The sequence below is a fragment of the Nonlabens dokdonensis genome (assembly GCF_002162835.1).
Classification (GTDB): domain Bacteria; phylum Bacteroidota; class Bacteroidia; order Flavobacteriales; family Flavobacteriaceae; genus Nonlabens; species Nonlabens dokdonensis_B.
Window position 1 is genome coordinate 1 of sequence record NZ_MAAX01000124.1, and the last position, 48,115, is coordinate 48,115.

General features: G+C 35.5%; 43 protein-coding genes. 23 read left to right on the forward strand and 20 right to left on the reverse strand.

Annotation, left to right across the window (positions count from 1 at the left end):
- From A9Q93_RS08275 to pyrH, 5 genes are all read right to left on the reverse strand, one after another.
- On the reverse strand, window positions 1–743 hold a 743-nt coding region (locus tag A9Q93_RS08275; RefSeq protein ID WP_303686918.1), incomplete at its 3' end, for an amino acid--tRNA ligase-related protein.
- Window positions 744–891: 148 nt separating this feature from the next.
- Window positions 892–3,279 (reverse strand): RND family transporter, encoded by a 2,388-nt coding sequence (locus A9Q93_RS08280; RefSeq protein ID WP_303686919.1) that lies wholly within the window; start codon window positions 3,277–3,279, stop codon window positions 892–894.
- Window positions 3,280–3,358: 79 nt separating this feature from the next.
- Complete coding sequence (locus A9Q93_RS08285) at window positions 3,359–5,548, reverse strand: DUF5686 family protein (protein WP_303686920.1); 2,190 nt, start codon at window positions 5,546–5,548, stop codon at window positions 3,359–3,361.
- A 129-nt stretch (window positions 5,549–5,677) separates the two neighbouring features.
- On the reverse strand, window positions 5,678–6,232 hold the full coding sequence (frr, locus tag A9Q93_RS08290) for a ribosome recycling factor (protein WP_303686921.1): 555 nt from the start codon (window positions 6,230–6,232) through the stop codon (window positions 5,678–5,680).
- Window positions 6,233–6,274: 42 nt separating this feature from the next.
- The gene (pyrH, locus tag A9Q93_RS08295) at window positions 6,275–6,982 is read right to left on the reverse strand and encodes a UMP kinase (RefSeq protein WP_303686922.1); all 708 of its coding nucleotides are present in this window, start codon (window positions 6,980–6,982) and stop codon (window positions 6,275–6,277) included.
- Between the two features lie 359 nt (window positions 6,983–7,341).
- Here pyrH and A9Q93_RS08300 point away from each other — a divergent pair, with 359 nt between their 5' ends.
- The 4 genes from A9Q93_RS08300 (at window position 7,342) to A9Q93_RS08315 (ending at window position 12,748) form a co-directional block, all read left to right on the forward strand.
- Window positions 7,342–7,905 carry a DUF3109 family protein gene (locus tag A9Q93_RS08300; RefSeq protein ID WP_303686923.1) on the forward strand — a complete coding sequence of 188 codons (564 nt, stop codon included), beginning with the start codon at window positions 7,342–7,344 and terminating at the stop codon, window positions 7,903–7,905.
- A gap of 364 nt (window positions 7,906–8,269) precedes the next feature.
- Window positions 8,270–9,262 carry a ribonucleotide-diphosphate reductase subunit beta gene (locus A9Q93_RS08305; protein ID WP_303686924.1) on the forward strand — a complete coding sequence of 331 codons (993 nt, stop codon included), beginning with the start codon at window positions 8,270–8,272 and terminating at the stop codon, window positions 9,260–9,262.
- Window positions 9,263–9,411: 149 nt separating this feature from the next.
- Window positions 9,412–12,024, forward strand: coding sequence for a ribonucleoside-diphosphate reductase subunit alpha (locus A9Q93_RS08310; RefSeq protein WP_303686925.1), 2,613 nt, complete (start codon window positions 9,412–9,414; stop codon window positions 12,022–12,024).
- Between the two features lie 277 nt (window positions 12,025–12,301).
- Entirely contained in the window at window positions 12,302–12,748 is a 447-nt protein-coding gene (locus A9Q93_RS08315) for a PA2169 family four-helix-bundle protein (protein WP_303686926.1), read from the forward strand.
- Between the two features lie 69 nt (window positions 12,749–12,817).
- Here A9Q93_RS08315 and A9Q93_RS08320 read toward each other — a convergent pair whose 3' ends face one another.
- The 5 genes from A9Q93_RS08320 to A9Q93_RS08340 form a co-directional block, all read right to left on the reverse strand.
- Window positions 12,818–15,256 carry a sodium-translocating pyrophosphatase gene (locus A9Q93_RS08320; RefSeq protein ID WP_303686927.1) on the reverse strand — a complete coding sequence of 813 codons (2,439 nt, stop codon included), beginning with the start codon at window positions 15,254–15,256 and terminating at the stop codon, window positions 12,818–12,820.
- Between the two features lie 422 nt (window positions 15,257–15,678).
- Window positions 15,679–16,281 carry a T9SS type A sorting domain-containing protein gene (locus tag A9Q93_RS08325; protein WP_303686928.1) on the reverse strand — a complete coding sequence of 201 codons (603 nt, stop codon included), beginning with the start codon at window positions 16,279–16,281 and terminating at the stop codon, window positions 15,679–15,681.
- 3 nt (window positions 16,282–16,284) lie between these two features.
- Entirely contained in the window at window positions 16,285–17,922 is a 1,638-nt protein-coding gene (locus tag A9Q93_RS08330) for a BspA family leucine-rich repeat surface protein (protein ID WP_303686929.1), read from the reverse strand.
- Between the two features lie 311 nt (window positions 17,923–18,233).
- The gene (locus A9Q93_RS08335) at window positions 18,234–20,780 is read right to left on the reverse strand and encodes a DUF5686 and carboxypeptidase-like regulatory domain-containing protein (protein ID WP_303686930.1); all 2,547 of its coding nucleotides are present in this window, start codon (window positions 20,778–20,780) and stop codon (window positions 18,234–18,236) included.
- Between the two features lie 183 nt (window positions 20,781–20,963).
- On the reverse strand, window positions 20,964–21,944 hold the full coding sequence (locus A9Q93_RS08340; protein ID WP_303686931.1) for a pyruvate dehydrogenase complex E1 component subunit beta: 981 nt from the start codon (window positions 21,942–21,944) through the stop codon (window positions 20,964–20,966).
- Window positions 21,945–22,227: 283 nt separating this feature from the next.
- On the opposite strand from A9Q93_RS08340, the gene A9Q93_RS08345 reads away from it, so the two are divergent.
- The 10 genes from A9Q93_RS08345 to A9Q93_RS08390 all read left to right on the forward strand — a co-directional run bounded on the left by A9Q93_RS08345 (window position 22,228) and on the right by A9Q93_RS08390 (window position 31,177).
- Window positions 22,228–22,974: an electron transfer flavoprotein subunit beta/FixA family protein gene (locus tag A9Q93_RS08345; protein WP_303686932.1), complete on the forward strand. Its 747-nt coding sequence runs from the start codon at window positions 22,228–22,230 to the stop codon at window positions 22,972–22,974.
- Window positions 22,975–23,071: 97 nt separating this feature from the next.
- Entirely contained in the window at window positions 23,072–24,040 is a 969-nt protein-coding gene (locus tag A9Q93_RS08350; protein WP_303686933.1) for an electron transfer flavoprotein subunit alpha/FixB family protein, read from the forward strand.
- Between the two features lie 100 nt (window positions 24,041–24,140).
- Entirely contained in the window at window positions 24,141–24,752 is a 612-nt protein-coding gene (locus tag A9Q93_RS08355; protein WP_303686934.1) for a bifunctional nuclease family protein, read from the forward strand.
- Between the two features lie 13 nt (window positions 24,753–24,765).
- The gene (locus A9Q93_RS08360) at window positions 24,766–26,481 is read left to right on the forward strand and encodes a NupC/NupG family nucleoside CNT transporter (protein ID WP_303686935.1); all 1,716 of its coding nucleotides are present in this window, start codon (window positions 24,766–24,768) and stop codon (window positions 26,479–26,481) included.
- A 79-nt stretch (window positions 26,482–26,560) separates the two neighbouring features.
- Window positions 26,561–26,965 (forward strand): thymidylate synthase, encoded by a 405-nt coding sequence (locus tag A9Q93_RS08365; RefSeq protein ID WP_303686936.1) that lies wholly within the window; start codon window positions 26,561–26,563, stop codon window positions 26,963–26,965.
- A 151-nt stretch (window positions 26,966–27,116) separates the two neighbouring features.
- Window positions 27,117–27,941 carry a thymidylate synthase gene (locus A9Q93_RS08370; RefSeq protein ID WP_303686937.1) on the forward strand — a complete coding sequence of 275 codons (825 nt, stop codon included), beginning with the start codon at window positions 27,117–27,119 and terminating at the stop codon, window positions 27,939–27,941.
- A gap of 9 nt (window positions 27,942–27,950) precedes the next feature.
- The gene (locus tag A9Q93_RS08375) at window positions 27,951–28,610 is read left to right on the forward strand and encodes a hypothetical protein (RefSeq protein ID WP_303686938.1); all 660 of its coding nucleotides are present in this window, start codon (window positions 27,951–27,953) and stop codon (window positions 28,608–28,610) included.
- A gap of 152 nt (window positions 28,611–28,762) precedes the next feature.
- Window positions 28,763–29,932 carry an ergothioneine biosynthesis protein EgtB gene (gene egtB / locus A9Q93_RS08380; RefSeq protein WP_303686939.1) on the forward strand — a complete coding sequence of 390 codons (1,170 nt, stop codon included), beginning with the start codon at window positions 28,763–28,765 and terminating at the stop codon, window positions 29,930–29,932.
- Window positions 29,929–30,891, forward strand: coding sequence for an L-histidine N(alpha)-methyltransferase (locus A9Q93_RS08385; RefSeq protein ID WP_303686940.1), 963 nt, complete (start codon window positions 29,929–29,931; stop codon window positions 30,889–30,891). The genes egtB and A9Q93_RS08385 overlap by 4 nt, the downstream gene beginning before the upstream one ends.
- Window positions 30,892–30,895: 4 nt before the next feature.
- Entirely contained in the window at window positions 30,896–31,177 is a 282-nt protein-coding gene (locus A9Q93_RS08390; protein WP_303686941.1) for a DUF427 domain-containing protein, read from the forward strand.
- A 123-nt stretch (window positions 31,178–31,300) separates the two neighbouring features.
- Here the strand turns inward: A9Q93_RS08390 and A9Q93_RS08395 are convergent, their stop codons facing one another.
- Window positions 31,301–31,816, reverse strand: coding sequence for a hypothetical protein (locus A9Q93_RS08395; RefSeq protein WP_303686942.1), 516 nt, complete (start codon window positions 31,814–31,816; stop codon window positions 31,301–31,303).
- A 291-nt stretch (window positions 31,817–32,107) separates the two neighbouring features.
- Here A9Q93_RS08395 and rplM point away from each other — a divergent pair, with 291 nt between their 5' ends.
- The 4 genes from rplM (at window position 32,108) to tsf (ending at window position 34,945) form a co-directional block, all read left to right on the forward strand.
- Complete coding sequence (gene rplM, locus A9Q93_RS08400; RefSeq protein ID WP_303686943.1) at window positions 32,108–32,563, forward strand: 50S ribosomal protein L13; 456 nt, start codon at window positions 32,108–32,110, stop codon at window positions 32,561–32,563.
- A 1-nt stretch (window position 32,564) separates the two neighbouring features.
- The gene (gene rpsI, locus A9Q93_RS08405; protein WP_303686945.1) at window positions 32,565–32,951 is read left to right on the forward strand and encodes a 30S ribosomal protein S9; all 387 of its coding nucleotides are present in this window, start codon (window positions 32,565–32,567) and stop codon (window positions 32,949–32,951) included.
- Between the two features lie 192 nt (window positions 32,952–33,143).
- Complete coding sequence (gene rpsB / locus A9Q93_RS08410) at window positions 33,144–33,944, forward strand: 30S ribosomal protein S2 (protein WP_303686946.1); 801 nt, start codon at window positions 33,144–33,146, stop codon at window positions 33,942–33,944.
- Window positions 33,945–33,982: 38 nt separating this feature from the next.
- On the forward strand, window positions 33,983–34,945 hold the full coding sequence (tsf, locus tag A9Q93_RS08415; protein ID WP_303686947.1) for a translation elongation factor Ts: 963 nt from the start codon (window positions 33,983–33,985) through the stop codon (window positions 34,943–34,945).
- A gap of 58 nt (window positions 34,946–35,003) precedes the next feature.
- Here tsf and A9Q93_RS08420 read toward each other — a convergent pair whose 3' ends face one another.
- The 3 genes from A9Q93_RS08420 to trmB are packed head-to-tail and all read right to left on the reverse strand — an operon-like array spanning window position 35,004 to window position 36,633.
- On the reverse strand, window positions 35,004–35,342 hold the full coding sequence (locus A9Q93_RS08420) for an MGMT family protein (protein WP_303686948.1): 339 nt from the start codon (window positions 35,340–35,342) through the stop codon (window positions 35,004–35,006).
- The gene (locus A9Q93_RS08425; protein WP_303686949.1) at window positions 35,339–35,965 is read right to left on the reverse strand and encodes a LysE family transporter; all 627 of its coding nucleotides are present in this window, start codon (window positions 35,963–35,965) and stop codon (window positions 35,339–35,341) included. Before A9Q93_RS08425 ends, A9Q93_RS08420 begins: the two co-directional genes overlap by 4 nt.
- On the reverse strand, window positions 35,965–36,633 hold the full coding sequence (gene trmB, locus A9Q93_RS08430; RefSeq protein WP_303686950.1) for a tRNA (guanosine(46)-N7)-methyltransferase TrmB: 669 nt from the start codon (window positions 36,631–36,633) through the stop codon (window positions 35,965–35,967). Before trmB ends, A9Q93_RS08425 begins: the two co-directional genes overlap by 1 nt.
- Before the next feature lie 69 nt (window positions 36,634–36,702).
- Here trmB and A9Q93_RS08435 point away from each other — a divergent pair, with 69 nt between their 5' ends.
- A complete protein-coding gene (locus tag A9Q93_RS08435) occupies window positions 36,703–37,812 on the forward strand; it encodes a glycosyltransferase (protein WP_303686951.1) in 1,110 nt (369 codons plus the stop codon).
- On the opposite strand, the gene A9Q93_RS08440 is transcribed toward A9Q93_RS08435, so the two are convergent.
- Complete coding sequence (locus tag A9Q93_RS08440; protein WP_303686952.1) at window positions 37,716–38,804, reverse strand: cell wall metabolism sensor histidine kinase WalK; 1,089 nt, start codon at window positions 38,802–38,804, stop codon at window positions 37,716–37,718. The genes A9Q93_RS08435 and A9Q93_RS08440 overlap by 97 nt on opposite strands.
- The gene (locus A9Q93_RS08445; RefSeq protein WP_303686953.1) at window positions 38,794–39,480 is read right to left on the reverse strand and encodes a response regulator transcription factor; all 687 of its coding nucleotides are present in this window, start codon (window positions 39,478–39,480) and stop codon (window positions 38,794–38,796) included. The genes A9Q93_RS08440 and A9Q93_RS08445 overlap by 11 nt, the downstream gene beginning before the upstream one ends.
- Before the next feature lie 283 nt (window positions 39,481–39,763).
- On the opposite strand from A9Q93_RS08445, the gene A9Q93_RS08450 reads away from it, so the two are divergent.
- Both A9Q93_RS08450 and A9Q93_RS08455 read left to right on the forward strand, forming a co-directional pair.
- Window positions 39,764–41,518 (forward strand): T9SS type A sorting domain-containing protein, encoded by a 1,755-nt coding sequence (locus tag A9Q93_RS08450; RefSeq protein WP_303686954.1) that lies wholly within the window; start codon window positions 39,764–39,766, stop codon window positions 41,516–41,518.
- An 81-nt stretch (window positions 41,519–41,599) separates the two neighbouring features.
- Window positions 41,600–42,571: an acyl transferase gene (locus tag A9Q93_RS08455; RefSeq protein ID WP_303686955.1), complete on the forward strand. Its 972-nt coding sequence runs from the start codon at window positions 41,600–41,602 to the stop codon at window positions 42,569–42,571.
- Window positions 42,572–42,649: 78 nt separating this feature from the next.
- Here A9Q93_RS08455 and tyrS read toward each other — a convergent pair whose 3' ends face one another.
- Window positions 42,650–43,948 carry a tyrosine--tRNA ligase gene (gene tyrS / locus A9Q93_RS08460; protein ID WP_303686956.1) on the reverse strand — a complete coding sequence of 433 codons (1,299 nt, stop codon included), beginning with the start codon at window positions 43,946–43,948 and terminating at the stop codon, window positions 42,650–42,652.
- An 82-nt stretch (window positions 43,949–44,030) separates the two neighbouring features.
- Between tyrS and A9Q93_RS08465 the strand changes: the two genes are divergently transcribed.
- The gene (locus A9Q93_RS08465) at window positions 44,031–45,038 is read left to right on the forward strand and encodes an NAD-dependent epimerase/dehydratase family protein (protein WP_303686957.1); all 1,008 of its coding nucleotides are present in this window, start codon (window positions 44,031–44,033) and stop codon (window positions 45,036–45,038) included.
- Window position 45,039: 1 nt separating this feature from the next.
- On the opposite strand, the gene A9Q93_RS08470 is transcribed toward A9Q93_RS08465, so the two are convergent.
- Genes A9Q93_RS08470 through A9Q93_RS08480 form a run of 3 tightly spaced genes read right to left on the reverse strand, consistent with a single transcriptional unit; the run spans window position 45,040 to window position 47,521 of the window.
- Window positions 45,040–45,456 (reverse strand): DUF4296 domain-containing protein, encoded by a 417-nt coding sequence (locus A9Q93_RS08470; protein ID WP_303686958.1) that lies wholly within the window; start codon window positions 45,454–45,456, stop codon window positions 45,040–45,042.
- Window positions 45,453–46,793, reverse strand: coding sequence for a dihydroorotase (locus A9Q93_RS08475; RefSeq protein ID WP_303686959.1), 1,341 nt, complete (start codon window positions 46,791–46,793; stop codon window positions 45,453–45,455). Before A9Q93_RS08475 ends, A9Q93_RS08470 begins: the two co-directional genes overlap by 4 nt.
- On the reverse strand, window positions 46,790–47,521 hold the full coding sequence (locus tag A9Q93_RS08480; protein ID WP_303686960.1) for a polyprenol monophosphomannose synthase: 732 nt from the start codon (window positions 47,519–47,521) through the stop codon (window positions 46,790–46,792). Before A9Q93_RS08480 ends, A9Q93_RS08475 begins: the two co-directional genes overlap by 4 nt.
- A 79-nt stretch (window positions 47,522–47,600) precedes the next feature.
- On the opposite strand from A9Q93_RS08480, the gene A9Q93_RS08485 reads away from it, so the two are divergent.
- Window positions 47,601–48,115: DUF4271 domain-containing protein (locus A9Q93_RS08485; protein ID WP_303686961.1), on the forward strand; the 515-nt coding region annotated here is incomplete at its 3' end.

Consider the following 48,115-nt stretch of genomic DNA (forward strand, 5'->3'; position numbering starts at 1 on the left):
ACCTCAGGTTCAATCATCCAGAATTCAGCAAGGTGACGAGACGTATTAGAATTCTCGGCTCTAAATGTTGGACCGAAGGTATATACTTGACCTAACCCCATGGCATACGTCTCTGCCTCTAACTGCCCAGAAACTGTAAGGTTAGATTCTTTTTCAAAGAAATCTTCTTTATAGTTGATGTTGCCATCTTCATCAAGCGGTGGATTCTTAGGATCTAAGGTAGAGATACGGAACATCTCACCAGCACCTTCAGCATCACTTCCTGTAATGATAGGTGTGTGTGCTTGATAAAAACCATTCTCATTAAAGTATTTATGTACTGCAAATGATAAAGCTGCTCGCACGCGCATCACAGCACCAAAGGTATTAGTGCGTACACGTAGGTGTGCTTGCTCTCTAAGTGTTTCTAGTTTATGTCTTTTAGGAGATAGAATCGTTTTCTTTACTTCTTCAGGATCTGCACCGGCAAGAACCTCAACTTTAGTAGCCTGTAATTCCACTCGCTGACCAGAACCTTCACTTTCTACTAATATACCTGTAACAGCAACAGCGCTGGCAACGGTAATTTGATCTAGCAGTTCTCGATCAAAACTCTCTGGTTCTATCACAGCCTGTAAATTATGAATGGTAGAACCATCGTTAATCGCTATGAATCTATCGTTTCTAAAACTACGTACCCAACCTTTGACGGTCATCTCGATCATACTAGGATCTGACTGGAGTATGGTGGTTATTGTCTTCATTCTGTTATTACATCTATTACAAGCGGCAAATATAATTTTTATGCACCTATAGAACAATTATTACAGCTTGTAATACATAGAGAATGTAAAAAGGTGTAAGTGCTATTGATTATTTCGCTTTCGCGAAAGCGGAAACAAGAACACTACTCTACTCTTCTTCATCTTGGACAGGCTCCACTAATGGAATAGCTGGCTTTTTAAGAGTGCGCTCGTTTGCAATACTACGTTCTAACGACAGCAGCATACTAGGTAACAGTAATAAATTTGCTGCCATTGCAAAAAGTAAAGTCGCACTTACCAAAGCTCCTAACGCCACTGTACCTCCAAAACTAGAAATCGTAAACGTAGAAAAACCAAAAAACAAAACAATAGATGTGTAAAACATGCTCACGCCAGTTTCTCTTAAGGCAGCATAGACTGACTTTTTAATACGCCAGTTATTGGCGGTAAGCTCCTGACGGTACTTGGCTAGAAAATGAATGGTATCGTCCACAGAAATACCAAAAGCGATAGAAAACACTAAAATGGTAGATGGTTTAATAGGGACTCCTAAGTAACCCATTAATCCTGCGGTAATAAGTAAAGGAAGTAAGTTAGGAACGAGTGATACAAAAATCATACGTAGAGACTTGAACATCCATGCCATGAATAAGGCTATAAGCACTATTGCCAGTGATAAGGAAAGTATCAAGTTATTGATCAGGTAATCGGTACCTTTTTGAAAAACCAATGCTTTACCTGTCAAGGAAACGTCATAACGATCATCAGGAAAAATAGTTTTTATTTTTTCTCTTAGATTTTCTTCTACACGCTCCATGCGGTCGGTTCCCATATCTTTCATAAAGGTCGTGATACGAGCGTTACGTCCTGTACTATCTACAAAACTCTTCATTAAAGAAATATCATTAGAGCTTTTCTTTACCAGTCGCGACATCGTTACAGCATCATAGGTAGATGGTAATTCAAAATATTCTGGATCGCCACCATAAAAAGCCTGTTTACTAAACTTTACGGCGCTTACAATGGATAAGGGCCTTGAAAGCTCTGGTGTTTCAATAATATGTTCTTCTAATTTATTGAGCTTTTTAAGTGTTTTAAGACCAGTGACTTTTTCATTTTTACTATAAACCACAATTTCTAGAGGCATGATTCCATCAAAGCTTTCTTCAAAGAACTTGATATCTTTATAAAATTGCATCCCTTTGGGCATGTCTTCAATAAGGCTTCCAGAAACTTTAATTTGGTAAATTCCTATAAAACTCAAGATCAACACGACTACACTTGTTATGTAAATAGGAATGCGCTGTCTTTTTACCATACGCTCATTCCAGTCTGTAAAGGAATTGATCCACGTTTTACCCAAATGCTGTAAATGACGTTCTTTAGGAATAGGTAGATAGCTGTAAATGACAGGAATAATCATTAAGCTCAATAAGAAAATAGCTATGATGCAAATACTAGCTACCACACCAAATTCCACGAGCAACTTACTCTCTGTAAAAATAAATGTAGCAAAACCGCTTGCCGTAGTCAGGTTAGTCATTAAAGTGGCATTACCTACTTTAGTAATCACACGCTGTAACGATTTAGCTTGATTACCATGATTTTTAATCTCCTGCTGGTATTTATTGATTAAGAATATACAGTTAGGGATACCTATCACAATAATCAACGGTGGTATTAAAGCAGTGAGCACAGTGATTTCATAACCTATCCACCCTAGTATCCCAAAAGCCCACATAACACCTATTACAACTGTTACAATGGAAATAAATGTGGCGCGCCATGATCTAAAAAAGAAAAAGAAAATTCCAGAGGTTACCAGTAATGCTGCAAGCAAAAACATCCCTATTTCGTCAACAATATTCTGCGCATTCAAAGTCCTGATGTAAGGCATTCCAGATGTCCTGATATCTAGATCATATGTATTTGAATAAGAGTTGACCAAAGGAACAAAGTGATCTAAAATAAATTCTTTGCGCTCTACGGTATTAACAATATCCTTCTTTAAATAAACGGCAGTGCGTATAACGCTATCATTTTCTGAATAGATTAAATTTTTATAGAATGGTAAGTCATTAAAAAGCTTTTGTTTAAAGTCTTTTAGATCTCCATTGCTATTCATTTTTTCTGAAAGCACAGGACTTACGATAAATTTTTTATTGTCTGGAGTTTTGGATAGGTTAGGTAAATTAGAAGTAGATAAAACCAGCTCAATCTCATTAAATGTAGCAAGTGAGTCTGCTAGCTCATTCCAGGCATTAAAATTTTGAAAAGTTTCTAAGTTTTTATTTTCTACACCTAGAATAATTAGGTTTCCCTCTTCACCAAATTTATCCAGAAACTGATTGTACTCTTCATTAATAGGGTGATCATCTGGCAGTAAGTTAGCCTCAGTATGCGTGAACTGCATGTGCTTCCACTGTGTAGTAAAAGCAATTGTGATAATTAAAATCAGTCCTAAAATTACCTCTCGATTACGCAAGATAAGTCTAGCGATACTGTTCCAAAATCTAAAACTGAATAACTTTTGCATGCGGGAATTTAAGGCGTGCAAAGGTACTTAAAAGACCTAAGTTAGAATCAAAAAAAAGTTAATTATGAACAGTCCAGCATTATAGCTCTAGGTAGAATGTAAATTTTAAAGCGAGGTTGTCTTCAAAATCAGGTAAAGTGTAAGCACCATATCGGTAACTAGCACTTAAACCAAAACCAAAAATTAACTTATTGAGCTCAAAACCACTTTCTAGATATCCTTTCTCTAGGGTGTTTATAGTTACATTTTGATGTCTTTCTATGTTATCTATATCGCCCCAAGCAATTTTAGAAACTAGCACAAGTTCTGGCTTTAAAAATGAAAAAATATCAAAAGGAGCAAATTTATGACGCACCTGCCCGATCATGATTTTATCAGAGAAGAATTCATTAAAATACATGGTTTCAAAACTGCGTCGCCCAGCCACTGAGAACCTTTGTAATACCTCATCTTTATTAGGTGCATTAGGGTAAGCATGAAAAAGGTGCGTTAATGGCACTTCTCCAGTGCTGTAATGTCCTTCTACAAGAAATTCTGTAAAAGAATTATCTGGTCGTTTTATAGCATACTCTGCTTTAGCCGAAAGTTTGAAGTAATTAAAGTTACTTTCTGCCAGACCTCTTATTCCTTGTGTTACTTGACCACTTAAAATAGGATACCCACGTGATATTTCTTGATAGCCTTTAGGTGTGCGCATAAAACTACTTAAAGGGCTCCATCGCGCGCCTAGAGCAACTTCTGCAAGAACATAATCAGAGAACACCTCACCTTCCTCAGGAATAAATTGATAACTAGTAGTTTGAGAAATCCGCTTTCGCGAAAGCGAGACCTCACTAATTACAGATGGAAATAAGCGCTGCTGCAGGCTCATCCCATATTGATTATATAAATAGAAGGTAGGTATATTAATTAATCGAGGCTCAAATAAAGAGTACACGCGAGCATCAGTAAGAAAACTTTCTGCAGCAAATTCTGTAATATCATCTTGCTTATAAATATTTAACCAGGTATTCTTTTCTTTATTTAATCGATAACCGATCCCGATTTTATGCTTAAAAACTGCATCTTTGGTCCCGTAAGCTAGATAACCATTAATTCTAAAGTTTTCACTCAACTTCTCATTTGTCTGACCACCCATTCCTACTCTAAAAGCCTCGTAATCATTAAACTTAACAAGATATTTCAAATCTATATCTACAAAACCCACAGGGAAGTAACCTAGTTTAAATTTATCAATAGTCTCTAGATTACGTGTAATTTTACTGGCAGCGACAATACTATCCAGATCCATGAATCTTGCCAGTTCTGTAGTAGAAAAAGCATCGTCGCCGCGGTATTTATCCCAGTAAGCTTCTTTTTGAGTTAATGCGCTGTCTTGAATCTCAATGGTTAATCCTTTCCTGCCGTAGTCAATTTCTTTATTAGTCTTAAAGTTTGCATTTATGGCCTCAATAATTAAATAAAGCTCTTCTGCAGCTTTATCATCATCATTCACTTTTTTCTCAATACCGACTTCTAACCTACCACCAAAAAGCTCTAATTCTTTCCTAGTTTTTTCTTGACGTACATATAGTTTTCTAGAACTATTATACCACAAAGCAGTCTGGTTATCATATGTAAAATCATGATAAGCTTTTATATTCAGGTCTCCAGACTTCTCAAATACTGCCCTAGCAACAGCATAATTTTCTTGATCTATAAATAAACTCCCTAAAAAAAGTACCTTATTATCATTTTTAGGTAAAAAATTTACTTTGAACACCTTTCTACCAGAAATGATAGAATCCTTTACAATCTCAAAATCGTAATAGGATAGAGCCTTTTTATTTAAAGGACTTATGTATTCTTGATCAAAAATGATATATCTAGTATCATAAACATTTTCTGACTGAAAATTAATATTATAAATAGGATACACCAGTTCTTCAAATCCTGGCATATTTGCCCCTGTAATGATCTCCTTATAACCTTCTTTCTGATTGTAGATATGTACAGATGTTTTCTCTGCAAAAAAGACTCCAGTCTTTTTGAGTGTTTTACGTAATTCTGTTTTTTTATAACCAGGTCCAGTAAGCGCCTCTGGATCTCCAGACACTTTTAAATTCTCATAAGCATCATATTTAAAGGACTCTAAGACAACAGTAGGATCATTAACTGTAGTCTTTTCCAAAACGTTCTGGATCAAGTGCTGAGCTTCTGGCATATTCTGACCTTGTGCGATAGTAATCACAAAAAGTAAAAATGGAAAAACACAATTTAAAATTTTCATTTAATGATGTATGATTGTTTCAAATGTAAAACAAGGTGCCTTTTATAAATAAGCTAGTTAAGGAATTATTAAGAACATAAAAAAACGCCAGCTATTGCGCTGGCGTTTTAATTATAACAATAACTATGATTAAACAGTCATAATTTCTTTTTCTTTAACAACTAAGTGCTCATCTATTTTTGCCACATACTTGTTAGTCAGTTCTTGAACATCACCTTCGGCATTTTTTAATAAATCTTCAGAAATGTCTAATTTCTTAAGATCGTTCATCGCAACTTTTCTATCATTACGCACTCCTATTTTTGCTTCTTCTCCTTCGGCTTTCGCTTGCTTTACAAGGTCTTTACGTCTTTCTTCAGTTAGAGCAGGCACGTTGATAATGATGCTTTCCCCATTATTCATAGGATTTAATCCTAAGTTTGCATACATGATTCCTTTTTCTATCTCAGTAATCATCCCTTTCTCCCAAGGGGTAATGCTCAAGGTACGAGCATCAGGAGTAGATACATTTGCTACTTGAGATAGAGGTGTCTGGCTTCCATAATAATCTACCATAACCGTACTTAACATCGCTGGCATCGCTTTTCCAGCACGTATACTTAATAATTGCTTCTCAAGGTGTTTGATAGCATTATCCATATTTTCTTTGGTACTATCAAGTATAAAATTTATTTCTTCTGTCATTGCAATAGTTTTATTAAATGCGCAGCAAATATATTGCCGTTTTTACAATTGTACTTTGGTTCCTATGTTTTCACCATTAAGCAACTTGATCAAATTACCATTAGTATTCATATCAAATACGATTATAGGCAATTCATTTTCTTGACTTAAAGTAAATGCGGTAGTATCCATAACCTTTAAACCTTTGCGCAATACATCGTCAAAGGTGATGTGATCAAATTTTGTAGCTGATGCGTCTTTTTCAGGATCTGCCGTATAAATTCCATCCACTCTGGTTCCTTTTAAGATAACATCTGCTTCTATTTCTATAGCTCTTAAAACGGCAGCACTATCTGTTGTAAAATAAGGATTACCTGTTCCACCGCCAAAGATAACTACACGTCCCTTCTCAAGATGTCTCATCGCTTTACGTCTTATAAAAGGCTCTGCCACTTCATTAATTTTAATTGCAGTCTGAAGTCTGGTAGGAACATGAGCATCTTCCAGCGCACTTTGTAAAGCAAGACCGTTTATTACGGTAGCAAGCATTCCCATATGATCACCTTGCACGCGATCCATACCATTACTCGCACCTGCTACTCCTCTAAAAATGTTTCCTCCACCTATAACGATGGCTACCTCAACACCTAGATCAGTAACTTCCTTGATTTCTTGAGCATATTCGGCAAGTCTTTTAGGGTCGATACCATATTGTCGCTCGCCCATTAAAGCCTCTCCAGATAATTTTAGTAAAATGCGTTTGTACTTCATAAGTATAAGATGTCTTGTGCAAATATAAATGAATTAGAAATCCTATTAAATATTTATTTTAAGTCCGCTTTCGCGAAAGCGAGATAACCATAAGCTATAATCAATTTCCCACTCTGTAGCCCATCTTCTATCTTCCCATAGGGAAGAAACCTCTGAGAGGCTCTTTTCAAATTCGAATTCAAGTTCAAGGAGTCATCGCAGAAAATTTGGCTTATGCTTCTACATTTTGTTTAAAAGCGCGTTCCAAATTTATCAGGGATCGGCTGGTAGTTTTCTCAGCGTTTGCTGATAATAGACTTAGATTTAAATTTAAGTTTAACTTTTCAAAAGGTATCTTTGCAACTTTAATATCCCTTATCATGTTTCAACTAGGAAAAACTATAGTTTCTGATGATCTTCTAGAAAAAGATTTTGTGTGCAACCTTACCGCATGCAAAGGCGTTTGCTGTGTCGCTGGTGAAGCTGGCGCACCGTTAGAAAAAGAAGAATTAGACATTCTAGATAAGGAATATGAAAATGTAAAACCATATTTACGTCCAGAGGGAATTGCCGCGATAGAAGCACAAGGTACCTGGATAGAGAGAGAAAATGGAGAACTAGAAACACCTCTAGTTGATGGTGCTGAGTGTGTTTATGCTACCTTTAAAGAAGATGGCACCGCATTATGTGGTATAGAAAGCGCTTACAGAGATGGCAAAACCACCTTTTACAAACCTATCTCTTGTCATTTGTATCCAGTGCGTATTCAAGAATACACAGATTTTAAAGCGGTAAATTACCACAAATGGCAAATTTGTGATGATGCGTGTACACTTGGAGAAGAATTAGGCGTTCCTGTATACAAATTTTTAAAAGAGCCTTTGACAAGAAAATTTGGTCAAACATGGTACTCAGAATTAGAGAACATTGCTGAAGATTTTTAGATCCATTTTCTTGAAATATGCGTTCAAAAAAATCATTCTCTTCTTTTTTCACCCTTTTCAAAAGTGAATAACTTCTCAGGAAAAAATAAATTAACGTTGTAGGATTTTACTTCAAAACTAGGCTGAGTAGTGATAAAAACTACCGTTCCAAAACTCTTGTTCTACAAATGAACCAAAAAATACGATAAACATTTAACAAGCTGTTAATCTAAAGGTTACAAGCATATTTTTAATTTTTGTTAACTTTTAAGCATGTTGAAAACTTGTGAAAAATGTAATTGTTAAACTCATGGAATCGCTCCAAAGTTGAGCCATATTTGTTAGTCCCGAGTATTAAGAAATAACAGAGAAAATTTACAGAAGCATGCAAACGACGCAAGAACCTATTTTACAAGAGAACCCAAACCGATTTGTTATTTTCCCTATTCAACATGATGATTTATGGGAATGGTACAAAAAGCAACAAGCATGCATCTGGACTGCCGAAGAAATCGATCTTCAAGTTGATCTTACGGACTGGCAAAATTCACTTAATTCTGACGAGCGTTATTTCATTAAACATATTCTTGCATTTTTTGCTGCTAGTGATGGTATTGTAAACGAGAACCTAGCAGAGAATTTTGTAAATGAAGTACAATATTCTGAAGCTAAATTTTTCTATGGTTTCCAGATCATGATGGAAAACATTCACTCAGAGACTTATTCATTACTTATCGATACTTATGTAAAAGATGAGAAAGAAAAAGACCAGCTTTTTAAAGCTATAGAGAACTTTCCTGCCATTAAATTAAAAGCAGACTGGGCAATGAAATGGATAGAGAGCCCATCTTTTGCAGAGCGTCTTATCGCTTTTGCTGCAGTAGAAGGAATTTTCTTTTCTGGTGCTTTCTGTTCTATCTTCTGGTTAAAGAAACGCGGCTTGATGCCTGGGCTTACTTTTTCTAATGAGTTGATCTCTCGTGATGAAGGAATGCACTGTGATTTTGCCGTTCACTTACACAATCATCACTTAATTAATAAAGTACCTAAAGAGCGTATTACAGAAATAATTGTAGACGCGTTAAATATAGAACGTGAGTTCATTACAGAGTCATTACCTGCTAGCTTGATAGGTATGAATGCTAAGTTGATGACTCAATATTTAGAATTTGTAACAGATAGACTGCTTGTAGAACTAGAATGCGATCCTGTTTACAACGTTACTAATCCATTTGATTTTATGGATCTAATCGGTATGGAAGGTAAAACGAACTTCTTTGAAAAAAGAGTTGGTGAATACCAAAAAGCCGGTGTAATGAATAGCACTAAGGAAGATAAGAGCACTATGGACTCATTCTCTCTTGATGCAGATTTCTAAGTAATTCAATTTCAAAAAGATACAATCTGTAAAATAGATTGTCCCATAAATAATTTAGAAGGTGTTTTTTGATGCTTTCGACACTGTTAACCCTAATTAATGAGAAAGGGAATGGAATCCTTTTCTCATAACCCAAAACCGAGTTCATTATGTTTGTAGTAAAAAGAGATGGCCACAAAGAGCCAGTAATGTTTGACAAGATCACAGCGAGAGTACGTAAATTATGTTATGGCTTGAGTAACCATGTAGATCCTGTTAAAGTAGCCATGAGAGTTATTGATGGATTGTACGATGGAGTTACTACAAGTGAATTGGACAATCTAGCGGCAGAAACTGCTGCAACGATGACTACAGCTCATCCAGACTACGCAAGACTTGCTGCACGCATCTCTGTTTCTAACTTACATAAGAACACAAAAAAGACCTTTAGTGACGTAGTAACTGATCTTTATGAATACGTTAATCCACGTACGAATAAAAAGGCACCTATGATCTCTGACGAGGTTTACAAAGTAATACAAGATAATGCAGACCGTTTGAACTCGGCCATTATTTATAATCGTGATTTTGGGTACGATTACTTTGGGTTTAAAACATTAGAGCGCAGTTATTTATTAAAAATAAACGGTCAGATTGCAGAACGTCCACAGCACATGTTAATGCGTGTGTCTGTAGGAATACATATCGATGATCTTGATGCTGCTATCGAGACTTATGAGTTGATGTCTAAAAAGTTCTTCACTCATGCAACACCTACCTTATTTAACGCTGGTACGCCTAAACCTCAAATGTCTTCTTGTTTCTTATTGACAATGCAAGATGATAGTATAGAAGGTATTTATGATACATTAAAGCAAACAGCTAAAATCTCGCAAAGCGCCGGCGGAATAGGTTTGTCTATTCACAACATACGCGCTAGAGGTTCTTACATAGGTGGTACTAATGGTACTTCTAACGGTATAGTTCCTATGCTTAAAGTATATAACGACACTGCTCGTTATGTAGATCAAGGTGGAGGAAAACGTAAAGGTTCTTTTGCTATTTATATGGAGCCATGGCATGCAGATATTTTTGATTTCCTAGATCTTAAAAAGAATCACGGTAAAGAAGAAATGCGAGCAAGAGATTTATTCTATGCCATGTGGATCTCAGATCTTTTCATGAAGCGTGTAGAACAAAATGAATCTTGGACCTTAATGTGTCCACATGAATGCCCTGATCTTTATAATGTGCACGGCGATGAGTTTGAAGCATTGTACACTAAATATGAACAAGAAGGAAGAGGACGCAAAACCATTCATGCACGTGAGCTTTGGGATAAAATTTTAGAATCTCAAATTGAAACCGGTACACCGTACATGTTGTATAAAGATGCAGCAAATAATAAGTCCAATCAAAAGAACCTGGGTACTATTAGATCATCAAATCTTTGTACTGAGATCATAGAATACACCGCACCAGATGAGGTAGCTGTTTGTAATCTAGCATCTATTGCGCTACCTATGTTTATAAAAGATGGTGCTTTTGACCATAAAGCATTGTATAAAGTTACAAAAAGAGTAACACGCAACTTGAATAAAGTTATTGATCGCAACTACTATCCTGTAAAAGAAGCAGAGAATTCTAACTTGCGTCATAGACCTGTAGGATTAGGTATTCAAGGACTTGCTGATGCTTTTATCATGTTGCGCTTACCATTTACAAGCGATGAAGCAAAAAAACTTAATGCAGAAATTTTTGAAACATTATACTTTGCAGCTTGTGAAGCCTCTATGGAAATGGCACAAGAAGAAGGTGCTTATTCTACATTTGCTGGTTCACCTATGTCACAAGGACAGTTTCAATATAACATGTGGAATATCAATGACGACCAATTAAGCGGTAGATGGAATTGGGCAGACTTAAGAACTAAAGTAATGGAGCATGGTGTAAGAAACTCACTTCTTGTTGCACCTATGCCTACAGCGAGTACATCGCAAATACTTGGAAACAACGAAGCCTTTGAACCTTATACTTCTAACATTTATACGCGTAGAACTCTTTCTGGTGAGTTTATAGTAGTGAACAAACACCTGTTAAAAGACCTTGTAGATTTAGGGCTTTGGGATGATAGCTTGAAAAATGCTATTATGAGAAATAACGGTTCTATTCAAGCAATTGAAGGAATCCCAGAAGACATTAAGGAACTATACAAAACAGTTTGGGAATTGAAGATGAAAGACATTATCGATATGTCTCGAGAAAGAGGTTACTTCATTGATCAATCACAATCCCTGAACCTGTTCATGGAAAATGTTACTACTTCAAAGTTGACCTCTATGCATTTTTATGCTTGGAAGAGCGGTTTGAAAACTGGAATGTACTACCTGAGAACAAAAGCTGCGGTAGACGCGATCAAGTTTACCGTAACTAAGGAAAAGAAAGCCGCACCAGTAGCTGCACCTGCTCCAGTGAGTACTCCTGTTATAAATACAGCAGCCCCAACACAGGCAGCAAATACCTTAAGAGCGCAACAAGTTCAAAAGCCTGCTCCTGTGACAGCTCATACACCAGCTGCTCCGGCACCAGGACAGACACAATCGCTATTTGTAGATGATAGCGCGCCTGCTGCGGCAAATGTCATGAATCAAGCGCAACCTATCGTAAACACTAATGTGGTTACAGAGAGTGAAGAAATGAGTGCCGAAGAGTACAAACTCATCTTACAACGCGCCAAAGAAGCTGCCAGCAATGGTGATGACTGCGAGATGTGTGGTTCTTAGAATAGCGACGATTATTCATATTTAAAAAGCCCGATCTTATTGATCGGGCTTTTCTATTAATTGTTATTGCGCTTTCGCGAAAGCGGAATCATTTATATCTCTTTTGAAAATCTTTTAAAACACGTCAATAGTTAATTCATTTAACACATTTTGAATCTAATTTGTTCAAAGCCTAAATTTATACTAAGCTTAGTGTAAACCTATCTTAATCGCTACTTTCTAACTGTACTATTAATCTATATTGTAGACATAATTAATAACCATACAAACAAATACAATGAATTACACAAAAGAAGTATCCCAAAAATTAAACGATTTACTAACTAAGAACTACGACGCTGAGGCTGGTTATAAACTTGCCAAAGAACAAGTTGATAGCACTAGATTGCAAAATTTCTTTGATACACAAGCTCAAGAGCGTTACAACTTTGGACATGAGTTAAAAGAAGAAATAAGAAGTTATGGTGAAGAAGTTGATAAAGGAACAAGTTTAAAAGGTGACGCCCATCGTGCTTGGATGAATTTGAAGTCGACTTTTACATCTGATAACGAAGAAGCGATTTTAGAAGAAGCAATCCGTGGTGAGAAAACTGCTGTTGAAGAATATAACTCAGTTATTTCAGAAACGACATTACCACCATCTACAAAAAATATTTTAACTAAGCACAGAGATGAAATTCTCAACTCATTAATTAGAGTAACTGCAATGGAAGAAATAGCATAAGGAAATAGTAATTAATATAAAAGCCGTCTCATTTTCATGAGACGGCTTTTTAAATATAAATGAGTATTCTTATTTAAAACTAGCTACATTAGTATCTAGTTGCGCTATTTGAGCATTTACCTCAGCTTTAGTACCTGTAAAATGATGTGTTTTAGAAACGGTAGCACCATTTACCTTGCGTTTAATGGTAACATTTGCAGATACTAGTCCTGTTTCTTCATCGACTGTTTTTTGTATATCTATATCTTGTATAACAGTACTATCATCATTTAAAGCCATTTCCTCAATAGTAATAACCTTTGAAGTATTAGGAGCAGCCGCTTGCTCATCAACCGTATGACCACCTAATATAGGAGCGATTACTAAACCTATCAAACAAGTCAACTTAATTAAAATGTTCATAGAAGGTCCAGATGTGTCTTTAAAAGGATCTCCTACCGTATCTCCGGTCACTGCTGCCTTGTGTGCATCAGAACCTTTATAAGTCATCTCACCGTTAATTTTCACACCTGCTTCAAATGATTTCTTTGCATTATCCCAGGCTCCACCAGCGTTGTTCTGGAAAATTGCCCATAGCACTCCACTTACGGTAACTCCTGCCATGTAACCACCTAACATCTCTGCAATAGCAAGATGATCCATCCCAAAAAGCATAGGAACAAAAGCAATAACTAAAGGAAATCCTATGGTAAGAACTCCAGGTAATAACATTTGTTTTAAAGATGCTTGCGTAGAAATATCTACACACTTATCGTATTCTGGTTTACCAGTTCCTTCCATTATTCCCGGAATATCTCTAAACTGCCTTCTTACTTCTTCTACCATTTCCATGGCTGCTTTTCCTACGGCATTCATTGCAAGAGCACTAAATACCACTGGCACCATTCCACCTACAAATAACATGGCAAGTACTGGCGCTTTGAAAATATTGATACCGTCTATTCCCGTAAAAGTTACATAAGCAGCAAATAGAGCTAATGAAGTTAAAGCTGCACTAGCAATTGCAAAACCTTTACCAGTTGCTGCAGTAGTATTACCTACAGAATCTAAAATATCAGTTCGCTCACGTACGATAGGTTCTTGCTCGCTCATTTCTGCAATTCCGCCAGCGTTATCAGATATAGGACCGAAAGCGTCGATCGCTAATTGCATTGCTGTTGTTGCCATCATCGCACTAGCTGCAAGAGCCACTCCATAAAAACCTGCAAAAGCATAAGAAGCCCAAATCGCACCAGCAAATAACAATACGGATGGGAATGTAGAAATCATACCTGTTGCAAGACCTGCAATAATGTTAGTTCCTGCTCCAGTAGAGGATTGTTGTACAATTTTTAAAATAGGCTTTTTACCTAATCCTGTATAATACTCCGTAACTGAAGATATCACCGCTCCTACTACTAGTCCTACCAGCGTAGCATAGAAAACATTCATTGATGAGATCTCAACAATCCCTTCTCCAAAAAACTCCATTTCCATCGTTTCAGGAAGCATCCACGTACAAAGTCCAAAACATGCTGCAGCAACCAGTACTATACTAGTCCAGTTACCTACATTTAAAGCTCCCATAACTTGAGCTTCTTTAGCATCATTACTTTTAATTTTTACAAGCATAGTACCTATTACGGAGATAATAATTCCTACACCTGCAATAGCCATAGGTAAAAGAACCGGACCTATACCACCAAATCCTTCACTGACGATATTGCCACCCATATCTTTAATGACATAGTTTCCTAAAACCATTGCTGCAAGAACAGTCGCTACATAAGAGCCGAATAAATCGGCACCCATTCCAGCAACATCACCTACATTATCACCTACATTATCTGCAATAGTTGCTGGGTTGCGAGGATCATCTTCAGGAATTCCTGCTTCTACTTTACCTACAAGGTCAGCGCCTACGTCTGCGGCTTTGGTGTAAATTCCACCACCTACACGTGCAAATAGGGCAATAGACTCAGCTCCCAGTGAGAAACCAGCCAGTGTTTCTAGAACAATAGTCATGGCATCTGTATCGGTCCATTCTCCACCCATAAAATAGTGGTAGAAAAATATAAAGAATGCTGTGAGCCCTAAAACGGCAAGACCTGCAACACCTAAACCCATTACAGTACCACCGCCAAAAGATATTTTTAAAGCATTAGGCAAACTCGTACGAGCGGCTTGAGTAGTTCTTACGTTAGTTTTAGTTGCAATTTTCATCCCTATATTTCCAGCATAGGCAGAAAATACGGCACCAAAAATAAATGCTATTACAATCAACCAGTGTGTAGTAGGTACTACAAGAGAGACTACAAAAAGCGCTACACTTACGATAGCTACAAAAATAGCTAGTAGTTTATATTCAGCTTTTAAGAAGGCAAGAGCGCCTTCATAAATGTAATCTGAAATCTCTTTCATTTTCCCATCACCAGCATCTTGTTTTAATACCCAAGATTTTTTGGTAAACATGTAAAGTAATCCTAAGGCTGCCAGAACGAGTGGCATGTAAATCATGTATGATTCCATAAATATGTAGTTTGGTTTTAAATTCTTGCTAATGTAATAAAATTATGTTAACAAAACCATCCTTATGATAATCACAGATACGACTTGTTGCGAGAAACATATTTGTGTTAAGAACCACTTTTACGATTAGTTCTAGTTTGTCTAAAAATGCAAGGAGCCTATATGAAAACCACCTTTACCTTTAAAAGAATTTCAGCATCAAAAATTTATAAAACTCACACTTTATGACTTGCTCGCTTAGATCGTTTTGCCTTGATCTTTCTAGTAGCGCTATTATGTCCTTTTTAAATTTTACCGATAGCTCATAAAAAGAAAACAATGAAGCTGGTAAAAAGTGTGATCTCGCTTTCGCGAAAGCGGAAAATAAAGAAGCCCATTTACACTTAAGTAAAAGGGCTAGATTATTTTGAATTATTAGAAAATTACTCTTTTATCAATTTTAAAACAGAGCTACTTTGATTTCCTTTTACCTCAACAAAGTACAATCCTGAATCCAAATGATCTATTTGTATCTCTTGATTTAACGTTGGAACATCTAACTTTTCTTTACAAACGATTGCTCCTAGCGTATCATAAATCGTGTATTCCTTAAACGCTAAATTGCTGGTTAAACTAATCGAGTTTTGAGCTGGATTAGGATAAAGGCTCACTTCTAATAAATTATTATCATTTAAACTTGCAGTCATGTCTACGTTTGTCGTCTCAAGATTAGTAATGATTGGAAAGTTGAAATCAAAATAAATCTCGGCTTGATTAGAAAAATCATCACCTAAAACTAAGGTATCCACAGTTTTGATTTTAAACAATACATAACCTTGACTAGCTGGCGCGGTAAATGGCAACATGATGTTGTCAAAAAAGAATTCTACTTTATTACCTTCAGTTATTGTAGTAGTATAGTCGTGACTCGCACTTAGTGGTGTTAATGTTGTAATATCATATTTTGTAGTATCTATATAATCTACTATTCTTACATTTACAGCGCTCGCCGTTCCTTCATTTTCAAATCGGATTCTATAATCCACATATTAACCTACCATACTTGGTGTTATTCTATTGCCTTGTAAACAAGTCTTGTCGTTAGGGTCGTAAGAATTCACAACCTGTTGTTTTATATTAAACACATTATCTAATGGCGTTGAATCGTTAAGAGCAGGGTTAATTATAGCTGTAAAGTTAATAACATCATTACTATTTAAAGGAAAATTAGGATCTGTAGGTGTGTTGAGATTCATAGTGAATTCAATCTCACGAGTCTCAAATGGATCAAGATCTATAAAATCCCAACTCAACATTCCTGTACTTGAAGATGTAGTAGCTGGATTTGAATTAAGAAAATCCATAAAGTCATCTTCGTAAGTAAAATCTACAGAACCTGATAATCTTGTGTTTCCTTTGTTTTTATAAATGAGTTTGTAGTTCGTATCAAAACCTGGTCTGGCACCTTCTAATGGTAGGATGGTTATTTCTAAGTCATCAATTGGGGTTGTTGCGGTGACGCAGAAATCTTGGTTGACAATTCCTGAAGGTGTAATGGTAATTATTATTGAATCTGGAGTAATATTGAAAAGCTGAGAATCAACAATTGGAACAACCGTATAATTACCTGGTCTTAGGTTTGCGCTATAAGCGCCATCAATGGTAAAATAATTAAATGAATAATTCCCATCGTTAACATTTACAGCGATAGTATTTACATTTATATCTAAAAAATCACAACCATTCTGATCTCCATCTAAAAGAATATTTCCGATCAATGTTTGATTAGAGCAATTAGAAGCTTGTCGATCATTAGTAATAGTCCAACCTCGATTGTTAAGCTGAGACCTTGAAAAAACATCACAATATTCAAAATTTGAAATACCCAAATTCTTATTAATTAATTGAAGGTTTAAAAAATTGCGAATTAACGCATCATAATTATATGTATCTAAGTTTGCAGAAAATAGCATGTCTTGTAAATTCGCGGTTTGTTGAAAATCCCAAGAAGATAGATCTTGATTAAAATCTGCGGCTCCCAAAAACATGTATGTGAAATCAATCACATTAGCAACATCCCAGCTCCCTATAGGTTGATTAAATAGTATTGCCGAATTAAACATCTCATCCATATTTATAACATTTGAAACATCCCAATTAGAAATATTGATATTAAAAGTCCAATTTAATCTGAAGGTACCGCTCATATCAGTAACGTTGGACACATCCCATGCAGAAATATCTGAATTAAAATTTTTAGCACCATTAAACATGTTTGACATACTTGTTACCTGAGATAAGTTGGGATGGTCAACAGAATTAATAACTAGATTCTGACATCCTTCAAACGCACCTTCCATGGTTTGAAATTGTGAGAATCCCCATTGAACTACTTCTAATGGCTCATTACGATTAAAAGAGAAAGAATCAATTTGACCATTTAAATATATTGTATAATTACCGTTTATATTATATGTATGAGAAACAAGCCTATTTTGGCTATTAGGAAAAAAAGATGTTTGTCCATCTCCCCAATTGATACTAACATTACCTACGTGAGTTATGTAAAAATTATATGTAGAATTTCCAGAACTGCTTAAATCAACTTCAAAAACAAAATCATCAGCAGTCTGCGCAGTTGCAACAAAACCAAAAAACAAAACAGCCAGAAAAGTAAAAAGCCTCATAAAAATATAATTTGCGCTAAAATAGAAGATTATCTCGGCATATTCCTACAAAAGAGGAGTTTATACGATCTCGCTTTCGCCCTGAGCTGCCTCAGGATAAACGTCTATTTTCAAAAAAGAAAATAAAAAACGATAAAAAAGTAAAAAATAAGATTAGGATCATAGCTAGCCGATACCGCTATGCAGTGGTATGAAAGATGAAACGAATTGGTTAAAATCTATTGAAATAAATTTCTAACAGATCCCTGATAAATTTGGAAAAAGCAATTTCTTGAAGTTATAATTCTCGAGCCAAATTTTCTGGGATATACCTAAAAAGAAAATCCAAAACTACCTGTAATCGCCATAGAACGTGCGTCAGGCAAGAAGTTATAGCCACCTCTAAAACTGACGTCTAGTCTTAGAATTTTAAAAATGTTCCCTATTCCTGCACTGTATTCCCAAAATACATCTTCTGGAGCTAGGTAATTAATGTTTCCTGCATTAAGCGCAATGTTCTCATCGCTTATTTTTCCATACACCGCACGTATTCCTACAAGCTCTCTCAGGTTAAGATCACGCAATCCTGGAATTCTAGAAAATATACGACCGTTGAAATTGTGATTTAAGTGCATGGTAACATATTCATCAGTTACAAATTCGTAGAAATTGAGCGTATTAAAAGCACCTGTTAAATTAAAGTAAGTCTGGTTACCAGGGACAACATTTAATAAAGCTAGTGGTACCTCTCCAAAGGTTTTACCTGCTTCCACTCTTGCCGTTAATCTCCCAAAAGGACCTAACTGAAATGGATGACTGTAGTAAAACTGGACTTTATCAAAATTAAAATCACTTTCTAAAAAACCGTCAAAACCCTTAGTATAACTAGCATAAAGAATAGGATATTCACCACTGTTAATAAGCGTTCTATCCACTCCATAGTTAGACGTTTTACGGCCTGGAGTGTAAGTCATAGTTAAAGAAGCATCTGCTTGTCTTGTTTCTGTAGCGATACCATTAGGTGAATCAGGATCAAAGTAATCCAAACTAAAAATATCTGGTGCACCACTTTTTATAGTTCGATAACTGGTACCTAATCTAAATTCTAGATTGTATTTGGGTTCAAAACTAATTCCTAAAGTTGTCAAATTAATACTAGAAAGACTATTATTATTACCTGCAGTTATTAGTGAACTTGAAGCGAGACTACGTCCCAAAACATCATTTGTATTGGTCAAGCTAGCACCTAATTGCTCTATATCTCTGCGGTTCCCACCAGATATGGTAAGCCTACTTTTCTTATCAATCAACCATTTACCAGCTAGACCATATTTAAACTGATCATCTTTGAAACCATAAGCTAGATAACCTTCCAGTCGCCATAAATCATTTGAAGTAAAAAAGGTTCTTCCACCTAACCTCACTCGCATACCTTCTACCTGATTAAATCCTAAAAGTCCGAAAACAGGCCCTATATCAAAGTTATCTACCTCATAATATCCTGAGGCAAGAATGGTTCCTATGTTATAAAGACGCTTGAACTTTTTATTAGTTTTGAGCGTGTCCAGCATGGTATAAATTTGCTTTTCGTCTTTATTTAATTTTTCTAATCGATTCTCGTCCCAATATTCCTCACTGCGATCATAAATCAAAGGATCATAATCATTTACCCTACGTTTGTAAAAATCGTCTTCTTTTTTAATGTCAAATTGATAGTTATCAAACAAGGTGGTACGCTTACCGTAAATACCTTTAGACTTCTCTTTCTTATTAAGTGCAAAATCACTCATGAAGTAATCTCTGGTAATCAAGAAAAGGCTGTCGTTTAGTACATCATATTCCTGCTCGATGTAAATTTCTTTTACCCAATTCACATTAGCACTTTTAGTTGCTTGTAAATTAATTTCTTTGATGGCATAAGAATCGGTAGCCACCCAAAAGTCTCCTTTAAAAGTAAGCTCTCCTTTGCGACGCGGATAATAAATAATGTTATAAGCCTCTACTCCATCAACCATAGCCGTATCTCTAAGCACATAATTATAGGTATCTATTCCAGCTTTACCTACCGGACTCGTAAAACTCTTATCAAAAAACTTTAAGTAACGCTCGTACACGTCAATATCTGCATAGAGGTCTTTTACAAAGGCTATAATGGTTTGATTATCAGAAAAACCAGAGTTTTTATTTGCTTTAACTACTTCTTTCTCTTTATTTAATTCATTATCTCCATATACTGAAGCCAGCGATTCATTAATAAAAATGGGTAGATAGGTTTTTCCGGTCACTCGACTGGTGTCAGCATAATTAAAAATGAATTCCATTCCATTGAATAGCTTTGAGTTGATCATAGCACTATCAATCGTATTCATATCAAATTCTAGCTTCTCATACTTATCGTACTGGTATTGTTTAAATTGAGACAGTCCATTTTTACGTCTATTTTCCCAGACTTTGCGTAAGATGTCAATGGCTGGGTTGTTTTTTTTAGAAGTTTTTCCAGTATATACCACTACAGCATCCAGCTCAGCAGTGTCAGTTTCAAGAGTTATTTTTAAATCTGTAGAAACTCTTGATTCTAAAGTAATGGTTTGCGTTTTATATCCTACAAAGGAGAACTCCACCGTTTTATAGGTTTGGTCAGATTGCAGGTAGAATCTTCCATTATCGTTAGAGATTGTTCCTTCACTAGAGTTAGGAAAAATAACATTAGCAAATGGTACTGGATCACCAAATTCGTCATAGATAACACCACCTACTTTGGTTTGAGCAACTACAGTAGCGGTTACTAACAAGAATCCTAATAGTAACACATGTTTTGAGAATAGACTGTAGGAGTCTCGCTTTCGCGAAAGCGGTATACTTACCTGTCCTTTATGCATGCAACTAACTTTTATTATACCGGATTTTATATATTTTTTCATAAGCAATATGCAAAAATCAAATGTAGGACTACTGGATTAAATGCTAGTTGTATAACTATAAAAAAGTTGTGATATTCTTTGAGAAGCAAAAAAACCCAGCTTATCGAGCTGGGTTTTAAAATATAGTATAATGTATACTTATTATTTTTTATACATTACTTTCTTTACACCTTCTATCACATCTTTGTGATTAGGCAACCACTCTTCAAAAAGAACTGGAGAATACGGCGCTGGTGTGTCTTGTGTGTTTATTTTATAAATAGGCGCGTCTAGATAATCAAATGCTTCTGCTTGAACCATATGAGAAATCTCTGTAGACACGTTACCAAATGGCCATGCTTCTTCAAGAATAATCAAACGGTTTGTTTTCTTAACTGATTTTAAGATCGCTTCTTTATCATATGGACGTACTGTTCTTAAGTCAATGATTTCACAAGAAATACCATCTTTTTCTAGCTCATCTGCAGCTTTGTAAGCTTCTTTTATAATCTTACCAAAAGAAACGATAGTTACATCAGCTCCTTCTCTTTTTACCTCAGCTACACCTATAGGAAGTACGTATTCATCTTCTGGCACCTCACCTTTATCACCATACATTTGCTCAGACTCCATGAAGATTACTGGATCATCATCACGTATAGCTGCTTTAAGAAGTCCTTTTGCATCATAAGGATTAGAAGGAACGATTACTTTAAGACCAGGTGTGTTTGCAAACCAGTTTTCAAAAGCTTGTGAATGCGTAGCAGCTAGTTGACCAGCACTTGCCGTAGGACCACGGAAAACGATAGGACACTTAAATTGCCCACCAGACATCTGGCGTATTTTTGCAGCGTTATTAATTATTTGATCAATTCCTACCAGTGAGAAATTAAAGGTCATGTACTCTACTATAGGACGGTTACCTGTCATAGTAGAACCTATAGCGACACCAGCAAAACCTAGCTCTGCAATAGGTGTGTCAATCACACGCTTAGGACCGAATTCATCTAACATTCCTTTAGAAGCTTTGTATGCTCCATTATATTCTGCAACCTCTTCACCCATTAGGTAAATGGCCTCGTCACGTCTCATTTCTTCACTCATCGCCTCGCATATAGCCTCGCGAAATTGTATTGTCTTCATATATTATGTGTGTAGAATAGCATCCAATTATAAGAAACAAAAATAACCTACATATTAATAGGATGCGAAAAAAATTGATTAAAATATCTCTTTTAAATCACGATATCGTTTTAAATCTAAGAACTTTCTGTACTTCCACTCAACTTAAAGCTGGTGCGACATGAAAATGTAATTAATTGACAGATAAAATTTAAACAAAATTTTATTATGCATGCATAGTTTATTAGTTGTTTTTTACTTAATTTCGCAAACGATTGAAAAAGAAATTTAAAGACTTTAAAATATGAAAATATTAGTTTGTATCAGTCACGTACCAGATACCACTTCAAAAATCAATTTTACAGATAACGATTCTCAATTTGACACAAGCGGTGTACAATTTGTTATTAATCCTAATGACGAATTTGGTCTTACTCGCGCAATGTGGTTTAAAGAAAAACAAGGTGCTAGCGTAGATGTTGTAACCGTAGGTGGTGCTGAGGTAGAACCTACTTTAAGAAAAGCACTAGCAATAGGTGCAGATACTGCAATACGAGTAGACACTCCAGCGGTAGACGGTTATCAGGTTGCAAAACAATTAAGTGCTGTAGTTAAAGATGGTGGTTACGACCTAGTAATTGCAGGTCGTGAATCGATAGATTATAACGGTGGTATGGTACCAGGAATGGTTGCTGCCATGACAGGTGCTAGTTTTGTAAACACTTGTATATCTTTAGAAATTGAAGGCGATACTGCCACAGCAATACGCGAGATAGACGGCGGTAAAGAAACTTCTACTGCTACACTTCCACTAGTTATAGGTGGTCAGAAAGGTCTTGTAGAAGAAAGCGACTTAAGAATCCCTAACATGCGTGGTATCATGATGGCGCGTAAGAAACCATTAAATGTAGTTCCTGCAACTGACGCCAGTTCAGAAACTAATACCGTTTCCTTTTCAAAGCCAGAGCCTAAAGGTGCTGTTACTCTTGTGGAGGCAGATAATCTAGATAAATTAATTGACTTACTTCATAACGAAGCAAAAGCAATTTAAATTTTAGGGATTCATATTAATCTCGCTTTCGCGAAAGCGGAATTACAAATAAAATATTAAGTAAACGTCCTCTTTATGGACGCAAAAAATAAAATATATGTCAGTACTCGTATATACAGAATCAGAAAATGGTAGTTTTAAAAAAACTGCTTATGAAGTAGCTAGCTATGCAAAAGGTGTTGCCGATATGATGGGAACAGATGTTGCCGCAATTTCTTTTAATGCAAATGATGCTGGAGATTTAGGAACTTATGGTGTAAACAGATTGCACAATGTAAGCGACTCAAAATTAGATAAGTTTAATGCCGCTGCTTATGCAAACGCTATCGCACAAGCTGCTAAGGCAGAAGGCGCAAAAGTAGTTGTGATAAGCTCTAGCGCAGACTCTAGATACTTAGGCTCGCTAGTAAGCGTACATTTAGAAGCAGGATATGTTTCTAATGTTACAGAGCTGCCTTCTTCTACAGATCCTTTTACAGTAAAAAGAACAGTTTTTACTAACAAAGCTTTCTCAAATACCGCCATCACAACAGATGTGAAGTTAGTAGGCTTGTCTAAGAACGCTTACGGTCTTAAGGAAAATGCGACAGAATGTGCCGTACAATCTTTTGAGCCATCCTTAAATGACAACGACTTTTCAGTTACAGTTCAATCGGTAGATAAAGCAACTGATAAGGTAACAATTGCAGATGCCGAAGTTGTGGTAAGTGCAGGTCGCGGAATGAAAGGTCCAGAAAACTGGGGCATGATTGAGGAACTAGCAGACGTATTAGGTGCTGCAACAGCATGTTCTAAACCAGTAAGTGATTTAGGATGGAGACCCCATGGAGAACACGTAGGACAAACAGGAAAGCCTGTTGCCTCTAATTTATATATCGCTATAGGTATTTCTGGAGCTATCCAGCACCTTGCTGGTATCAACTCTTCTAAAGTAAAAGTAGTTATTAATACTGATCCTGAAGCACCTTTCTTTAAGGCTGCAGACTACGGTGTGGTAGGAGATGCTTTTGAAGTAGTACCTGCATTAATTGACAAATTAAAAGCGTTTAAAGCTGCAAATGCTTAATTTTCTCCTTAGTTAATTAAGATTTTATTAGATTTAAGGCTGTGCAATAAGAGAAAAAGCTCATTTTTGCACAGCTTTTTTTTATCTAAGATTAAAACCCATGAGTCTAAAACGACTTAACATACGCGGAATTTCTTATAGTCAAACTCAAAACGGCGCCTATGCGCTTGTTTTAAAAGAGGTAGATGGACCGAGACAGCTTCCTATAGTCATAGGAGCCTTTGAGGCGCAAAGTATTGCTATCGCTCTTGAAAAAGAATTGAGCCCGCCACGACCTCTTACACATGATTTATTTAAAAGTTTTGCCCAACGTTTTTCTATAGTTGTAAAGCAAGTTATAATTCATAAACTTGTGGACGGTGTTTTTTACAGCAGTCTTATTTGTGAAAGAGATAAAATTGAAGAAATCATTGATGCTCGAACTAGTGATGCTATTGCTCTTGCCGTAAGATTTAAAGCTCCTGTATTTACGTATGAAAATATTCTAGAAGAGGCTGGAATACAACAACACATCAAACCAGATAAAGAGTTGCAAATGGAAGAGTTTGAGAAAGAAGACATGATTGAAGATTTAATTACGTCTGCATCTCAAGACTCTAATGATTACAGTGAGTTTTCTTTATCTGACCTTAACAAAATGCTAGGTGAAGCTGTAGCAAATGAAAATTATGAACTTGCCGCTCAAATCAGAGACGAAATATCTAAACGATAACCTTTATAAACTTATGAATTTCAATATCGCTAGATTTTTCACGCTTGTTGTATTCTTATTTACAGCACAAGTGTTATTCTCTCAGGAAAGCACACCTATAAATGGGACATGGATAATTGATAACGTACAAACCAGTGAAGAATTTGAAGGTTCTGTACACCAGCTAGACAGTATTACCTTTAAGAATCAGGACTATAATTATTATACTGGTGTAGACAGTTTAAACTCTCAAGGAAGATTTATTCTTCAAGGTGATTTTATTGCATTGTATCCAGATCAAGATAACCAAAGTTTCAAAAAGTTTGACCTTGAAAAAGTGGCTGGAGATAGCCTAAGTTTAAAAACTAATGAGTCCACCTATAATTTACTTTTGAAAAAAGAAGTAGTTCTAGAAAAGAACGTAGAAATAAAGAATGATTTAGGATTCAGCTTTGAGAGTTTTTACCGTGGACTCATAGGAATGTCGTTTATTCTCGGATTTTGTTTTTTACTCAGTAAAAACAGAAAGAAAATAGACTGGAGACTTGTTATTGTTGGGATTACACTACAAATTGTTTTTGCTATTTCAGTGCTTAAATTTGAAAGTGTCGCTTATGTTTTTGACTCCATTTCTACAGGTGTTGTTAGATTCCTTGCAGTAAGTGAAGCCGGTGCAGAATTTGTTTTCGGTAATTTGATAGACGTAAGAGGTAGTTGGGGTTATGTATTTGCTTTTAAGGTACTTCCTACTATCATCTTCTTTTCTGCTTTCACATCGTTATTATATTACCTAGGGATTCTTCAAAAGGTGGTTTATGTCCTAGCATGGATCATGAGTAAAACCATGAGATTAAGTGGTGCAGAATCACTTGCCGCAGCCGCAAATATTTTTATAGGCCAGACTGAAGCACCTCTTGTGGTTAAACCTTATCTAGAGAAAATGACCAAATCTGAGATTTTATGCCTGATGGTAGGTGGAATGGCGACCATAGCAGGTGGAGTTCTTGCCGCTTTCATAGGCTTCTTAGGAGGAGAAAGTGAGGCCCAACAAATTCTTTTTACAAAGCACTTACTTACAGCATCAATCATGAGTGCTCCAGCAGCAATTGTCATTGCAAAAATGCTTTTTCCTGAAGAAGACAAAACAAAAATTGATCGATCTTTAAAAGTATCAAAAGATAAAATAGGGTCTAATATCTTAGATGCTATTTCACGTGGTACTACAGACGGACTAAAGCTAGCGGTAAATGTAGGAGCTATGCTTCTTGTTTTCACCGCACTTATTGCAGTGGTAAACTTTGGACTTAAAGACCTATTAGGAGAATACACAGGACTTAATTCTATCATTGAATCTTCCAGTAATGGTAGATACGATGGTTTTTCTATGCAATATATTTTAGGAAATCTATTTGCTCCTATCGCATGGATCATAGGCGTTCATGCAGACGACATTGTTCTTGTAGGTCAATTATTAGGAGAAAAAACCATTTTAAATGAGTTTATCGCCTACGGCTCGTTAAAAGATTTAAAAGAGGCCGGAAAAATAGCACATCCTAAATCTATCATTATTGCCACTTACGCCTTATGTGGTTTTGCAAACTTTGCCTCTATAGGAATACAAATAGGAGGAATAGGCGTACTTGCACCAGGTCAACGTAAGACATTAGCCGCTTTTGGAATCAAGGCGCTTATAGGAGGAACCTGCGCTGCATTACTTACCGCAACAATAGCAGGAATGCTCTTCGGCTAAAAAAAACAAGCATTTAGTATTTTATAAAAAATTTAGCTTACTTTTATAATGATGTTAACGTTTTCCTAAAAAGAGTTTATTGAAACCTACTGATTATAATAACGAGTTCATTTATTCCTTTGGTAACATGTATTGTTACGATAGTTATGTAATAGGTAGATTAAACTCTGGTATTAAAGTTGATAACGAGATTGCCATGCGCATGCTCACTGACATCAACGACTGCTATGGTAAAGAAAAGATAGTTTTTATATCAAACCGTGAGTTTGGCCATGAAGTAGATCCTGCTGTTTACAAATTAATTAATGCAAAAACCATGATAGGAATTGCAATAATAGGAACAACAAAGGAGCAGAGAATTCAGGCCGCTACAGAGCAATCCTTGTATAATGGCTCATTTGGTTATTTTAACAATTTAGAAAGTGCCGTTGAATGGGCAAAATCATTTACTAAAAGCGCCACAGACTTGAAGACCGGTTCATAAAAGTTCTATTTTTCTCCATCTTTACTTTCTCTTTACATTTAGATTTTAAGTATTTTGCTATCTCAATCATCAGGATGATTATTGGTATCAAATTATCGATAAATAAGTTTCGCTTTCGCGAAAGCGAGACTTTACAAACAATTAATAATACATGAAACAGTACCAAGATTTACTTCAAGATATTTTAGATAATGGCGTAGATAAAGGCGATCGTACAGGAACTGGAACACGCAGCCTCTTCGGTCATCAAATGCGTTTTAACCTTCAAGAAGGCTTTCCTTTAGTGACTACAAAAAAAGTTCACCTTAAATCTATCATTCATGAATTATTATGGTTACTATCTGGAGATACTAATATCAGGTATTTAAAAGATAATAATGTGCGCATATGGAATGAATGGGCAGATGAAAACGGTGATCTAGGACCTGTATATGGACATCAATGGCGCAACTGGAATAGTGAAGGTATAGATCAAATAAAAGATGTGATTAATACCCTTAAAACAAACCCTAATAGTCGCCGCATGATGGTTACAGCATGGAATCCTAGTGTAATGCCAGATACCAGTAAGAGTTTTTCTAAAAATGTAGCCAACGGAAAAGCAGCTCTACCACCTTGCCATGCGTTTTTTCAATTCTATGTAGCAAATAACAAATTGAGCTGTCAGCTTTACCAACGTAGCGCTGATGTTTTTCTAGGAGTACCATTTAACATAGCAAGCTATGCGCTTCTCACAATGATGGTAGCTCAAGTATGTGAGCTCGAGTACGGAGATTTTATACATAGTTTTGGCGATGTTCACATTTATAACAATTTAAGAGAACAGGTAGAATTGCAACTTACTAGAGAGCCTCGAGATTTACCTACCATGAAAATTAATCCTGAGATCAAGGATATATTTGCGTTCAAGTACGAAGACTTTACCTTAGAAAATTACAATCCGCATCCTGTGATTAAAGGTGTGGTTGCTGTATAATTACGGTTTATGAGGTTATTTATTATTATTTATTTACTCAGCTCTACACTTGTTTTTTCACAACAAAATGTCTTTGATAATTATCAACTCGTAGATACCACACAATATAAAACTACAAGAGCCCTATTTCTTTACGATCTCACTTTAAAGGAATCCCATAATGAAGGTAAGGTTATTCTAGAATGGAAAAACCAGCGCAATATCACTTTTCACCTCATTGAAATGCGTCATCCTATCACTGGTAAGCTTATATACAGACAGAAACATTATACAAATATTGCCGAGTTTCCTAAGGAAGGTCATTTTACTATTTACCCACTTTTCAAGAAGCAAAAAGGTGAGCCCGTCACGATCACCTATGAAGAGGCTTCTAAACGCAATTTTGAACCCATTTCTTCAGCAAGCTATTATACATTTTTAGAAAAACAAGCTGATGCAAATCAGAGAAAAGCTAGTGCAGCTGCAGCCAGAGAAAAACAAAAAGCCGCCCAAGAAGAATATGAAAATGCGCGAGCAAATCGCATTACGCCTAAGGTAGTAATCCTTATAGGAATACTTTTCCTATTTGCTTTTATCACTGTGTTTGTCATCTGGTTAGTAAGGTATCTCATGAAACCTAAAAAGTCTGAGCAATACTTAAATCGAGATCGTAGAAAAAGATGGGACTAAAATTAGTTACTATTCATAAGAATATTTAGCGGACGATTACAGCTAGTAAACTTTTTTCAATCTGAGTTGGATGAGTCCTGTAAGAGTGTTTTAATATGAGATTAACGCTTTCGCGAAAGCGAAATACATAAAAAGATCATAACTTTGAGAAAATGATGACCTCAAAAAACCTTCTTGAACTCTTTACTCAAACTCGTTCAGATTCTGAGAAAATATGCCAGCCTTTACAAACTGAAGATTATGTGGTACAACCTATAGTTGATGTGTCACCACCTAAATGGCATTTAGGACATACAACCTGGTTCTTTGAAGAGTTTCTACTTGCTCCTAATTTTCCTGGATACCAAAGATTCCATGAGCAATATGCTTATGTGTTTAATAGTTATTATGAAAGTATAGGTAAAAGAGTAGTACGTACTGATAGAGGCAACCTTTCTAGACCTAGTGTTCAAGAAGTATATGAATATAGGAAGCATGTTACTAAACTTATGCAAGAATTAATCTCAAAACATTGGAATAAGGACTGGAATCCAGTGTTAGAGATAGGTATTCATCACGAAAAACAACATCAAGAATTATTACTTACTGATATAAAGTACATTTTAGGAAATAACCCATTGCAACCTATTTATGGTGCTGTATCAAATGAGGTTCTTATAGAGAATTCTGAAAGAGAATTTATAGAAATCAAAGACGGTATTTACCATATAGGTCATAATTCTGAATCATTTTGCTATGATAATGAACTACCTAGACATCGCGTATTTTTAGAACCTTATGCCATTTCAAGCACATTAGTAACTAATGGAGAATGGTTAGAATTTATGGATGATGGCGGTTATTCAAATACTTTGTTGTGGCATACTGAAGGATGGGATTGGGTAAAGAAAAATGATATCATTTCTCCTATGTATTGGTTTAAAAATGAGAATGGTATCTGGTCACAATATTTACTTAGCGGCTCACAAGCAATTGATCCTAAAGCAGCTGTAACCCATATTTCATATTACGAGGCTTTTGCTTATGCACAGTGGAAAGGACTACGCTTGCCTACAGAGTTTGAATGGGAAGTTGCGCAGTCAAAAATTAATCACGGAAACCGATGGGAATGGACTGAAAGCGCCTATCTACCATATCCTAACTATCAAAAACCTGATGGTGCTCTAGGTGAGTATAATGGTAAATTTATGGTCAATCAAAAAGTCCTGCGTGGTAGCTCTATCGCTACACCAGCAAATCATGCGAGACTTACATATAGAAACTTTTTTCACGCACCTCTTAGGTGGCAATTTACAAGCTTGCGTCTTGCCAAATCATTATGACTAAAAAAGAATCCTTCCGAAAGGAATTTGAAAATCACGTAACAGAAGGCCTTACCGCATTTCCTAAGTTTTTAAGCTCTAAATATATATATGATGATCGAGGAGATAAATTATTCCAAGACATCATGGCGTTGCCAGAATATTACCTGACTGATGCAGAATACAATATAATTGACACCTACAAATCACAACTCAAAGAAATTTTTGAAAATAAGAAAGGTTTTGATCTTATAGAATTAGGCGCTGGAGATGGTAAAAAAACTAAAGTACTTCTAGAAGAGCTGGTTAAAAGTAATGTAAATTTTACCTATATACCCATAGACATAAGCCAGAATGCTATCGATCAACTTACTGATTCTTTAACTACCTTATTACCTAAACTAGATGTACAAGGTGAGCAAGGAACTTATTTCAAAGTATTAGAAAAAATAGCAACTTATAACCAAAGACCAAAGGTCATTATAGTGCTAGGATCTAACATAGGTAACTTACCTCATGAAGATGCTATTAATTTTTTAAAACAAATCCAGCATAGCATGTCAACAACAGATTTGTTATTCATGGGCTTTGATCAAAAGAAAGATCCTTTAACAATTCAAAACGCCTATGCCGATAAAACTGGGGTTACTCAAGAATTCAATCGCAATTTATTACACCGTTTAAATAAAGAAATGGGTGCTGATTTTAACGTGAACCTTTTTGAACACTGGGAAGCATATGATCCTGAATCCGGAACCGCAAAAAGCTATCTCCTAGCAACAGAAGAATGCGATGTAGAAATAAAAAAATTAGGCTTAAAAATTCATTTCAATAAATGGGAAACCATTCACACTGAAATTTCTCAAAAATACGACGACTTAATAGTTGAATGGCTAGCAAAAGAATCTGGACTAGAAATAGATCAAATTTTTGAAGATGATAATAAGCTATTTAAAAATTATTTATTTAAGAAAAAATAAGACTATGAAAGCAATCTGGAATGATCAAGTTATCGCAGAAAGTAATGATACTAAAGTAGTAGAAAACAACCACTACTTTCCTCAAGACGCAATCAAGAAAGAGTTTTTTAAAAATAGCGATACGACTTCTAACTGCCCATGGAAAGGTACTGCTAGTTATTACTCGATAGATGTAAACGGCTCCCTAAACAAAGATGCCGCATGGTATTATCCAGACACTAAACACGCTGCCAAAGAAATAGAAGGTTATGTCGCTTTTTGGAAAGGTGTAGAAGTTACAGAGTAAATATAAATTACTTTTGAGCACGTTAACCGCATTAAGTAATCAGTGAACTCTTGAACAAATAACAATAAGAAATCTAGCAATATTGCTATAATAAAAACTTATTAACTCTTTAGACTTGAAACTTTAAATGCGAGTATAGACTGCGAGTAGCGAGGTAATATTTGCCGCAGGTGTTCCAGCCCTACCATTAATATAACGATTCAAATCTGCATCACTTACCGTAAAAGCTATCGTATTTGAGTTAACCGTTAATTGAATATTTTCTGTAACAGTTCCACCATTCACATTTGCGGTAACTGTTAAAAGATCAGTTGCATTAATAGAATAAGTTCCTGTCTGCGCGCTCGTGGGACATGATAAAACATTCATAGAATCAAATTCTGGCTCTGCAACAGTAGCTGTAAAATCACCATTGACCATAAATGAAATATCCATGGAGGAGAAACAAGAAGCTTCATTAAGTAATTCCATCTGGCTTGTACCATCCTGATTAAAATCAACTGCAACATCTGCGGTTAAAGAAGTTAAAACATAGTTACCTGTTATATTAGACATGGTTACATTTGTACGCGCTGCATCTTTTTCACAACTAGTGACTATAAATAAAAGCATCAATATGGCTATGGCATTTTTCATCATTACAATTTTGCTTGAAATATAATCAAAATAGGTGATGTGCTGATTTAAAAGAGATTAAATACTCTAGAATAAATTTATTTTTGATCTCGCTTTCGCGAAAGCGGAACAAATTATAAAAAATTAAGAACGATTAAAATTAGTAAACGAGAGACTTACTAAATTGTTAATAGAGAGATTAAAACAAAATTTATATAAAAATAAAAAAGCCGCTTGTCATTCTAAATTAAAAGATTACATTTGCAGCCCGATTTTAGTTAGTAAAATCAGACAAAGAATTAAAACTATTTCAAGGTGAATACTTTAAGTTACAAAACAGTTTCAGCAAATAGCGCAACAGTAAACAAAGAATGGGTACTGATTGATGCTGCTGAACAGCCACTAGGTCGTATGTCTTCAATAGCTGCAAAGTTTTTGAGAGGTAAATACAAGACTAATTTTACTCCACACGTAGATTGTGGTGATAATGTAATTATCATAAATGCTGACAAAGTAACGTTGAGCGGTAATAAGTGGAATGAAAAAACATACATAAGACACACTGGCTACCCTGGTGGACAACGTAGTCTTACTGCAAACGAACTTTTTGCTAAAGACCCAACTCGTGTAGTTGAGCGTGCTGTAAAAGGAATGTTGCCTAAGAATAAATTAGGAAGCGCTATCTACCGCAACCTAAAAGTGTATTCAGGTTCAGAACATGGTCATGAAGCACAACAACCTAAAACCATTAATCTTAACGAGGTAAAGTAATATGGAAACATTACACAAAATAGGTAGAAGAAAAACTGCCGTTGCCCGTGTTTACCTTACAGAAGGTAAAGGTGAAGTAACAATTAACAAAAAAGATCTTACTGACTATTTCACAACTGGAACATTACAGTATAAAGTAAAGCAACCATTTGCTTTAACTGATACTACTGACACTTACGATGTAAGAGCTAGTGTAAACGGAGGTGGAATCACTGGACAAGCAGAGGCTATACGTCTTGCTATTTCTAGAGCACTTGTTGCTATAGATGAAGAAAACCGTCTTGCTTTAAAACCAGAAGGACTTATGACACGTGACCCAAGAATGGTGGAGCGTAAGAAATTTGGTCAAAAGAAAGCGAGAAAGAAATTCCAATTCTCGAAACGTTAATATCACATTATTATCATTCCCGTCTCGATGTATTTCAAGACGGGATTTGTTCTTTATTTATTTTTATTAATTTGCTGTCACGCCTGGTTGCCACCAGAGCTCAGTTTAGCATCTAAATAGTGGAGGCGATTAAGTAGTAACCTATTTATGACCACTTCATTATTGCTATCGACAGAACGTAAACTAACAATTATGGCAAATACTTCAGATGTCAAGTCACTACTTGACGCAGGTGTCCACTTCGGTCACTTAACTCGTAAATGGGATCCTAACATGGCTCCTTACATCTATATGGAACGTAACGGGATCCATATCATTAATCTTTATAAAACAGCTGCAAAGCTGGATGAAGCAACTCAAGCATTACGCAAGATTGCTGCATCTGGACGTAAAGTTCTTTTTGTTGCTACAAAAAAGCAAGCAAAAGACATCGTTGCACAATATGCTGGTGACGCAAACATGCCTTACATCACAGAAAGATGGCCTGGTGGAATGCTTACTAATTTTGTAACTATACGTAAAGCGGTTAAAAAGATGGCTCTTGTAGACCGTATGAAAAAAGATGGTCGTTATGAGACTCTTTCTAAGAAAGAACGTCTTCAAGTAGATCGTATGCGTGCAAAATTAGAAAAGAACTTAGGTTCTATTACTGATATGACTCGTATGCCGGCTGCTCTTTTTATAGTAGATACAGTACGTGAGCATATCGCTGTTAAAGAAGCTTTGAAATTAGGAATCCCTATTTTTGCAATGGCAGATACTAATTCAAATCCAAGAGTGATAGATTATGTAATTCCTTCTAATGATGATGCTTCAAGATCTATTGAAATTATCGTTAAGGCAGCTACCGACTCTATTATCGCTGGTCTTGAAGATCGCAAGTCTGAAAAGAATGCAGAAGATCAATTAAAAGCCAAAGAGAAAGAAAACAAGGAAGCTGCAAAAGCTGAAGCTAAAAAAGCTGAAGCTGTTGTAAAGGACGAAGAAGAATAAATTAACAACACTAGGTAACTAGTATAAATCATATTAAAATGGCTAAAATATCTGCTGCCGAAGTAGGAAAATTAAGAAAGACAACTGGAGCTGGAATGATGGACTGTAAAAAGGCCCTTGTAGAAGCTGAAGGTGATTTTGATAAAGCAATTGAGATTCTTAGAAAAAAAGGTCAAAAAGTAGCTGCAAAGCGTGCTGATCGTGATTCTTCTGAAGGTGTTGTTGTTGCAAACATTAATGAATCAAACACGAGAGGTATTCTTTTATCTCTTAACTGTGAAACTGATTTTGTTGCAAAGAATGACTCTTATGTAGAGCTTGCAAATAAAATTGCTGAAGTTGCTTTTAACTGCAATTCTAAAGATGAAGTACTTGCTGCTGATCTAGACGGAATGACTGTTGAAGAAAAACTTATTGAGCAAACTGGTGTTATAGGTGAAAAACTTGAAATAGGTGGCTTTGAAGCTTTTGAAGCGCCATTTGTAGGTGGTTATGTTCACGGTAATAAAATAGGTGCATTAACTGGTCTTTCTACTTCTAGCGATCATGCAGAAGAGGTTGCAAAATCTGTATCAATGCAAGTAGCTTCTATGGGAGCGACTACTTTATCTTATAAAGATTTTGATCCTGCATTTGTACAGTCTGAAACTGAGTCTCGTATTGCTGCAATTGAAAAAGATAATATCGAGCGTGGACGTTTAGGTAAAAACCTATTGAACATTCCTCAGTTTATCTCTAGATCTCAATTAACTGATGACGCTATTGCAAATGCAAAAGCTAAATTTGAAGCTGAATTGAAAGAAGAAGGAAAGCCAGAAGCAATCTGGGATAGAATTATTCCTGGAAAAATCGAAAGATTTATCGCTGACAACACTTCTCTTGATAAAGAACAAGCATTACTAGACCAAGACTACATCATGGACGACAAGAAAACTGTTGCTCAGTATGTAGAATCTAAAGGTGCTGATGTTGTAGGATTCAAAAGAGTTTCTATAGCTTAATTGGATTTTTTATTAAATATATAAATCCGATTTAGTCATGTGACTAAATCGGATTTTTTTATTCTTGAAATCCTAATTCTTCTGTAGGATCCCAAAATCGCTCTTTAAAATTTAAAATTTGATCGGCCTCAACCTTTAGACCTTCACTTTCCAGCAGCTGCTGCATTAAATGAGTTCCTGCAAAATGGTGTTTACCAGTTAAAACACCATTACGATTTACCACTCTATGAGCGGGAACATCAGGATCGCTATGTGATGCATTCATCGCATATCCTACTGCTCGACTACTTTTAGGAGTTCCTAATGCCTTAGCTATAGCTCCATAACTTGTAACCCTACCGTAGGGTATTTGTTTCACAACTTCATAAACTCTCAAGAAAAAGTCTTGATTACTCATCCGTAAATTCTATAAATTGTAAATAGAGCGATGAATAAAGTAAGACCTGCCAAAACATAATTTATTTTGCGAGCAAATGTGTTGCTATCAAAAGCAAATTTCTTTATATACTTTATATAGGCAAGCAACATCAAAAATGTTCCTATAGCAGCTCCTAAGATAAATAAATGAGCCATGGGATAGGTGAACTTGAATAAACCTCGACTTGCTAAAAATGAGCTGAAGCCTATATAAAAAGGAATAGGAAAAATATTGAGCACTGATAAAATAATCCCTTGACCGAAAAGCTTAATAGGTGATTTATCAATTTTTTTAACCTCAGGACTACCACTATCAAGCATAGCTCGTATAAAGAAAAATATAGATAACCCAATAAATGCGATAACCGCAAATTGCTCCAGCATCAAGAGCGTGTCAGGGTTATCGTTAAGTAATTTTGAAAAAAAAACACCGATATAAACCTGGCCTATAACAACGATAGAAGCTCCTAGCGCAAACATTACCGCCGCATTTCTAGTTTGCTTAACACTTATCTTAGCAGCTGTTAGGTTAAGTAATCCAGGTGGTATAACGCCTATAAAACCTATGGTAAGACCAAATAATAAGTGCAAAACTATACTCATTATTTAAGCCTAAATTTTATATAAGTTATTGCCTTATCAACTTCTAGATATTGCTTTTCATAAAATGTTTGAGTTCCTGTTACTTCTTCAGGAGACTCGGTATTTGAGTAAATATCGTGATGCGCATATAATATCTCCTCACCTCTAGCTTGTAACAATCCTAAGGTATAACCATGCATGAACTCAGAATCGGTTTTTAAATTAACAACACCATCAGGCTGTAAAATCGACTTATACTTTGCAAGAAAGTCAGGATTTGTCATTCTGTGTTTAGTGCGCTTGTATTTAATTTGTGGATCTGGAAAAGTGATCCATATTTCTTGTATTTCCGCTTTCGCGAAAGCGCGATCTACTAACTCAATCTGGGTTCTCATAAAGGCCACGTTATCTAGACCTTCTTCTATTGCTGTTTTTGCACCACGCCAGAAACGCGCTCCTTTGATATCTATACCTATAAAATTACGTTCCGGATACTTGCGTGCCAATGCCACTGTATATTCTCCTTTACCACATCCTAATTCTAATGTAATAGGGTTATCATTTCCAAAAAAAGTATTCCACTTTCCTTGATATTTAAAGTCATTTAAAACCTCTTCCCTAGTAGGCTGAATGACATTTTTAAAGGTTTCATTTTCGTGAAATCGTTTGAGTTTATTTTTACTTCCCAATACAATTATTTAAAGATTACTTAATAGCTACAAATATACCTGATTACAAAGTCATTGTATATTTACCTTGTGCAAAAATCTAAAAACATTTTGATAGCGCCTTTAAATTGGGGCCTTGGACACGCCACTAGATGCATTCCTATTATAGATGCTGTACTAGAAAATGGCGATATACCTATTATCGCAAGTGATGGACAAGCACTGCATTTACTTAAAAAAGAATATGCAACTGCAACATTTATTGAGTTGCCATCATATGATATAGAATATGCCAAGGAAGGTGAAAACCTAAAGCTCAAAATGCTAAAAGACTCTCCAAAAATCTGGAAAGCTATTAGGAATGAGCACAAAGTCCTTCATGAGATAATTCATGAATATAAAATAGACGGTATTATCTCTGATAATAGGTTGGGTTTGTACAGTAATCTAATTCCATCTGTAATTATCACTCATCAATTGCAGGTGCTATCTGGCAGTACTACGTGGCTAAGCACTCAACTACATTTACATTACATAAAAAAGTACGATTATTGCTGGATTCCTGATATAGATGAAGTCGAAAATTTAACCGGAAAGCTGTCTCATAATGACGATTATGAAATTGAAAAGGTATACCTAGGACCCTTATCAAGATTTAAAAAAACTGGTTCTTATCAAAAGAAATACGACCTTATGGTTCTACTTTCTGGACCAGAACCTCAACGCAGTATATTAGAAAAAAAATTAATAGAAGAGCTCAAGCGATACTCTGGTCAAGTATTATTTATTTCAGGAAAGATAGAAGAGGAGCAAAAGGTAACTAAGAAAGGTCATATCACATTTTACAATTATCTATCTACATCTGGTTTACAAAAAGCTTTAGACCGCAGTGAACTAATATTGAGTAGAAGCGGTTATACTACCATAATGGACCTTCAAAAGTTAGGCAAAAAAGCTTTCTTTATTCCTACACCAGGACAATTTGAGCAAGAATATCTAGCTCAACTGTTAGAACAGAAAAATATTGTGCCTCAAGCTTCACAAAGTGATTTTAAAATAGAAATGCTAGATCGAGTTGATGATTACAGAGGTTTATCAAGCATTCAGTCTTCAATGACTTCTATATCTTCTATATTAAAAGCTACTTTTTCAAGTGTGAATGAAAATTCAGATCCTATACCTAATTCACTATCTACATAAACACGCTCGTTGTGCGCTTCAACAATATGTTTAACTATAGATAACCCTAGACCTGAGCCACCTTCCTTGCGAGAGCCAGTTCTATCTACCCTAAAAAACCTTTCAAATAGTCTAGGAATATAATCCTTTTTAATTCCTTCACCATTATCTGTAACTCTCACAATAACTTTATTATTGATAAGGTCTTCAATTGCAACTTCTGTCGTACCATTTTCTTTACCGTACTTTATAGAATTTACTACGAGGTTTGCAACCACTTGAAGGATGCGCTCCTTGTCTGCATGAACCATTATCTTGTCCTCGTATTTCATATCAAAGACTAGAGAAATATTATTTTTTGCAGCTTTCATCTCAAATTGATCAAAAACCTGTTCAACTAGTTCTACTATATCAAAATCTTCCTTGTCTAAACTCATGTCACCAGCTTCTAACCTGGTAATCATATCCATATCTTTTACAATGTAAGTAAGACGGTCTACTCCTTTTTGAGCACGTAATAAATACTTCTTACGTATAACTTTATCCTTATGCGCACCATCTATTAACGTGTCTATATATCCTTGAACAGTAAATAATGGTGTTTTGAGCTCGTGAGAAATATTACCCAGAAACTCTTTGCGATAATTCTCCCTTACCTTAAGGGTCTCAATTTCTGTCTTTTTATTACGGGCAAATCGCTCCACCTGTTCTTTAAGTGTACGCATATCAGTTGCGATCTCTTGATCTTCAAAATTAGAAGACTCAATTAAAGAAACATCTTCATAAATACGAGCTATCCTTCTGTATATAAACCTTTTAACTCGATATTGAATAACAGAAAAACAAATCGTAAAGCTTATCAATAATAACCCTACTAGTATGTAAACCGGTACGGAAATAAGAGCTAAATAATCTAATAGCGTGAGTAGTGTAACAAAAACTAGAGAAATATAGATCGAAGATCTAAATGCAAACCGATAACTGTTTTTTTGTGGCGCTTTATTATTTGACATATTTATAACCTACACCTTTGACAGTTTTAAAACTATCATCTCCTAATTTCTCACGCAGTTTTCTAATATGCACGTCTATAGTACGGCCTCCCACGATTACCTCATTTCCCCATACTACATCTAAGATTTCTTCTCTTTTAAAGACTTTTCCTGGTTTTGTAGTAAGTAAAGAAAGAAGTTCAAATTCCTTGCGTGGCAAGATCATCTCTTCTTTTTTGTAAATAATCTTATACTGGTCCCTATCAATTACAAGATCACCTAATTTAGTAATATTACTAGCTGCAGGAGCGGTATTATCCTTGCGTCTTAAGAGTGCTTTTACCTTAGAAACGAGTACCCTAGGTTTCACTGGTTTTGTAATGTAATCATCGGCACCAGCGTCAAAACCAGCAATCATTGAATAATCTTCACCACGAGCTGTTAAGAACGTTATTACAGTATGGTCCAGTTCACTTATGCGTCTCATTTTCTCACAAGCTTCTATACCATCCATTACAGGCATCATGACATCAAGGATGATTAAATCTGGCTTTTTCTTCTTGGCCTTTTTAATAGCTTCTTCTCCGTTTTCGGCAGTATATACTTGATAACCTTCGTTTTTCAAATTATAACTAACGATTTCTAAAATATCTGGCTCATCATCCACTAAAAGGATTTTGGCTTTGGCGTCTTTCATTTCTTCTTGCATATACTTAAAGTGCTAAGTTAGTAAGATGGTGGTACAACGATTTTAATTCCATGTTAGCTTTAGGTTAACTCAATGTTTTAAAAAATCTAAGTTAAGGAAATAATTTGTGTTGATCTCGCTTTCGCGAAAGCGGAACCTCTAACATAATAATCATAACGGCTAATTTACACTATATCAGACCTGTTAAACGCTATGTTATCTTAGTATTAAATAAAAACATACACTCAGTCAAGACTTAATAATCCCGTATATTTGCAAAAAATCAAACACAATGAAACAAATTTACTTATCAATTTTAATTTTATTTACCGCTGCAATCAGTATGAATGCACAAGTAATGTATTCAGAAGATTTTGATGCTGCAAGTGTAGCAGACGGAAGTGGTGTAGAAGGATCTTCAGGTAGTGTATTAGTGAACATAGGAGATTATCCTGCCTTAGTAGACTGGACAATCGATGCAAGTGCTGCTGATTTATCTGCAAGCTCTGACTGGGCAAAAACAGATGGTGGTCAATTCTCTTTCAGAGATACTGACGGTGATATTATTTGGGACTCAGAACTAATTGACATCTCTACGGCAACTGGAGCATTCAACTTCTCTGTGGACGCATCTAATAACAATGGTGGCTTTGAAGATTCAGATTACCTTGATGTATTATATTCTATCGATGGTGGTGCATTTGTATTAGTACAAGACTGGAACGGTTTAGGTGATACTACTCATACATTTTTAGGAGAAAAAAATGGTACGGACTGGGATGGAAGCGTTCCTGAAGTGGTAACAGTAAGTGGCCTTACTGGTTCAAGCACTTTACAAATAAGAGTGATAGGTAATGTTAATGCTGGTGGAGAACAATTATTCTTTGATAATATTAATGTATTTGAAGGCGCTCCTGCTCCATCTCTATCTATCACAAGTCCTACTGATAATGAGGTACTAGCTTCGGGAGATTTTAATGTATCTTTCTTAGTTAACAACTTTATGGTGGCACAAACTGGTGGTGATGGATATGTACAGTACTCACTAGATAGCGCTCCTGCTACTGATAAATTTGATACTACTGATATAGCTTTTACTGGCGTAACTTCTGGGCAGCACTCTTTAACTCTAGAGTTAGTTGATAATACAGGAACTTCACTTACTCCTTCAGTTGTACAAACAGTAAACTTTGAGGTTGCTGGTGCGTTACAAGTACAAGATCTTGCTGGATTAAGAGCAATCACTCTTCCTTCAACTGATGTGATTACAGTAGCAGGTGAAGTATTTGTTACACACACAGAAAGTTTTAGAAATCAAAAATGGGTTCAAGATGCTACTGCAGGTGTTCTTATTGATGATAATGCTGGTATAATAACTACTGCAATAGTAAGAGGTGATGGTCTAACTGGAATTACTGGTACCATTAGTGAATTTAACGGATTATTACAATTCACTCCTACAGCAGATACTGGCGCTCCTACATCTACTAATAACATGCCTGCTCCACAAGTGGTAACTCTTGCAATGTTAAATACAAATGCTGAAGATTATGAATCTGAACTGGTTCAAATTAACGGTGTTTCTTTTGATAATGCAGATGGAACGGTTGCATTTTCAAATGGGTCTGAAGAGCCTATTTCTTTAGGTGCTGACGTATTCACTCATAGATCATTATTTAATGTAGACTACATAGGTCTTCCTTTACCTACTGCACCTTCTGACATCGTAGGTTTTATAACTGAAAGAGCAAATGGTTATTCAGTACAAGCTAGAGATCGTAGTGATGTTTCTACTTTATCAAGCGCATCTATTGAAGCTACATCTTTTAAAATCTATCCTAATCCTGCAACAGGTAACACGGTAAACATCACTTCTTCTAATGGAGAAGCTGTAAATGTTGTGATTTACTCTACTTTAGGTCAGAAAGTTTTAACTGCAAATTCAATAACAAATGAAATAAACATCAGTAATTTAGATTCTGGTATTTACATTGTTAAAATAACTCAAGGAACTGCAGCACAAACACGTAAGTTAGTTATCAAGTAATTGATAATACCCTTTCATTATATCAAGCGTCGCAATTACATTGCGGCGCTTTTTATTTACTTTTGTTTTTAAATATTTCATTTGAGATTTTCAGTATTTACGATCGATTCTAAGCAAGCATTTGAAAAAGCAGCTTTAGACATATACCGCTACCAGTTGCAAGAAAATAAGGTATACGGTAAGTACTGCCGTTTGATCAATAAAACAAACGCAAAATCAATAGAAGACATCCCTTTTCTACCCATTCAGTTTTTTAAGTCTCATAATATTATAAGTACTAATAAAACAGCTGAAACAACATTTACAAGCAGTGGTACAACAGGAAGCACAGTTTCAAAACATTATGTGACTGACTTAAATGTTTATGATGCAAGTTTAGACCACAGCTTTAGACAGACATATGGCTCGATAGAAGATTATGTTGTTCTAGCTTTATTACCTCATTATCTAGACCGTACCGGATCTTCTTTGGTTTATATGGCGCAGCGATGGATAAATCAATCAAAAAAACCGGAAAGTGGTTTTTACTTAAATAATCTTGAAGAACTTTCTCAGGTTCTTAAAAACCTTAAAAAGTCAAAACAAAAAGTTATTCTTATAGGTGTCACCTTTGCCCTATTACAGCTTGCCGAGCATTATGCGATGCCTTTAGAAAACACCATTGTTATAGAAACTGGAGGAATGAAAGGCATGCGTAAAGAAATCGTGAAACCAGAATTACATCAAATTCTCAGAAATGCTTTCCCAAAAGCTAGTATTCAAAGTGAATATGGTATGACAGAGTTACTTTCACAAGCTTATGCTAGCGATGGTATTAATTTTACCACACCACCATGGATGAAAGTAATCACTCGCGATACAAACGATCCATTTTCAAGAATTGGTAATGGTAAAACTGGCGGTTTAAACATAATAGACTTAGCAAATTTTAATTCTTGCTCCTTTATTGCCACACAAGATTTGGGCAAATCTTTTCAAGATGGTACGTTTCAGGTTCTGGGAAGGTTTGATCATTCTGATATTCGTGGTTGTAATTTAATGGCTGTCAATTAAGAGACAGTTTTTATTTTAATAAAAAAAGGCCGTTTAATAGTAAACAGCCTTCTTTTTATATACTTATTAATCAGTGTACTATTTCAATACCACTAAAAAGTAATTCTTCTTACCTCGTTGCAATAGAATCATATTGCCAGCAATCACATCTTCCTCAGATACTACTTTGGAATCATCGATTTTATTTTTATTGATGCTCAAGCTATTTTCTTTTAATGCTCTACGCACTTCCCCGTTGGACGGTAAAAAACCAGTAGTTTCATTCATAAACTCAACAACCTCAACTCCATTAGAAATTGCGCTTCGTTCAATTTCCACCTGCGGTACTCCTTCAAAAATTTCTAATAAGGTAGCTTGATCCATTTTACCCCATTGCTCTGGTGTCACTTTCTTAGAAAAAAGTATTTTAGAAGCTTCTACAGCTGTTTCAAAGGCCTCACGACCGTGAACCATTACGGTTACTTCCTCAGCAAGACGTTTTTGCAATACACGGAATCCAGGATCTTTTTGATGCTCTTCAATTAACGCGTTACATGTTTCTTGATCTAAGAAAGTAAAAATCTTTATCCAGTTCACAGCATCGTCATCTGTAGCAGTAATCCAGAATTGATAAAACTTATAGACACTTGTTTTATCTGCATCGAGCCAGATGTTGCCTCCTTCTGTTTTACCAAATTTTGTCCCATCAGCTTTAGTAACTAATGGTGTTGTGAGTGCATAAGCTTTACCTCTTGCTTTACGGCGTATCAATTCTGTACCTGTGGTAATATTTCCCCACTGGTCAGATCCACCTATTTGTAATTTACAACCTTCATTTTCATAAAGATGTAAATAATCATAACCTTGAAATAACTGGTAAGTAAACTCTGTAAAACTCATGCCATCACCTTCTCCTGAGACACGCTTCTTTACAGATTCCTTTGCCATCATATAATTAACGGTAATATGTTTACCAATATCTCTAGCAAAATCTATCAAACTAAAATCCTTCATCCAGTCATAATTATTCACCAGTTTTGCACGAGTTGCCTCATCGCCTCCTTCAAAATCAATAAATCTAGAAATTACACTTTTTACTCCAGCAATATTTTTATCTAGAATATCTTGAGTTAGTAAATTGCGCTCTGCACTTTTACCGCTAGGATCACCTATCATACCAGTTGCGCCGCCTACAAGAGCAATAGGTCTGTGACCAGCACGTTGTAAATGCATTAATAATATAATTTGCACCATGCTTCCTATATGCAAAGAATCTGCAGTAGGATCAAAGCCTATATAACCAGAAACAAGTTCGTTCTGTAACATTTCTTCCGTATCGGGCATGATATCATGTATCATACCTCGCCATTCTAATTCCTTTACAAAGTTATAAGCCATAAGTGTCTTTTTAGCGCTGCAAATATATGCGTTTGGCTGTTTTTAAACATTTTTTAAGGCTGGTATTGTTTACTTTTACTGCATGATTTTAATCACAGGTGGTACAGGATTAGTAGGTGGACATTTGTTATACCGCTTTCGCGAAAGCGGAAAAAATATCATAGCCACGTATCGTAATATAGACGCTATTGAGAAAACGCGTGAGATTTTTGAATCTTATGAAGTAGGAGCGAGCTCTATGGTAGACGGTTTTCAATGGATGGAAGCGGACATTCTTGAAATTCCTAGTCTAGAGAAAGTCATGAAAAATGTGAAATACGTATATCATTGTGCTGCAGCAATTGACAATTCATCTTTTGAAGAGCTTAAAAGTATCAACATGCGTGGTACTGAAAATGTTATTAATGTAGCTCTACACTATGGAATTAAAAAATTATGCTATGTAAGTAGTATCGCTGCCCTAGGAGACCCAATAGGAGCAAGACTAATAAACGAAGAGGACTTTTTTAATCTTGATGGTTTAAATACGGACTATGCGATTACAAAATTTGGTGCAGAAATGGAAGCCTGGCGCGCCACTCAAGAAGAACTTGATATTATAATCGTAAATCCAGGTATCGTGCTAGGAGAGGGAAACTGGAAAAATGGTTCTGGTCAATTTTTCAGTAAAACCGCTACGGGAAATAGATTTTATACTAAAGGTTCAAGTGGTTTTATAGACGTGAGAGATGTTACTTCATTAATGGTAAGGTTAATGGAAAGCTCATCACATAACGAACGTTTTATTTTGATTTCTGAAAATAGAAGTTACAAATCTATACTTGATAAAATAGCACTAGCCTTAGAAAAAAAGAAACCTAATATATATTTGAGTAAGAGTCTTTTACTTATGACCTCCTATTTTCTCAAAGTATTAAATATTTTAGGTTTTAAAAGAACATTAAGCACTGCAAAAGTAGAGTCACTCACCTCAACGACTAATTATTCTAATGATAAAATTATAGAAGCAACTGATTTTAAATTCACACCTATTGATGAGACTATTTTAAGGATAGCCACTTGTTATTTAAACAAATCTAATCTAGAATAACCTATTTTTTCTTGCTAGGCTTCTGTGTTTTCTTACTTGTATTTTTAGGATCAGTTACTTTTTCCTTATCGATCCTTTCTTGTCTAACTTTAACAGAGTCTTGTAATGATTTTAAATCATCTTGAATTTTATCCATTATGAAAAGATAATCTTCTACCCTATCATTATAGTAATTGAGATTTTCTTTAAACACAACACTGTCTATATCATACTTATCATATATATAAGAACTAGGCTGGACACCAGTTTCTATATAGGAGGATCTATTTGAAGAGATTGCTCCTTCTATTATATATAAATCACTCAAAATAATTGCCATTTCTTCTTTTGATAGTAATTGCTCAGGCTTCGGTGCTTTTTCTACGTTTGAACAAGCTGCAAACAAAACAAGAAATGATATTATGAGAAATCGCTTCATCTGGTAAAGGATAGTTCTTGAGCATTCTTTGAATCTGTAACCTTAAAGTTTTTATAGGCTAACTCACCATTAACAAAGGTTTGCATGATGCGACTTTTAAAAGTAACTCCTTCAAAAGGCGACCAGCCACATTTAGCTAATACATTTTCTTTTGTAACTGTCCATGGATTATTAGTATCCACAACGACAAGATCTGCTTTATAACCTTCTCTAATGAATCCTCGTTTATCGATATCAAAAAGTAATGCTGGGTTATGACACATTTTTTCTACAACCTTCTCAATAGATATTCTCTCGTCATAAACAAATTGCAGCATAGCAGGTAGTGCATGTTGTACAAGTGGACCACCACTAGGACATGAGGTATATAGATTTTCCTTTTCTTCAATGGTATGAGGAGCATGATCTGTAGCAATTACATCTATACGGTCATCTAAAAGCGCTTCCCACAGTTGTTCTCTATCGCTAGCTTTCTTTACAGCTGGATTCCATTTTATGAATTTGCCCTTAGTGGCATAATCTTCATCACAGAACCATAGGTGATGTATACATACCTCAGATGTTATTTGTTTATCTACAATTGCTTTTTTATTATCAAATAAAGCTGTTTCCTTACCTGTGGACAGATGAAAAACATGGATTCTAGCACCAGTTTCTTTGGCAAGCTCTACAGCACCACTGCTGCTTAAATAACAGGCTTCTTCACTTCTAATAATAGGATGTTGATCCATAGGAATATCATCACCATACTCTTCAAAAGCTTTATTAAAATTTGCTTTAATAGTGTCTTCGTCTTCACAATGAAGAGCAATCCTAAGATTAACATTAGAAAATATCTCTCTTAATACCTCTTTATCGTCTACGAGCATATTCCCTGTAGATGAGCCTAAAAATAACTTTAGAGCTGGGACTCTAGATGTATCTACTTTTAAAATTTCTTGTAGATTATCATTACTTCCACCGAACATGAAAGAATAATTTGCATGACTGTCTCTAGCTGCAATAGCCATTTTATTTTCCCATTCCTCGATGGTAGTAGTTTGTGGATTTGTATTAGGCATTTCCATGAAGGTAGTGATTCCTCCAGCGACGGCAGCAGCACTTTCTGTAGCAATGGTTGCTTTGTGAGTAAGTCCTGGTTCTCTAAAGTGTACCTGGTCGTCTATTACACCAGGTAGCAGGTAATTTCCTTCTACATCAATTACTACTGTATCCGCATTTTTTGCACTTATACTTTCTGACACCTCAACAATAGTATCTCCTTCCACGTATACGTCGCCTTCTTTAGTAACTCCATCAGTAACTATTTTGGCATTTTTAAAAAGTAATTTTTTCATATCTCAAGTTTCCCTAACAAACTTTTTATTTTCATTATAAAAACACCGGTAACGGCTTCTTGTATTATACCGCCACTCATCTTAGACTGACCTCTAGATCTATCTGTAAAAATAACTGGCAGTTCGATAATTTTTGCACCCAATAAAAATGATTTAAACTTCATTTCTATTTGAAACGCATATCCTACAAATTTAATCTTATCTAAATTAAATTTTCTTAAAAGAGATGCCCTATAGCAAACATAACCTGCTGTAGTATCATGAATGTTCATTCTAGTAATAAAACGAACATATTTAGACGCAAAATATGATAATAACACTCTGGACATAGGCCAGTTAACCACATTTACACCTTGCACATACCTACTACCTATTGATAAATCTGCACCTTTTAAAGCGCATACATTATATAAATCGATTATATCATTAGGATCATGAGAAAAATCTGCATCCATTTCAAATATATACTCATAAGCGCGCTCTAGCGCCCACTTAAATCCGTGAATATAGGCAGTACCGAGTCCTTGTTTACTACTACGCTCTTCTAGATATAAACGACTATTGTATTTCTTGATATTTTCCTTTACAATCTGACCAGTTCCATCAGGTGAACCATCATCTACAATGAGTAAATGCAAATTTTCATTTTGCGAAAGCACCGCATCTATCATTAACTGAATATTCTCCAGCTCATTGTACGTAGGAATAATGACAAGCGTATTTTTCATAGCGGATGGCAAAAATAGACAATTAATCAACTAGCAGAGTAAACGTTTGTTAAATCATGTTATTTTTACAGCATAAATTATGGAACTAGAATTACGCCAAATAGAATATAACAGCTGGATATCATTTATCTTTCTTACTTGCATAAGTGCGATTGCTATATCTAGGTGGTTATCTTCCTATCGCATTAGTGATTTGCTCAGTTCTTTTTACAAGGATAGGTTTATAAAAATTACAAGAAATAGCGATAAAAACCTTTCACTGCTCGTGGTAACGAGTGTTATCATTTATACAATACAAATAGCCTTACTAATTTATTTATGGCTTCAAGAATCTGGTGATAAGTATCAAGGTTTTATTTCATATTTGATTGTACTCACTGTGCTATCTGTATTTTTATTATCTAAACATTATATAGGCAAATTAGTGGCCGAAATTTGTGGGTTTCAAGATGAGCTACATATCGTGGAGCATCACAGAAACATCTATAGAGCTATGCTTGCTTATATGTTACTTTTTATCAATAGCATAGTTATTTATAGCACTAGTTCAAGCTTTCTAGCACTTCAAATAGCCACTGTTTTCACATTATTATC

What these genes read in the sequence shown, in the direction of transcription:
- egtB (WP_303686939.1), top strand. Translation starts at nt 28,763, where the DNA reads ATGATGACCTCAAAAAACCTTCTTGAACTCTTTACTCAAACTCGTTCA.
- A9Q93_RS08390 (WP_303686941.1), top strand. Translation starts at nt 30,896, where the DNA reads ATGAAAGCAATCTGGAATGATCAAGTTATCGCAGAAAGTAATGATACT.
- A9Q93_RS08385 (WP_303686940.1), top strand. Translation starts at nt 29,929, where the DNA reads ATGACTAAAAAAGAATCCTTCCGAAAGGAATTTGAAAATCACGTAACA.
- A9Q93_RS08450 (WP_303686954.1), top strand. Translation starts at nt 39,764, where the DNA reads ATGAAACAAATTTACTTATCAATTTTAATTTTATTTACCGCTGCAATC.
- A9Q93_RS08375 (WP_303686938.1), top strand. Translation starts at nt 27,951, where the DNA reads ATGAGGTTATTTATTATTATTTATTTACTCAGCTCTACACTTGTTTTT.
- frr (WP_303686921.1), bottom strand. Translation starts at nt 6,232, where the DNA reads ATGACAGAAGAAATAAATTTTATACTTGATAGTACCAAAGAAAATATG.
- A9Q93_RS08280 (WP_303686919.1), bottom strand. Translation starts at nt 3,279, where the DNA reads ATGCAAAAGTTATTCAGTTTTAGATTTTGGAACAGTATCGCTAGACTT.
- A9Q93_RS08285 (WP_303686920.1), bottom strand. Translation starts at nt 5,548, where the DNA reads ATGAAAATTTTAAATTGTGTTTTTCCATTTTTACTTTTTGTGATTACT.
- A9Q93_RS08355 (WP_303686934.1), top strand. Translation starts at nt 24,141, where the DNA reads ATGAGTCTAAAACGACTTAACATACGCGGAATTTCTTATAGTCAAACT.
- pyrH (WP_303686922.1), bottom strand. Translation starts at nt 6,982, where the DNA reads ATGAAGTACAAACGCATTTTACTAAAATTATCTGGAGAGGCTTTAATG.
- A9Q93_RS08470 (WP_303686958.1), bottom strand. Translation starts at nt 45,456, where the DNA reads ATGAAGCGATTTCTCATAATATCATTTCTTGTTTTGTTTGCAGCTTGT.
- rpsI (WP_303686945.1), top strand. Translation starts at nt 32,565, where the DNA reads ATGGAAACATTACACAAAATAGGTAGAAGAAAAACTGCCGTTGCCCGT.
- A9Q93_RS08330 (WP_303686929.1), bottom strand. Translation starts at nt 17,922, where the DNA reads ATGAGGCTTTTTACTTTTCTGGCTGTTTTGTTTTTTGGTTTTGTTGCA.
- A9Q93_RS08425 (WP_303686949.1), bottom strand. Translation starts at nt 35,965, where the DNA reads ATGAGTATAGTTTTGCACTTATTATTTGGTCTTACCATAGGTTTTATA.
- A9Q93_RS08445 (WP_303686953.1), bottom strand. Translation starts at nt 39,480, where the DNA reads ATGAAAGACGCCAAAGCCAAAATCCTTTTAGTGGATGATGAGCCAGAT.
- A9Q93_RS08465 (WP_303686957.1), top strand. Translation starts at nt 44,031, where the DNA reads ATGATTTTAATCACAGGTGGTACAGGATTAGTAGGTGGACATTTGTTA.
- A9Q93_RS08395 (WP_303686942.1), bottom strand. Translation starts at nt 31,816, where the DNA reads ATGATGAAAAATGCCATAGCCATATTGATGCTTTTATTTATAGTCACT.
- A9Q93_RS08315 (WP_303686926.1), top strand. Translation starts at nt 12,302, where the DNA reads ATGAATTACACAAAAGAAGTATCCCAAAAATTAAACGATTTACTAACT.
- A9Q93_RS08320 (WP_303686927.1), bottom strand. Translation starts at nt 15,256, where the DNA reads ATGGAATCATACATGATTTACATGCCACTCGTTCTGGCAGCCTTAGGA.
- A9Q93_RS08360 (WP_303686935.1), top strand. Translation starts at nt 24,766, where the DNA reads ATGAATTTCAATATCGCTAGATTTTTCACGCTTGTTGTATTCTTATTT.
- A9Q93_RS08350 (WP_303686933.1), top strand. Translation starts at nt 23,072, where the DNA reads ATGTCAGTACTCGTATATACAGAATCAGAAAATGGTAGTTTTAAAAAA.
- A9Q93_RS08440 (WP_303686952.1), bottom strand. Translation starts at nt 38,804, where the DNA reads ATGTCAAATAATAAAGCGCCACAAAAAAACAGTTATCGGTTTGCATTT.
- A9Q93_RS08475 (WP_303686959.1), bottom strand. Translation starts at nt 46,793, where the DNA reads ATGAAAAAATTACTTTTTAAAAATGCCAAAATAGTTACTGATGGAGTT.
- A9Q93_RS08480 (WP_303686960.1), bottom strand. Translation starts at nt 47,521, where the DNA reads ATGAAAAATACGCTTGTCATTATTCCTACGTACAATGAGCTGGAGAAT.
- A9Q93_RS08420 (WP_303686948.1), bottom strand. Translation starts at nt 35,342, where the DNA reads ATGAGTAATCAAGACTTTTTCTTGAGAGTTTATGAAGTTGTGAAACAA.
- tyrS (WP_303686956.1), bottom strand. Translation starts at nt 43,948, where the DNA reads ATGGCTTATAACTTTGTAAAGGAATTAGAATGGCGAGGTATGATACAT.
- A9Q93_RS08300 (WP_303686923.1), top strand. Translation starts at nt 7,342, where the DNA reads ATGTTTCAACTAGGAAAAACTATAGTTTCTGATGATCTTCTAGAAAAA.
- A9Q93_RS08335 (WP_303686930.1), bottom strand. Translation starts at nt 20,780, where the DNA reads ATGCATAAAGGACAGGTAAGTATACCGCTTTCGCGAAAGCGAGACTCC.
- A9Q93_RS08305 (WP_303686924.1), top strand. Translation starts at nt 8,270, where the DNA reads ATGCAAACGACGCAAGAACCTATTTTACAAGAGAACCCAAACCGATTT.
- rpsB (WP_303686946.1), top strand. Translation starts at nt 33,144, where the DNA reads ATGGCAAATACTTCAGATGTCAAGTCACTACTTGACGCAGGTGTCCAC.
- A9Q93_RS08310 (WP_303686925.1), top strand. Translation starts at nt 9,412, where the DNA reads ATGTTTGTAGTAAAAAGAGATGGCCACAAAGAGCCAGTAATGTTTGAC.
- A9Q93_RS08370 (WP_303686937.1), top strand. Translation starts at nt 27,117, where the DNA reads ATGAAACAGTACCAAGATTTACTTCAAGATATTTTAGATAATGGCGTA.
- A9Q93_RS08340 (WP_303686931.1), bottom strand. Translation starts at nt 21,944, where the DNA reads ATGAAGACAATACAATTTCGCGAGGCTATATGCGAGGCGATGAGTGAA.
- A9Q93_RS08345 (WP_303686932.1), top strand. Translation starts at nt 22,228, where the DNA reads ATGAAAATATTAGTTTGTATCAGTCACGTACCAGATACCACTTCAAAA.
- tsf (WP_303686947.1), top strand. Translation starts at nt 33,983, where the DNA reads ATGGCTAAAATATCTGCTGCCGAAGTAGGAAAATTAAGAAAGACAACT.